Consider the following 56945-nt stretch of genomic DNA (forward strand, 5'->3'; position numbering starts at 1 on the left):
GGTGTTGATCACCATATTGCCGCGCCCGATGAGCGTGATGGAGCCGTCGTCTTCCACCCGGGCACGATCGTCGGTGATCACCATCCGGGCACCGTCGACGGTCTTGAACAGCTTCCGGGACTTCTCGTCGTCCTTGTAGTAGCCCAGCGGCACCGCGCCCGTCTTCGCCAGCCAGCCCTGTTCCCCCACGGCGACCGGGCGGCCGTCCTCGTCGACGACCACGGCACCGCGGCCGGTCTGCACCCGCGGACCTCGCCCCGGATCATCGTGCTTGGTCGCGAAGCCGATGCCACCGAATCCGGTCTCCGACGATCCGATGGAATCGGTGACCACGGCGCACGGGAACTGTTCGAGCAGTTCGTTCTTCACCGGCTGGGACAGCAAGGCCGCACCCGAGGCGACGGCCACGAGGGAGCTCGCGTCCGGCAGCGCGATCCGGTACGCATCCAGCAGCGGCCGGGCCATCGCGTCACCGGTGACGACCATGATCGCGGGCCGTTCCCGCTGCACAGTCCGCCAGATGGCGGCAGGCTCGAATCTCGATTCGTAGACGATGGTGTTGCCGCTCCACAGCGCGGCGAAGGTGGGCATCATCCCCGCCGCGTGAATCAGCGGCGGCAGGATCAGCCACCGGGTGGGATCGGCTTGCGCGCCGGCGCGCGACTGCGCGAACTCGTCCGCCACCGGTTCCCCGGTATAGAAGTCGATACCGCCGCCGAGCACCCGCCACATGTCCTCCTGGCGCCACATGACGCCTTTGGGCAGGCCGGTCGTGCCGCCGGTGTACATCACGAACAGGTCGTCGGCGTGACGGGCCACCTGCGGCCGCGCCGTCGACGCGGCGAGCACGGACTCGTAGGGCACCGCGCCGGTGTCGAGGTGATCGCTGCCCAGATCATCGTCGACGACTATCGCGTGGCGAACCCGCGGCGCCTGCCGCAGCGCCTGCTCGACCGCCTCGGCATAGCTGCGGTGGAAGACCAGGGTATGGATATCGGCGTTGTCGTAGAGGTAGCGCAATTCTTCGGCGCGGTAGCGATAGTTGATGTTGATCGGCACCGCCCGCACTTTGAAGCAGGCGATGATCGTTTCCATGGTCTCGATGCTGTTGTGCATCTGGAATCCGACATGGACTCCGGGGCCGACGCCGATCGAGATCAAATGGTGGGCCAGGCGATTGGCCCGGGCGTCGAGTTCATCGAAGGTGACGCGCCGATCACCGTGGATCAGCGCGGTGCGCCCGGGCATCGCGTCTACCGCGTGCTCGAACAGGTCAGCGAAGGTGCACGCCATAGGAATTCAATCTCTCGGTGGTGCTGTCAGATCACGGTCAGCGGAAGTGGAATGCCACGGTCGGCGAATTGGAAGTTCGCACCGGTGCTGAACCGGGTGATGGCGACATCGCCCGACTCGGCGAACGGCTTCTCCGCCAAGAGGAATCCGACCGCGAGTTCATCGTCGGTGTCGTCGATGACGTGGACCGTGAAACGCGGATTCACCCCGCGCGCCATCGCCTCCAAGGGCGCCAGATGCGTGGCGTCGATCAGCGCGGGCCAGACCTTGTCGGTCATGGCCCCGCTGCGCTTCGGGATGCGCACGCGCACCCCGATCTCGGCGTGATCGACACGGACGCCGGTGTAGCACAGCGGGTTCCAGGCCGGATGCCGCCGCAGCACCTGGGCCAATGCGGCATCGTCGTCACCGAGACCCAGTGCCAGGCGCAGCCGCTCGGCGGTCAAGCCCGCGATGCCGGCGAACTGCCTGCGCCCGATGTCGGCGGCCGCTGTGTCCTCGGCCCTGGCACCGACCGCGATGAGGAATCCGAGGGTCAGCAGGTGGTGCTGGAGGCACACCTCGTCAGCCATGCGGATCAGCGCCGAGCGCGAGAAGTCGCCGAACCGCAGATCGCTGAGCAGCGGGCCCGCGTAGTCACCGAGTCCGGGGTCGAGTGGATCGATCGGATCCAGCACCACCTGGGCGGCTTGCGATCGCGCGACGGTCTCGAAGTTGGCCGGAACCGGTGGCGGGACATGCGAGTCGTCGATGACAACCGTCCACGCGCAGACCGGATGACGGTCCGCGGGCACCCGTGGCGGCCGATGGATCGGCCGCACCTGGGCGTGCGGGTTGGTGGCCAGGGCGGTGGCGTCGAAGGTTGGGTCCTCGATGTCGTGGCACATCGACCGCACATAGGACTCACCCATGGGCTCCACGTCTGCGAGCGCGCCGCAGTGATCGAGCCAGAACTCGCCGTGCCGGTGGTCGTGCACGCGGTAGCGGAAGTCCATGAACTGCGGTGGCGCCCCGATATCGAGTTGCAGCCCTTTGAAGATCGTCTCCACTCCGTCGCCGGTGAAGCCGAGCGCGCGCTGCATCCGCCGGGTGTAGACGGGACTGGCCACCTGCCATTCTTCGATGGCCACCTCGGCCATGCCCTCGCGGCCGAAAGCCGCGATGCTGTGCGCCATCCCGGAGCGGTCGATCAGGTGCCCGCTCAGCAATAGTTCGGGCACCAGGATCGCCAGTTCGCTCCGGCTCAGGTCCGCGAAACCGCTGGGCGCGCGGTCCGGTTCGCTCACCACAGCGGCACCGGGGCTTCGCCGATCTTGTACCAGCCCGGCAGTGGGTCACCGGAGACGGCCCGGGTGATGCGCTTGTTCATGCCCGGCGACAGCGCGTCGGCCGACATCATCTCCAGGAACAGCGAGCTCACATTGCCGAAGTCGAAGAAGTCCCGCTGCCAGGACCACTGGAAATTGCCCCCGTAGCGGAACCAGCTGCCGCCGATACCCGCCGGGGAGTAGTGGCTACCGTCGGGACGCGTGGTGTCGGCGACCTGCTTCCAGAAGCCGATCACGGTGCCGCTGCGGTCGTCGACGACCATCTCCTGGTACGGGTAGGTCCAGCCCTCGAGGCCGTCCATTTCCACACCGATGGCGATGTCGCGGATCTCGTCACGGCCGACCGCCATGAATTCCTGTGTCGGACCGTAGTTCCAGCCGTAGGTGGCGTCCTCGGTGTAGTACTGCGCCAGCGGGCGCCAGTCGCCCTCGGCCTCGCAGTCCTTGTTGGCCTGCAGCCAGCGGGTCACCATCTCGTCGAGCTCGGCGCGATCGAAAGCAGCCATGTTCTCAGTCCTTTCGGGGTTATCGGGCAGGTCAGTTGTCGTCGCCGTCGATGATCGACAGCGCGCGAGTGGGGCAGTAGCGCGCGGCGTCCATGACCGCGGCACGGGCTTCCGGCGCGGGATCGGTGTCGAGGATCTCGACCTTGCCGCGACGGGGAACGGTGAAGACCTCAGGTGCCTCGGCCGCACAGACCGCGTGGCCCTGGCACAGATCCAGGTCGACGACGATCTTCATGCGAGGCTCCCGTCGGTCCTCGGCTGCACTCGCGCCTCGGGTTGCACCTCGGTCAGCCGGATATGCGCGCCGCGCGGCGCCGACACCACGGCCAGGACGGCCGCGGCCAGATTGGACGCGCGCAGCATCTCGGAATGCCGGGCGAATCCCCAGGTGGCCCAGTCCTGCAGGACCGGCCCGATGATCTCGGCGGTGGTGTCGGAACCCATCGAGGTCTTGGTCGGGCCGGGCCGCACCACCGAGGCGCGCACGCCGGTACCCTCCAGCTCCATCCACAACTGCTGGGCCATCGCTTCCAGGCCCGCCTTCGCGGCGGGGTAGGCGCCTGAACGCGGGCGCGGCGACGGCGCGGTGTCGGAGCTGATGATGACGAAGTCGCCGCGTTCGCGCTCGATCATGCCCGGGAGCACCCGGTGGGCCAGCCGCTGCGGGCCGACCAGGTGGACGTCGACCTGGCGAAGGAACTGCTCGGGGGTCAATTCGTGGACCTGACCGAAGACCAGGTTCCCGGCCCCGGACACCAGGATCTCGGTCGGCCCGAACTCGGCTTCCGCGGCGGCGACAAAGCTGTCGACGGACCCGGTGTCGGTGACATCGAGGCGACAGGCCAGCGCCTGGCCGCCGTCAGCGCGGATCTTGGCCGCCAACGTCTCGCACTCGTCGAGCCGACGTGCACCGAGCACGACGGGATGGCCGGCCTCGGCCAGCGCCTGGGCGGTGGCCGCGCCGATGCCCGACGATGCTCCCGCCACGAGCGCTGGGCGGGAGTCGGGTTGGGGTGCGAAGCGGGGCATCAGTGGACCTCCGTAGTGATGGGAAGCGTGGCGAAGCCACGCACGTTCGTCGAGTGCACCCGCACGATCCCGGCGTCGTCGAGCGCGTAGTCACCGACCCGGGACACGAACTCGCGCAGTGCGATGGTGGTCTCGAGCCGCGCCAGGTGGGCGCCGAGGCAGAAGTGCACGCCGGCGCCGAAACTGGCCAGCGCGCCCTTCTCCGGCCGGTCGATCCGGAAGACGTCGCCGTCGGGAAACACCGCGGAGTCCCGGTTGGCGGACCCCATCAGCAGCAGCACTTTCGCGCCCGCCGGGATCGTCCGGCCGTGCATCTGGATGTCGGTGGTGGCGCTGCGGGCGACGATTTGACTGGAGGTGTCGAACCGCAGCGTCTCCTCGACCCAGTCCGGCACCAGGTCCGGGGCGGCGACCACCTTGGCGTACTCGCCCGGGGTGCGCGCGGCCCAGTACAGCGCGTTGCCCAGCAGTTTCGTGGTGGTCTCGTTGCCCGCGACCACCATCAGGAACATGAACCCGATGATCTCCTCGTCGGTGAGCCGGTCACCGTCGATCTCGGCGTCGAGCAGGGCCGAGGTGAGATCGTCGGTCGGCAGCTGCCTGCGGCGGGCGACCATCTCGCTGTAGTACACGATGAGTTCGAGCGCGGACTCGATGGCCGCGGCGGGCATATCGAGCACCCCGTCGTCGCGGTGGACCACCAGATCGGCCAGCCGCCGCACCTCGGCACGGTCGGCGACCGGGACACCGAGGAGTTCGGAGATGACGTCCATGGGCAGTTTGCCCGCGAAGTCCTCGATCCAGTCGAAGGATCCCTTGGCCAGCGCCGGTTCGAGGTGCTCGAGGGTCAGCTCGTGGATTCGGCTGTCCATCTCGGCGACCCGGCGCGGCGTGAAGCCCTTGAACACCAGCTTGCGCATCCGCATGTGCCGCGGATCGTCCATCGCCAGAAACGACATCGTCTTGTGGGCGTGCGGTCCCCAGGCAGCCGGATCGAGGGAGACCCCGTTGGCGCTGGACAGGCGCACGTGGTCACGGAATCCGGCGATGACATCGGCGTGGCGCGACAGGGCCCAGAAGTCCAGATCCGCGTTGTGGTAGAGCGGGTTCTGCGTGCGCAGGCGCTCATAGGTCGGATACGGATCGTCGTGAAACGCGTAGTCGTACGGATCGAACGTGAACGGCTCCACTGCGGCCGACGGCATCACGTGTACCTCGAATTCAATAGCGGGCGTGCCGGTCCCCGGTCATCCGACCGGGCCGGAGGGACAATTGACTGGACATGTGTCTGGACGGTATCACCGACTCGAGCCCATAACAATGCTCATCGCGAAATTCGCCGCGACGAGCTCACATTCCGCGACGCGCGAGGTCAACGATCTCCCCGGCACACACGAACTTGACCCGGGGCCGCCCCGCCAGAGCGCCCTCGGCCCGCTCGGCGGCATCGACCGCCATCCAGCCACCACGGTCGATACGCTGCGGACAGCGCTGCGTGAGCAGTTCCTCGAACGCCGCACGGTCGCGATCCGGCTCCGCCAGACTGCCGGCGAGGAAGTCCTCGATCAGCCCGGTCACCGTCTCCTCGGCATCACCCCGGTTCGTGCCGATGACTCCGCGCGCACCCCGCTTGATCCAGCCGGCGGTATAGACGCCAGGTACGACCGAGTCCGCCGCATCGACCACCCGGCCACGCCGGTGCGGAATCACGCCGGCGGCGGAGTCGAACGGAACATCGGGGATCGGATTGCCGCGATAGCCGACCGCCCGCAGGATCAGCGAGGTGGGTACGACTTCCGTGCGGTCGGTGGCGACAGCTGTCGCGCCGTCGGCCGAGGCGCGCAACTCGTTGTGGACGATCCGCACCGCGTCCACCGAATCAGCGCCGCTCACCTCGGCAGGGGAGACGAGGAACCGGAAGACGATGCGCTTGCGATCGCCGGCTCCCGTCTGTCGCGCGTATTCCCCGGCCAAGGTCAGCTTGAGCCGCAGCGCAGGATCGGTCGAGGGATCCGCGAGCACCGCGGCCACGTCGTCATCGATGTCGGCGGGATCGATCACCACGTCGACATCGAGCTCACCCAGCGCAAGGAACTCGGGCCCGGTGAACGCGGCGTGCGGCAGACCCCGGCGGCCGAGCAGCACCACTTCACGAATATTGCTGTGCCGCAGCGCTTCCAGCGCATGGTCGGCGATGTCCGTCCGGCTCAGCGTCGCCGGATCGGCGGTGAGGACGCGGGCGATATCGAGCGCTACGTTGCCGTTGCCGACGATGACGGCGCGTTCGCCCGAAAGATCGAAGCGCCGGTCGGCGAAGTCGGGATGTCCGTTGTACCAGGCCACGAACTCGGTCGCCGAGTAGCTGCCCGCGAGATCCTCACCGGGGATGCCCAGCCGGCGATCACCGGAGGCCCCGACGGCGTAGATGACGGCGTGGAAGTGCGCGAGCAACTCGTCGTGGGTGACGTCTCGGCCGATATCGACGTTGAGGTGCATCCGCACCGCGTCCCGCTTGAAGGCGGCGTTGAACATGTCTGTCACACCGCGGGTTTCGGGGTGGTCGGGGGCTACGCCGTAGCGGGCAAGCCCCCATGGCGCGGGCAGCCGGTCGAACATGTCGATCTCGACCCGGCCACGTCCCAGCAGCTGCTCGGCCGCGTAGCAGGCCGCCGGGCCGGTGCCGACGACGGCCACGCGCAGCGTCGCCGACTCCCGTGGCACACGGATCGGGTTCGGCGCGGCCGCGATGGCGGTGTCGAGTGGATTGCGCTCGAAATAGGCGGCATTGATGTCGGCGTAGCGCGCCAGAGCGGGTGGCAGTTCGTCGGCACCGAAAATGGCGTCCACGGGGCACGCCTCCACGCACGCACCGCAGTCGATGCAGGTATCGGGGTCGATGTGCAGTATCTCGGCGGTGGCGAACGCCGGCTCGTCCGGCCGGGGCCGAATGCAGTCGACAGGGCACTCCACCACACAGCTGGCGTCGTTGCAGCAACGTTGGGTGATCACGAAGGCCATGGGTGTCCTCACGTCTGGGGAACCGAGGAGTCGATTCATATGGCGGTAATGCGGTCGAGGTCGTGTGCCGGTGGCAGACAACAGGCCGGGAGAGCCCTCGCCTGGTCGGCGGTAACTCCGTTCAGCCCATGGCCATGCCCGTGCGCACCGCGAAGTCCTGCGCCCACCGGTAATCCGCTTTCCCGGTCGGTGAACGCACGATTTCCGAACATCGGAGAATCGCCTTCGGAAGTTTGTAGCGGGCAATGTGTTTCGCGCCTTCGGCGAGCAATTCCGCGTCGGTGACGGTGTCATCCATCAGTTCCACGATCGCCACGACCTCGCTCCCCCACCGACTCGACGTCCGTCCGACGACCACCACGTCCGATACGCCGGGATGCGCCGCGATGGCCCGCTCGACTTCCTCGACGAAGATCTTCTCGCCGCCGGAATTGATGGTCAGGTTGTCGCGGCCGAGCAATTCGATCCGGCCGCCGTCGACCAGATTCGCGCGATCTCCGGCGATCGCCCAGCGCTGTCCGTCGATAGTGGGAAACGTCCGTGCCGTCTTCGCTTCGTCGTCGAGATATCCGAGCGGAATCCGGCCGCGCCGCGCCAGCCAGCCGTGCGCCCCAGGCTCGGTGAGCACCCGGCTCATCTCTTCGTCGACGACAGCGGTGTCCGAGCTCTGGGGCGCGAAATTTCCGCCTGCTTGCGGGTCGGCGGAACCGTAGACCTGTGTCATCTGGATCCCCGATTCCGAGGAACCCACGGAGTCGATCACCATCACCTCGCGACCCAGCGCGGTCATCAGCCGCTGACGAACCGTCGGGGTGAGTGGCGCGCCGGCGTTGTGCACCGCGGCGAGCGTGCCCAGGTCGTAGCGACCGGCTTCGAGTTCACCCGCGATCGGACGCGCCATCGCGTCACCGACGATCGGCAGCGCGATCACGCGCTCTCGCGACACCGCCCGGAGCACGGAGGCCGGGTCGAAACGGTCCGTCACCGAGGGCAATACCAGCGTGCCCCCGTGGGTCACCGTCTGGAACAGCAACCACCCGCCGGCGCCGTGCATGAACGGGGCGGCGACCACGAGCCGGTAGTACCCCTCGGTCGCACGTGCCGATTCGACGAGCTCCGCGTAGGAGCCGAGCTGCTCACCGGTGCCGAACCGGGTGCCACCCATGGCGGCCATGTAGATGTCGTCCTGCTGCCACAGCACCCCCTTCGGCATCCCCGTCGTGCCGCCGGTGTACAGCAGGTACAGGTCCTCGCCACGAGGTGCGGGGAGCCCGTCCGTCGGCGGCGGGGTCGACACCGCGTCTTCGTAGGCGACGGCACCCGGCAGTAGTTCATGGTCACTGCCGTCGGCGACTTGGACGAGCAACACCGATCCGGGCAATTCGTCGAGAATCGCCGCGACCCGGGGGGCGAATTCCGCTTGGTAGACAAGCACTTTGACCTGAGCGTCGCGCAACAGGTAGACGAGTTCTCTTTCGACGTAGCGGTAGTTGACGTTGAACGGCACAGTGCGCGACCGGTAAGCACCGACGAGAATCTCCGGATATTCGGTGCAGTTGCGCAGGTAGATGCCGACATGGTCCTGGCCCGAGGCATGACCGGCCAATGACGACCGCTCGATCCGGCAACCGAACCCCCGAGCTGCGAGAAAGCCGGCGAATCCACTGCTGCGCCGGTCGGCCGCGCCATAGCTGATCCGCCGGTCGCGCCAGACTATGAATTCCCGATCAGGCACCGCCGCGGCGACGGCGGCGAAGACTTCCGACAGATTGAATTTCACGATTGAAACCATCCCGATGATATGGAACTTGATTCATCAATTGCACTCGGAAACCGTGGCCGGACAGACCGGTTCGGGCGCGAACGACGGCGATCCGCCGGACTGCTACGTGGCATCCATATCGGTGGCGATCATTCGATGCAGGTCCCCGATCGGCCACACCGGCGATGTACGGTGATCGCGGTAGCCCAGGACCTGCGGAGTCTGCCGTCGATACCTTCCCACGAATCCTCCTGCGGCAACGAAGATCTCGCCCGTGACGGACACCGCCGACGCACTGCTCAGATACAGATACACCGCGGCGGCGTAGTCAGCGGGTGGCGGATCCAGCGACGCGTCCATCGTCACCTGGTCGATCATCCCGCGGCGGTACAACTCCGTCAGATGGTCCTCGTAGGCCGACCCCGTGGAAAGCCGGGTCCGAGCGCCCGGGCAGACCACATTCGCGCGGACCGCCTTATCTTTCAACTCAGCCGCGATCGCCAAGGTGAGGCTGTTGACCGCGCCTTTCGCAGCGGCATAGCCGGTACCACCGAAGTCACCGAGGAACGCGAAGGACGAGGTGTTGATGATCGAGCCACGCTGCTGAGCCACCATGCGCGGGGCGGCGATTCGGCAGGTCGTGAATGTCGTCGCCAGATGGGAATCCAACTGCGCCTGCCAGTCCCGCGGATCGACCGAAAGAATCGAGGAACCGGACGGTTCCGCGATCCCGGCGCAATTGACCAGCACATCCACCGCGTCGCATTCGGCAACACACGTTCCGACCAGCTTGTCCGCGACCAGCGAATCGGCCGCCGACCCTTCGACACCCCACGCCGCGCCGCCCGCAGCACGGATCTCGGCGACGGCCCGGTCCACAGCCGCCCCGTCCCGTCCGTTGATCACCACTCCCGCACCGTTCATCGCCAGCAGGCTCGCCACAGCAAATCCCACACCGCTACTGCCGCCGACAACCACCGCCCCCCGGCCGAACATGATCTGCGGTCGGCTCACTCGACACCACCCGTGATGCCCGGTCCGCACACCGTCGGGACATCCGGACAACACTCGACGTCACATCGAGCACTCGGTTTCCGCCGCATCAGGCTCTCCTCACCTTGCACGTTCTCCGGAGGGAGTGCATGACCGTCAACCTCCGCTACGACCGGAACCGGCCTTCCAACGGAGGCCGTTCAGTGTCTGGACAGATGTCTATCACACATTCTGACACTTGTATACACACCTCTCGCACTCGGCGACAGCCACCGCCACGCATTCGAGTTCGGCGAAGGTGAGTGATCAGCGCCGCGCAGGCCCCATTGCGTCATCCCGAGGCGCGGCCGCCTATCCGGGGCGAGCCCGTCGACCTCACCGCCGGCGACTACCGGCCACGGCGCCGCGTGCGCTCACTCCCCGAGCAACGGCAGTAGCTGGTCGCCCTGGCGTTCGATCTCGCGCAGGTACGGCGTATCCGACAGCACGAAGTGGGTGATCCCCAGATCCCGATACTTGCGCAGCGACTCGGCGACGTCCTCGGCGGAACCGACCAGCCAGGTGGTACCCGCGCCGCCACCACCGTACTTGCCCGGCGCGGTGTAGAGATTGTCGTCGAGCACCTCGCCCCGCGCCGCCAGCTCCAGCAGCCGCTGCTGCCCGACGGCGGTCGGGCGCCGCGGATCCTGCGGTGCGCCACCACTGTTCGCCGCCATCTCGGCGACCCTGGCCTCGGCATCGGCCCAGGCCTGCTCGGTGGTGTCACGGACGAAGGTGGTGATCCGCAGCCCGAATTCCAGCGGGGCGTGCTCGCGACCCAGTTCGGCACTGAGCGCGCGCAGCCGTTCGATCCGTTCCCGGACGCCGTCGAGCGGTTCGCCCCAGAACAGTTGCACGTCGGCCTCGGTGGCGGCGACGCGTTCGGCGGCCGCGGAGGCGCCACCGAAGTACAGCGTGGGGTGGCGTCGCTGCCCGCGCGGCTCGATGCGTGGAGTCACCGTGGAATCGGTGACCCGAAAGTGCTCGCCCCGATAGGTGACGTTCTCCTCGGTCCAGAGCTTGCGGACCACTTGCAGGAACTCCTTGGTACGGGCGTAGCGGTGCGCCTGATCGCCCTCGCTGTCGCCGTAGGCGGCCAGGTCGTCCTGCCCGGAGACTATGTTGACCCGCACCCGGCCACCGGTGAGATGGTCGAGAGTGGCTGCGGCGGAAGCGAAGTTCGCGGGCCGCCAGTACCCGGGACGGATCGCGATCAGCGGTTCGAACGTGCGGGTCCGCGCCGCGAGCGCCGCGGCCACAGTGAGGGTGTCGGGGCGGCCCCAGCCGGTGCCGAGCAGGGCGCCTTTCCAGCCGTTGGCTTCCAGTGCCTCGGCATGAGCGGTCAGCGTGTCCAGGCTGTTGTGGTCGGCGGTGACCGGCTCACCCCGGTGGCCGGGGACGACCTGATTCGGGATGTACCAGAGGAATTCGAGACTCATGCGGGCCGTTCCGTTCGTGATCAGCGGGCGAGGTGTCGCGCGGTGCTGTCACGTTCCTTCCGACCGTCGTCCGCGAACTACCCGACGAAGGTCGGCCCGGTTCCTTGTCCGGAATTGTCGGCCCGGGTCACGCGGACACGCCGGTTTCCGACCACGCTCGCGACCCGGAACGGCGGCGGTGACCAGCGATGATGGGAAATAGAATCCCGCCGAAGGGAATTCCGGCGCGGAACCTCAGCGGCCGGTGCTGCCGTCGATCAGTTCGCGCAGGATATCGGCATGGCCCGCGTGCCTGCCGGTCTCCTCGATCATGTGCGTGAGCGCCCAGCGGACACTGGGTGCGGGGCGCCCGGGCCGCGGAATCGGTGCTCCGAGATCGGTACAGCCGTCGAGGATTTCGTTCGCGCGCTCGACCGCGGACCGGTAACGGGCGACGACGTCACCCACACCGTCCTCGGGCGCGACCCGGAAGGTGGCCTGCCAGTCGGTCACGGTGTCCCCGAGGAACATCGCGCGTTCGACGAAGGTCAGATGCGCGAGCACGCCGAGCAGCGTCGTGCCCGACGGCACGGCGGCGGTGCGCGCCTGCGGCTCCGGCGCGCCCTCGACCTTCGCGGCGATCGAGGTCCGCAGATAGTCGAGGAAGCCGCGCAGCACCTCGGCCTCGCCGCTGCCGGTCCGGGGCGGTGGGGTATCCCTGCGGCGGGTGCGTCGCGGTGTCGGCACGAGAGTCTCCTTCCGTCGCGAGCGTCGGCCCGCGTCGCCCTCGAGTCTCGCCATGCCCGCCGGGATCTGGCACGTGAAATTGCGGTTTCGGCAAAACGGCGAGCGCCCGCGGGGCACCGGCGATCGTGCTCGGTGCCCCGCGGGCGGGTGTCAGTTCCGGAAGGCGTCCTTGACCTTCTCGCCGGCGTTCTTCAGGTCGGACTTGGTCTGATCCGCGCGACCCTCGTTCTCCAGGTCCCGGTCGTCGGTGGCCTTGCCGGCGGCCTCCTTGGCCTTACCCGCCAATTCCTCGGCCTTGTTCTTCGCCTTGTCCGCAAAGCTCATCGCGGCATTCCTTTCGACGTTCGCTCGGCCACCACGGTGGCCGTGGGCCGTCTTGGGGACCCACCGCGGCGGTACCCGGGTCGCGCCGGGACAAACAACGGCGCCGGGTCCGCCTCAGCACCCGTCCAGCGTCGCCCGCGCGGATTCGGCCACCACGTCGGCGATGTCGCGTCGGGCGCGGAAGGCCTCGAGCTGGCGGCGCGCACCGTTGCCCCGGCCGATCAACGCGTCGATCGCCGCGACGACGAAATCGTGATCACCGCTGTCGACGAGCGCCGGCTCGATGTGCTCGACGAGGCGTCGCAGCAGGTCCCGATGCGGGACCACCCGGCTGTCGGCCATGTCGAGGCCGTTGCCGTCCAGGCCGGAATGCGCGGCGTTCCAGTAGGCGGCCCGCAGCACCTCGCCCGACACCGCGAGTGCCGCTTCCCGCCGGGCGATCGACCGCAGCCCGGAGCTCACGATCCCCCGGATCAACGCCGCCAGCAGCGCGGATTCGGCCGCGGTGGCCGGGATATCGCTGACCCGGATCTCCACGGTCGGGAACGACTCCGAGGGCCGGATGTCCCAATAGACCATCTTGTTGTCCAGGATGCTGCCGCTGGCCCGCATCATCGCCACGATCGCCTCGTAGTCGTCGAGCGAGGTGAAATACGGCGGCGGACCGGCGCTCGGCCAGCGCCGCCACAGAATGCTGCGCCAGCTCGCGTAGCCGGTCTCGCTGCCGCGGTAGATCGCCGAGTTGGCCGTCGTGGCGAGCAGGACCGGCAGCCAGGGCCGCACGTAGTTGCCGACGAGCACCGCGGTCTCCCGGTCCGGCACGCCGACGTGGACGTGGCAACCACACAGTCCCTGTTCGCGGGCGAGCATCCCGAACGTGCGCGCGATCCGCTCGTAGCGCGGGGTGTCGGTCACCGGAAATCGCTCGGGAACGGTCGGCGGGATCGCGACCGCGAGCAACCGGGCGTCGTGCTCGGCCGCGCACTCGGCGACCCGGCGCCGGGAGGCGCGCAACTCCCCCAGCAGTTCGCCGATATCGGAGTGCACTCGGCTGCTGGTTTCCACCTGGCACCGCGTCAACTCGAGCTGCAGGTCGATGCCGGCCTGCTGCGCGGTGGCGGCGACCTGGCGGTTCTTCGGGGCCGGCGCCCCGGTGCCGGGGTCGGTCAACAGGAATTCCTCTTCGACACCGACCGTGAGTACGTCCGCGTGCCTGCCCACCGCCCGCCTCCTTCGCAGGGATTCGACGAGGTACTTCCCGCCGCGACCACGACACAGCGGCGACATCTTCACGGTAGTCCAGGCCGTGGCCGAGGTGAACCCTGTCGGCGTCGTGTCGGGCCGCGGTCCGACGAGTTCGGGTCAGACAGCGGCGTCGGGCACCACCGACTCCTCGCTGTCCGATTCGTCCGCCTCCGCGGGTGGTGCTCCGGTGGCGGCGTCGATCTGCTCGCCGATGTACCGGATGACCACCGCGACCATCGCCACCACCGGCACCGCGAGGAAAGCGCCGGTGATGCCGTAGAGCGAGCCGCCCGCGGTCACCGCGAGCAGCACGATCACGGCGTGCAGCTCCATGCTGCGGCTCTGCAGCACCGGTTGCAGCACATTGCCTTCCAGCTGCTGGACCGCGATGACGATGCCGAGCACGATCACCGCGGTGGTGAACCCGTTGCCGACCAGCGCGACGAGGACCGCGAGCGCACCGGCGACGAACGCGCCGACCATGGGCACGAATCCGCCGATGAAGGTGATCACCGACAGCACCAGTGCCAAGGGGACGTCGAGGATGAACAGCGCGGTACCGATGCAGAGGGCGTCGACCATGCTGACGACGGCCTGGGTCCGGATGAATCCGCCCAGGGTCGCCCACACCCGTTCCAGGACGGCTTCGACGTGGCGGCCGCTGCGGCTGCCGAACACCCCGTGCATCCACGGCAGCAGCCGGGGCCCGTCCTTCAGGAAGAAGAACACCAGTACGAGCACCAGGAACACGGTGATCAGGAACGAGGTCGCGGTGGAGACGCCGGTGAACACCCCGTTGGCGATCTGCGCGCCGCTGGACTGCAGCCGCGCCACGATGGCCTCGACCGCGGAATCGAGTTGCTCGTCGCGGATCCGCAACGGCGGGCCCTGGATCCAGTCGCGGACCTGATTGACGCCCTCGGTGGACTTGTCGACGAGTTCGGGGGCCTGATCGGCCACCGACGGCACGATCAGCGCGACGACGCCGGCGACCAGCGCGAGGAATCCCAGCAGGGTCGTCGACGCGGCCAGTGCGGGCGGCCACCGGTGCCGGGTCAGCCACCGGGTGAGCGGCCACAGGATCGTGGCCACCACGATCGCCAGCGCGACGGGCAGAATCACCACCCACAGCCGAGCGGCGACCGAACCGAGCACCCACGCCCCCGCCGCGATCGCCACGATGCACAGCGACCACTTCGCCAGCCACAGCAGCCCGCCGCCGATCACCTCCCCTCGGTCGCGCAACGACTTTCCGTTCGACGCCGTCACTTGCACCGAAGGTTCTTTCACCGGCCCGCTCACGCCGCCAGTCTTCCACGCCGGGCCGGATCGCGACGCCGAGATCGGACGCAATTCCATCAAACTCATTTGATGTATTCGGTGCTAGCCTGGAGTGGTGACCTCGCCCCGCCGAACGGTTCCCCCATTCGTTCAGCTGGCCGCTCATCCCCTGCGATGGCAGTTGCTCACCGAGCTGGCCTGCGGCGACCTGCGCGTGCGGGAACTGGTGACGCGGCTCGGCGAACCGCAGAACCTGGTGTCCTACCACCTGCGATTGCTCCGCGACGGCGGGCTGGTCACGACGACGCGCAGCAGCCACGACGGCCGCGATACCTACAACCACCTGGATCTGGACCGTTGCGCCGACCTGATCGCCGGCGCGGGCCCCGCGCTGCATCCGGCGCTCCGGATGCACCCTGGCGCACCGTCCATCGAACCGCGGGCGGCGGCGACGGTGCTGTTCGTCTGCACCGGCAACAGCGCCCGCTCGGTGATCGCCGAAGCCCTGCTCCGGCACCGCGGTGAGCACCGCGTGACGGCGCTCAGCGCCGGAACCCGGCCGAAACCGGCGCTGCATCCCGACACCGTGCGCGTGCTGCGCGACGAGTTCGGCATCGATGTCGGCGCCCGGGTACCCCGGCCGCTCGAAGAACTGCGTGATCAGCGCTTCGATGTCGTGATCACCCTGTGCGACAAGGCCCGCGAGAACTGTCCCGATTTCCCGGACCACCCGCGACACATCCACTGGAGCATTCCGGACCCGGCCGCGCGGCACCGCGCCGACGAGGACCCCTATCCCCTGTTCCGGGCCACCGCGACCGAGATCGACACCCGGGTCCGCCACCTCCTGCCCACCCTCACCGCCCACCCGAAAGGCAGTGCGCCATGACCACATCCACCGACCTGGCCGCCGTCCGCTACCTCGTCGACGACGTCGCGGCCGCGATCGACTTCTACACCGGGCACTTCGGCTTCACTCTGCACACCGATGCCGCGCCCGCCTTCGCCGATGTCGTGCGAGGTCCCCTGCGGCTCCTGCTGTCCGGTCCGGCGAGTTCCGGTGCCCGCGCCACCCCGGCCGACCTGGCCGGGCCGGGCGGAAACCGGATCCACCTCCTCGTCGCCGACCTCGATGCCGAGATCGCCCGGCTCCGTAGCGCGGGCGTCGACTTCCGCAGCGACCCGGTGTCCGGCCCGGGCGGACGGCAGGTCCTCATCGCCGACCCCGCGGGCAATCTCATCGAGCTGTTCCAGCCCGCCGCACAGCGCCCGCGTTCGTAGCCGAACGCGGGCGCGCTCGTCCGGTGTCAGTGCTTGTTGCCGTACAGGGTGCGCACCGCGCGCCGGACGATGGCCATGGTCGCGGCCGTCCGCTCGAAGGTCAGCAACGCCATGCCCGGGATCGCGAACCGTTGCCGGGCCAGCGCATGCGGGCGGGCGAACTCACGCAGCCCCTCCTGACCGTGGATGCGCCCGATGCCGGACTCGCCCACCCCGCCGAACGGCAGGGACGAGATGGCGCCGAAGGCGAGGACCGCGTTGATCGAGGTGGCACCCGCGCGCAGCCGACGGGCGATCTCGAGCCCGTGCCGCTTCGAGTAGACCGTGGAGGCCAGCCCGAAGCGGGTGCCGTTGGCCAGCGCCACCGCCTCGTCCACATCGGCGACCGACCGCACGGTCAGGGTGGGCCCGAAGGTCTCCTCCTGCACCGCGGGTGACTGTTCGTCGACATCGAGCAGCACGACCGGGTCGATAAAGGGCGCCCGCACCGAATCGGGCCCGCCGACCACGGCGGTGCCGCCGTCGCGCAGCGCCTCCTCGATATGGCGACGGACCACCTCGATCTGGCCCGGCATGGTCATCGGGCCGTAGTCGGCCCCGGGATCGCTGCCGGCGCGCACGCCGTCGAGGTTCTTGCGCAGCTCCGAAACGAACTGGTCGCGTACGGATTTCACGACATAGACCCGTTCTACGCCGACACAGGTCTGGCCGCTGTTGGCGAAGGCGCCCCAGGCGATATCGCGGGCGGCGGCCGCGACATCGGCGTCGCCGGCGACGATCGCGGCGTCCTTGCCACCGCATTCGAGCAGCACGGGTGTCAGGGAATCGGCGGCCGCGGCCATGATCTTCTTCCCGGTCGCGGTCGACCCGGTGAAGGCGACCTTGTCCACCCCGGCGGTCACCAGCGCGGCACCGGTGGCGCCGTATCCGTTGACGGTCTCCAGAATGCCCTGCGGCAGCTCGGGATTCGCCAGCGCGAACGCCGCCGCGAAGTAGTTGCCGACGCCGGTGGTGTACTCACTCGGCTTGAACACCACGGTGTTGCCTGCGATGAGGGCGTAGGCGATCGAGCCGGTCGGGGTGTACACCGGGTAGTTCCACGGCCCGATCACCCCGATCACACCCAGTGGCCGCCATTCGACCGTGGCGGCGAAGTTCGCCATCAGCAGGCCGGGCCGCTCCTGCCGCGAGGCCAGCGCCCGCTCACCGTGGCGGGCGGCCCAGTCGATGTGGCCCAGCGCCAGGGTGAGTTCGAGGAAGGCGTCGTCGACCGGTTTGCCGTTCTCCCGCTGGATCAGCGCGGTGAACTCCTCGGCGTGCCCGGTCAGGTACGACGCCCAGCGCAGCAGTGCCTTGCGCCGCACCGAGAACGACTGCCCTGCCCAGAATTCCGCGGCGACCCGCGCCGTGCCGACCACCCGCTGGACCTGCTCCGGCGTGTCGATCGGGTACTCGCCGATCGGCTGTCCGGTCGCGGGATCGAACGACACCAGTACTTCCGCCGTGACCGGCGCCTGCTCGGTGGTACTCATCTCTGATTCCTCGTCTTCGATTCGGGTGGGTCAGCGCGTGGCGCTGTACATCGTATCGATCTCGGTGGCGTACTTGGCCGTGATCGGCTTGCGCTTCAGCTTTCCCGTCGGCGTCAGCTCATCACCGCCGGGCTGCCAGAACACCGGTGCGACAACGAACTTCTTGATCTGCTCCACCCGGGCCAGCTTCATGTTGGCGTCGCGGATTCCGGCGTCGATGATCTCGCGGATACCCGGATCGGTGGCCAGCTCGGCGGGGTTCGGGGTCAGGCCGTGCGCGAGCGCGTACGCGGCGGCGGCATCGGGGTCGAGGGCGATCAGCGCGGTGATGTAGGGCCGCGCGTCGCCGATGGCCACCACCGACCCGGCGAGCGGGCAGGCGACCTTCACGTAGCCCTCGATCTTGCTGGGCGACATGTTCTTTCCGCCGGAGTTGACGATCAACTCCTTCTTGCGGTCGACGATCGAGACGAAGCCGTCGGCGTCGACGGTGCCGATATCGCCGGTGTGCACCCAGCCGTCCGCGTCGATCGCCTCGGCGGTCTGCTCGGGGTCGCCCAGGTATCCCTTCATCACGATCGGGCCGCGGACCAGGATCTCGCCGTCCTCGGCGAGCGACACCTCGACCCCGCGCGCGGCGACACCGACCGTGCCGAGCCGCATCCGGCCCGGCCGGTTCAGGGTGGCGATGGCCGACAGTTCCGACATGCCGTACACCTCACCGACCGGCAGACCGAGTCCGAGGACGAACTCGAGCGCTTCCGGTGCGATCGGCGCCGCGCCGGTCGCACCGACGAGCAACTCGTCGAGCCCGAGCCGGTGCCGGATCTTGTGCAGGACCAGCCGATCCGCCACCCGATGCCGCGCGGCCAGCCACGGCGAGACGCCTCCGCCCGACCCGCCGAGCTCGGCACGCACCTGCTGCCGCCCGATGTCGATGGCCCAGGTCGCGAGAGTCCGCTTGACCGGACTGGTCTCGGCGGCGAGCTGTGCCTCCAGCGCGCCCTTGATCTTGTACCAGACCTGAGGCACGCCGACGAACGCCGTCGGCCGGGTATCCGACAGCGCGGTCACGATCTGCTTCGGGTCGGCCAGGTCGGTGACCGGTCCCCCGCCGATCATCGGGAAATAGTGGCACGTCCAGCGATTCACGATGTGCGCGTCCGGCAGGTAGGACACCGTCCGATGTTCGAACCAGGGATCGAGCATGTCGCGGACGCCGTCGATATTGCTCAGGATGTTGGCGTGGGTGAGCTCGACACCCTTGGGCGTTCCGGTGGTGCCGGAGGTGAAGATGATCGTCAGGACGTCCTCGGCGCCGACCCGCTCCCAGGCGGCGCGGAAGTCGAAGCCGGGCAGCGGGTTCGACTCGAGCTCGGCCAGCGACACCGTGTCGGCCCCGCCCTCGTCGACGACCACGACCGTGTCGACGGTGCGGTCGACGGCGCGGGCCGCGGCGATCTGGGGCAGGAACTGCTTCTCGCACACGATCACCCGGCTCCCGGTCTTCGCCAGCTGATAGGCGATCGTCTCGACCGGGTTGGTGTTGTAGATCGAGAAGGGCACCGCGCCCAGGTGCATCGCGGCGGTGTCGACGAGATGGAATTCGGGCCGGTTGGTCAGCATCAGCGCCACGGCGTCACCGGGGGCGACACCCAGATTCGCCAAGCCCGCGGCGATCTGCTCCACCCGGCGCGCGTATTCGCCCCAGGTGATGCGGGTGGTGTCGCCGGGTGTGCGCAGGGCGACGGCGTCGGGCATGCGGGCGGCGGTGCGCTGGAACGCTTCGCACAGGGTGGTCGGCAGGGCAACGGTCATCGGTCGGCTCCGGCAGGTCTCGTCGGGAAGGGGGTCGATCGGTTGCTGTTCACAACCCGGGGCGGTCGGCCGTGGCGGGGACCACCTGGTAGTCCGACAGCGCGAAGGTCCGCGTGCCGCGGCGATAGCTGGACACGGTCCCCGGCCAGTTGTTGGTGATGCGCCCGGCCGCGGTGCGGTACCAGCTCGTGCACCGGGTCCACGGGGTCCGTTCCAGCCGCCGCTGCACCCGGGTGTCGTACGCCTCGGCCACCTCGGCCCGCACATCGAGCACCCGTCCCGGGCGCCGGGCGATCTGCTGGACGGCCTGGCGGATGTAGCGGGCCTGGGACTCGATCATGTAGACGATCGACCCCACGCCGAGATTGGTGTTCGGGCCGTAGATCAGGAACATGTTCGGGAACCCGGGCACAGCCATGCCCTGATAGGCGCGGGCGCCGCCGTCCCACGCGTCGGTCAGCTCGCGTCCGGACCGCCCGGTGATCCGCATGGGCCACAGGAATTCGGTGCCCTTGAATCCCGTGCCGTAGATGATCACGTCCGCGCCGTGGACGGCACCGTCGGCGGTGCGCAGACCGTCGGGCAGGATCTCGCTGATCGCGCTGGTCTCGACGTGTGCGTTCGGCTGGGTGAGGGCCGGAAAGTAGTTGTTGGAGAACAGGCCTCGCTTGCAGCCTGCCGGATAGTCCGGCAACAGCGCGGCTCGCAGCCGCGGGTCCCGCACCTGGTTCTCGAGGTGCCGGGTGGCGATGCCGGTCACCAGCGGCCGGATCGCGGGGACATCGACGATGCCCAGCGACAGGAATTCGCACAGCGCCCAGACCGCGAACCGTTCCGCCAGCCGGATCGGTGGCACGGCGGCGAACACGGTGTGGTGCCAGGGCCGGTACTCGATGTCCGGCTTGGGCAGCACCCAGGCGGCCGACCGCTGGAACAGCGTCAGCCGCTCCACCTTCGGCTGGATGGCGGGCACGAACTGGATCGCGCTGGCGCCGGTCCCGATCACCGCGACCCGCTTGCCGGTGAGATCCACCTCGTGGTTCCACTCGGCCGAGTGGAACGACTCCCCCTGGAAATCGTCGATACCCGGGATATTCGGCAGCGCCGGCCGCGACAGCTGTCCCACGGCCGGGATGAGGATGTCGGCGGTGATCGTCGCGCCGTCCGCCGTGTGCACCGACCACGTGCCGGTCGTGTCGTCGAACGCGGCCGCCGTGACCTCGGCCCCGAACCGGATCTTCGGGATCAGACCGCGTTTCTCGGCGACCCCGCGCAGGTAGGCGTGGATGTCGGGCTGCTCGGAGAACCGTTTGGGCCAGTCGGTCCGGGGTTCGTAGGAGTACGAGTACAGCGGCGAGGGGATGTCGCAGCCCGCCCCGGGGTAGGTGTTCTCGCGCCACACACCGCCGACGTCGGCGGCCCGTTCCAGCAGCGTCACCCGGTCGAATCCGGCCTTCTGCAGTTCCATCGCCATGCCGAGGCCGCCGAAACCGGTGCCGATGATGACGATCGACGGGGTGGTGCGCGCGCTCATCCCAGGACTCCTCTGTCGCTGCTGTCGCTGTCAACGCTACGACCTGCGCGAACACCGGGGGCAAACAACGACGGCCAGCAAATCAATATTTTCGGCCATACTGAACGGATGCGTACCGTCGAAGAGCCGGAAGTCCGGACCTGGGACTTTCCGCGCGGCATCGCCAGCATCGCGGTGATGGCGGCTTTCGCGGCCGATCACGGCGTCACCGCCGATCGCGTGCTGGCCGGCACCGGCCTCGCCGGGACGGCCCTGACAGCGTCCGATCTGCAGGTACCCGCCGCGACCGAACTCGTCGTCGTGCGCAATCTCGTGCGCGAGCTCGCCCACGTTCCCGCGCTCGGCGTCGAGGTGGGGCGCCGCTACCGGCTCTCCACCTTCGGCATCTTCGGCTTCGCCTGCGTCACCAGTCCCACACTGCGCGAGGCGATTTCGCTGGCGCTGCGTTACTACCACCTGGGCTACGGATTCTGCACGCCGGTCGTCGAATCCAGCGACGGCGGGGTGCTGGCCCGGATCCACCACGAGCTCGTTCCCCCCGACGTGGTGCGCTTCCTCGTCGAACGCGACATCGTCGCCATGCATCGGGTGATGGGCGACCTGCTCGGCCACGAACTCGCCGTCTCGCGGATCGAGTTCGACTTCGACGCGGGCGACAGCGCCGCGCGCCTGGCCGAGGTGCTCGGCGCTCCGCCGGAATTCGGCCGCGCGCAGACGGTGTTCACCCTCGACCCGGCGGTGCTGGCCCAGACGCTGCCCCAGGCGAACGCCCAGACCTGGAGCCTGTGTGTCGCGCAGTGCGCCGATCTCCTCCAACGGCGCAGCGCCCGCACAGGCATCACGGCGGAGGTCCGCGAGCTGATCCTGCCCGGCGGCGAGTCTGCGGGCATCGCGTCCCCGCCGACCATCGAGGTGGTCGCGCGCGAACTGGGCACGAGCCCGCGCACGCTCCGACGGCGTCTCACCGAGGCGGGCACCGGCTATCGCGCGCTCGTCGACGAGGTCCGCTGCACGCTGGCCGAGGAGATGCTCATCGGCACTCCGCTCTCGATCGACGACATCGCGATCCGGCTGGGCTACGCCGAGGCGACGCCGTTCATCCACGCCTTCAAGCGCTGGACCGGGACCACTCCGTCGGCCTACCGGCGCTCCCGCGTCCGCTGAGGGGCAGCGAACGCCGACCCGGCTACCGCGGCGACCGGCCGCACCGGGCTACCGCCACAACCGATTCCGACACTGTTCCCGCAGTGTGACGACAGTGGTGTTGGTGAGCGTGCGCGCGGCGCGCGAGCCGAGCAACCGGTGCAGTCGGCGGTGGAATTCGTCGGCGCCGAGCCCGAATCGGACGAAGGCCTCGGCATCGTTGCCGCCGTAGGGCGCCCACGCGGTGGCGAATTCGAGCAGCTCGATGTCGGCGGCGCTCAGCACCGTCGGCCGGTCACCCATCAGGCAACATCCGTGCCGGTCGGCGCGTCCGGCGTCGACGCACGCCACGCCCGGTGCGGAATCGCTTCACACATGGCTGCACTCGCCGCCGCGGAACGAGGTCGCGTCACCCAGCCGCTGTCCGCCGTCGATCACGAAGGTCTCGCCGGTGATCCGGCCCGCCGCGTCGGAGGCGAGGAAAGCGATGGCGGCACCGATGTCCTCGGGCACAGCGTGGTCCGCCGCCGCGACGGCCGACTGCGGCTGGTCCGGCGGCGTGCGGACGGCACCCGGCGCGACAGCGTTGACCCGCACGCCGGGCGAGAGTTCCAGCGCCAGTTGCTCGGTGACGTGTTTCAGCGCGGCCTTCGCGGCGTGGAAGAGCCCGTGAGCGGGCTCGCCCGCCGCGCCGCCGACCGACACGGTATTGATCACGACCCCGCCGTGCTCACCCATCCACACCCGCGTCACCAGCGAGGTCCACAGGATCGGCCCCCACACGTTCACCCCGAAGGTCTTGGTGAAGCGCAGGTAGTCCTGGTCGAGGACCGGCCCGGCCGACGGGTTGCGGTCCGCGGCGTTGACCAGGATGTCGATGCCGCCGAAGCGGCTCATCGTGGCCTCGACACACCGCAGGGCCGCCGACTCGTCGATGCCACCGGCGGCGAAACCGACCGCTGCGCCCCGCAATTCGGCCGCGGCGGCATCGGCGGCCTCCTGTCGGCGTGCGGTGAGGACGACATTGCCGCCCGCCGCCACGATGGCCCGCGCGGCGGCCGAACCGATCCCCTCCGAGCCCCCGGTGACGATCGCGGTGCGTCCGGTCAGATCGAGTCCGGTCATGTCGGTCCACCGTCAGCGTCGGGTGTCCGGCGCCCGGTTCCGGCGGTGTCAGCGAGGCGGTCGATGAGGTAGACCCGCCCCGCGTCGTCGACACGCACCACGTCACCGGTGCGGAGCCAGCCGCCGACGATCGTCTCGGCGGTCGCCGCCGGGCGGTACCAGTATCCGGCGGTGACATTGGCGCCACGGACGACCAGCTCACCGATGTGCGGGACATCGCCGATCGGGACGATCCCGATGTCCACCGACGGCACCGCGTAGCCGACGGAGTCCGCGTGCGTGACCGCGTCCCGATCGGGCAGCACGGTGATCAGCGACGCCGTCTCGGTCGTGCCGTACCCGTTGGTCACCGTCGCGCGCGGAAAGGCCACGAGCAACTCGCGCACCAGCGACGGCGCGATCGGGGCACCGCCGTAGCCGACCATGCGAACTCCGGACACGTCCGCGGTGGCGAAGTCCGGGTGCCGCAGCAGCGCCGAGTAGACCGACGGCACCGTCACAACGAAGGAGATCCGTTCCACCGCCAGCGTTTCGATCAGCAGCGCGAGATCGGGCGTGGACTGGATCACCGCGGTTCCACCGACGTAGGCGGCGACCACCAGTTGCGAATGGCAGGCCGTCACCTGGAACAGCGGCATCGAGATCAGGGTCCGCAGATCCGAGCCCACCTCGCGGGGCAGCGTGCAGCTGCGGATCATGTTCTCGGCATTGGTGACGAAGGCCCCGTGGGTGGTGGGCACGCCCTTCGGGCGCCCGGTGCCGCCCGAGGTGTAGAACAGCGCGGCCAGGTCGTCGGCGCAGAGCCCCTCCGCCACATAGGGGTCACTGTCCGGCAGCGGGGTGTCCGCGGTGAGATCGACCGCGATGTCGGCGTCGGTGAGGACGAATTCCACCTCCGGGCCCGCCGACCGGGTATTCACCGCCACGGCGATGCCACCGGCCATGATCGTGCCCCAGAAAGCGAGCACCCACGTCGTCCCCGACGGGTAACGCACCGCCACCCGATCCCCGCGCCGCACCCCGACGGCACGCAGCCCACCGGCCGTCCGCGCGGCGCGCTCCCAGAGCTGCCGGTAGGTCAGCCGGTCGCCACCCACTTCCGCGACGGCTTCGGCGTCCGGACGCCGCTCGACGTGGGCGCGCAGGACATCGATCAGCGTCTCCGGGACCGAGGCGTAGCGCGGGGTTCCCGTACTGTCGCGCGTCACCTCCGACTGCGGAAAGGGATTGCGCGCACGCGTGACTTCGATGACGGCGATGGTCACGCGGCAACTCCGAACGCTCGATGGAATGGACATGGCGGTCGTGCATTGAATCGATCTCGAATTCAATTCGAGTTTAGGATCCGCGCGGAGCGCTGTCAAAAATCGGCAGATGACCCGGCGACTCCCCCGGACCCGACCAGCCGACGGGCGGGGTCAGGCCCTCGGCGCGTAAGTCTCGAGGTAGGCGGCGACGAGCCGCCGCGCTTCGGCGATCGTGGCCTCGTCACCGGAAGGCGACCGCCGGAAGGCGACGTCGAACAGCCGGTTACCCGCCTCGAACGCGAGCTCGACGGGGAGCAGCGGCGTCTCGGCGTCGACGAACTCCCGGTCGATGAGGTACCGCCAGAAGCGTTCGGACTGCGCTTCGTCGAACACCCGCGCCACCTCGGCGATCGCCGGGGGGCGCCCCACGAACCAGAGTTCGATGAAGCCGGGAAACTCCCGGTAGTAGTCGACGAGCAGGTCGATGATCACATCGGTGGCCTGGCGCAGATTTCGCGCCACCGGGCGCTCCAGCACCGCGACGATGCGGGCGTCCAGTTCGCGGACATGACGGTGCGCCAGTTCGACATCGACCTGGTGGCGATCGGCGAAGTAGTGATAGATCGACGCCAGCGGAATACCGGTCCGGTCCCCGATCGCTTTCAACGTCGCCGCGTCGTAGCCCTGCTCGCGCAGCAAGGAATCGGCGGCCTCGAGAATCGCCTGCACGCGCTCGATCCCGCGACGCTGCACGGGAGCGGGCCGGGCCGAGGTCTGCGGGGCCGCCTTGTTCTCGAACACGACTTGACATCGTAACAGCCGATGACCTTGATGCACCGCCCGTCTACGCGGACTCCCCTCCCCCTTCATCGCCCACGAGTGCGCCTTGACAGGGTCGGGACCCGCCCCTACCGTCAATCTCGATTCGACTTCGAATTCACTCGGCCTCCCTCATTCGCGCAAGGATGTACCCCGTGCTGAACCTGTCGGTCCTCCTCGAGGACTCCGCCCGTCGCCATCCACACCGCGATGCCCTCGTCCTGGGTGGGACCCGGCTGACCTATGCCCAGGTGGACGCCGCAGCCAACCAGGTGGCCGATCTCCTGGTCGCGCGCGGGATCCGGCCCGGCGACAAGGTCGCGCTCAGCTGCCCGAATCTGCCGTACTTCCCGATCGTCTACTACGGCATTCTCAAGGCGGGCGCGGTGGTCGTGCCCCTCAATGTGCTGCTCAAGAGCCGCGAGATCGCCTATCACCTGCGCGATTCCGGCGCGGTGGCGTACTTCTGCTTCGAGGGCAGCGCCGAACTTCCGATGGGCAGCGAGGGTTTCGCCGCCGCCGGGGTCGCCGAGATCGAGCACTTCTTCCTCATCACCGCCGACCCCGCGGCGCCCAGCCCCCTCACGGGGGCCGAGACGCTGGGTGCGGCGGTGGCCGGCGCCAGCCCGGTCTTCCAGGCGGTCGGCACCGAGGCCACCGACACCGCGATCGTGCTCTACACCTCCGGCACGACCGGGCAGCCCAAGGGCGCGGAGCTCTCGCATTCCAACACCCTCGTCAACGCACTGACCCTGAACCAGCTGCTGCGCAACCGTCCCGCGGCCGACAGTCACATCGTGTGCCTGCCGCTGTTCCACACCTTCGGCGCCACCGTGCAGATGCACGCGGGGTTCGCCACCGCGGCCACCCTGCATCTGGTGCCACGCTTCGACGCCGCGCAGGTCGTCGAGCTGATGAACACCGAGGACATCACCTTCTTCGCCGGTGTGCCGACGATGTGGTGGGGCCTGCTCAACGCTCTGACCGCCGAGATCGACGTCGAGCGAATCGCCCGCAACCTGCGCATCGGCATCTCCGGCGGCGCCGCCCTGCCCTTGGAGATCCTGCATCAGGTGAAAGATCGCCTCGGTATCACCGTGCTCGAGGGGTACGGCCTGTCCGAGACATCACCGGTGGTGTCGTTCAGCGACCCCGATCGCGGTCTCCGTCCCGGCTCGATCGGGGTGCCGATCTGGGGTGTCGAGATCAAGCTCATCGACGACGACGGGTCGGAGATCACCGAAGTGGGGGCTGTGGGCGAGATGGCGGTCCGCGGTCCCAACGTGATGAAGGGCTATCACGGCCGGCCGGAAGCCACGGCCGAGGTCATCCGCGACGGCTGGTTCCGCACCGGCGATCTGGCCCGCAGGGACCAGGACGGCTTCTACTACATCGTCGACCGCACCAAGGACCTCATCATCCGCGGTGGATTCAACGTCTATCCGCGCGAGATCGAGGAAGTGCTGCTGACCCACCCGGCGGTCAGCCTGACCGCGGTGATCGGGGTGCCACACGACAGTCACGGCGAAGAGGTCAAGGCCTTCGTGATCCTCGAACCCGGGACCACCGCCACCCCGGAGGAGCTCGTGTCCTGGAGCCGGGAACAGATGGCCGCCTACAAGTACCCGCGCATCGTGGAACTCGTCGACACGCTCCCCATGACGGCGACCGGCAAGATCCTCAAGCGCGAGCTCCGCTGACGGACGAACCGCACCTGCGCCGAGGCGGTGCCGCCGACACGCCAGCGGTACCGCCGGGGCGAGGGAACGTCTCCTACCATGGGATTTCCGATAGCAATCGTCTCGACCCACCGGCGGGAGAAGCATGTTCGTCGCGATAGCGGTGACGATGGCCATTATCCTGGTGTGGGCCTGCTACTCCCGCGCCTTCGCGCGCTGGAGCGTGACCGAGCCGGTGGCGATGATCGTGGCGGGCGCCGCCGTCGGGCTGACCGACGACGAGTGGTTGCTGCCCTCGATCGATACCACCGCCGCGCTGCGGATCGTCGAATTCCTGCTCGCGCTGTTCCTGTTCACCGATGCCACCGAGATCCGGGACCGGATCGCCAAGAACACCGGGGTGACCCGCATGCTGGTGGCGTTCGCGGTCAGTCTCGTGATCGCCACGGTCGCCGGGAAATACGTGCTGTCCGTGGATTCGTGGCCGCTGTTGCTGATACTCGCCTGCATCGTGATGCCGACCGATCTGGTGCCCGCCCAGTCCATCCTGCGGGACAACCGGATCACCAAGCGGGTACGCGACACCCTCAATGTCGAGAGCGGACTCAATGACGGACTCGTCGCCCCGGTCATGCTCTTCGCCCTCGAGGCGTATCGGCGCAGTACCGACTCCGACGAGGTGCTGGGAGCCTTCGGCCACGCGCTGCAGGCCGTGGTGAAGTCCGTACTGGTCGGCCTTCCCATCGGCGCGGCCGCCGGCCTCGCGCTGTCGGCGGCCGCGGCCCGCGGCTGGACCGACCCCAGGACCGTGCGCTGCGGCATTCTGGCCATCCCCGTGCTCACCTTCGCGCTGGCCATCCAGATCGACGGCAACGGGTTCGTGGCGGCCTTCCTGGCCGGGCTCGCCTACCGGGCCACCCACCGAGACATCCCCGGCGAACCCCTGGAACTGACCGAGGGCCTGGCCCAATTCCTCGGCCTGGGCCTGTGGTTCGTGGTCGGCGCGATCGCGGTCGCCATTCCCGGGCTGGACTGGCAGGTCGTCGTCTACGGACTGCTCGCGCTGACGGTCTTCCGGATCGTGCCTGCGGCGCTCGCCCTGATCGGTTCCCGCTTCACCGTGCCCGAGCGAATCCTGCTGTGCTGTCTGGGCCCGCGCGGCGTCGCCTCCATCGTCTTCGGTCTGCTCGCCGTGAACAGCCTGGCGGGCACGTCGGACGCGAATCTCGTCGTCGGAGCCACGCTGGTCGTCGTGTGCGGCAGCATCGTGCTGCACGGCATCGGCGCACCCCTCGTCGCCGCGCAGTTCGGTCGGCGCGCGCGGAACTCGCGCACTCGCTGAGAACCCACTGGCAGCTGTCAGCTATTCCTCAGTTTCGCGTGCCACCATCGGCGACACCGTCGACACCTCGACCTCTGCCACAGCGGTGTGGGGCAGTCGCCGATGCCCGTTGCCCCTGCTGTCGAGGAGTCGCTTGTGTTCACCCGTTGGGGCGACCTGGTCTATCGGTTCCGTTTCGCGGTGCTCGCCGTCGTCGGCGCCGCACTGCTGGCCCTGGGCGGCTTCGGACTGGGCCTGGAGAACCAACTCACCTCCGGCGGGTGGGACGACCCTGGTTCGGAGTCGTCGCAGGGCGCGAAGATCGCCGACCGCGCGTTCGGACGCGACCACACCGCGGACGTCATCGTGCTGTACACCGCCCCCGCGGGGACGACCATCGACGATCCGGAGTTCAGCGCCGAGGTCGTCGACAGCCTCTCCCGGGTGGTCGCCGAGCACCCGACCGCGGTCGACAAGATCAACGGCACCTATTGGACAGTGGGCACCACCCCCGGCGTGCCGTCCGTGTTCGGCTCCAAGGACAAGCAGCACGCCTTCGCGTCGATCGCGATCGTGGGCGACAACGACACCGAGGTGCTGCGCAACTACCGGGAAGTGAGCGACGCGTTCGCCATCGACGGCGTCCAGGTGGAAGTGTCCGGATTGCAGGCCGTCGGCGGCACCCTCAACGACACCATCGCCCACGACGTGCAGCGGATGGAGATGCTGGCCATCCCCGCGGTCGCGGTGCTGCTGTTCTTCATCTTCGGTGGCGTGGTCGCCGCCGCGCTGCCGCTGATCATCGGCGGGCTCACCATTCTCGGCGCCAACGGGATCGTCATGGGCATCACCCACGTCACCGACGTCAACTCGTTCGTGTCCGCGGTGGTGTCGATGATCGGACTCGGCCTGGCCATCGATTTCGGGTTGTTCATCGTCAGCAGGTTCCGCGAGGAACTGGCCGACGGCTACGACACGCGGGCCGCGGTGCGGCGGACGGTGATGACGGCGGGACGCACGGTCGTGTTCTCCGCGACGATGATCATCGCCAGCCTCGGTGGCATCCTGCTGTTCCCGCAGGGCTTCCTGCGCTCGGTCGCCTACGGCACCATCGCCACGGTCTCGCTCGCCGCGCTGACCGCGGTCACGCTGTTGCCCGCGATGCTGGCGGTGCTCGGCCCGCGCGTCGACATGCTCGGACTGAAGCGGTTCCGCAAGACCAGGACGTCGGAGGAGATCGAGAACGGCTTCTGGGGCAGACTCACCCGCTGGGTGATGAAGCGTCCGCTCCAGGTGGCCATCCCGATCGTCATCGGCTTGCTGCTGCTGATCATCCCGGTCGGGAACCTGGCGTTCGGTGGCATCAACGAGAAGTACCTGCCGCCGGACAACAGCACCCGGCTCGCGCTCGAGCACTTCTACGAGATCTTCCCGCTGAAGAAAACCGACCCGATCCAGCTCGTCTTCGTCTCCGACAACACCCCGGCGATCGGCCAGATCATGCGCGAGGCCAACCAGGCACCGGGGCTGGTCAGCTCGTTCGGTGTCCCGAGCAATACCGGGTCCACCGACCCGACGGTGTATCGGACCTCCGCCACCCTGGTCGACCCGACCGGCGATGCCGAGCCGACGATCGACTACCTGCGCTCGATCGAGGTGCCCGACGGCGTGACGATGTACGTCACCGGCCAGCCCGCGATCATGGCCGACAGCATCGACACGCTGCTCGACCTGATGCCGTTCATGATCATCCTGGTGCTGGCGATCACCATGGTGCTGATGTTCCTGGCCTTCGGCTCGCTGGTGCTCCCCCTCAAGGCCGTGTTGATGAACGTGCTCGGGCTCGGCGCGACCCTGGGCATCCTCACCTGGATCTTCATCGACGGACATGGTTCCGGCATCCTCAATTTCACGCCACAGCCGATCAGCGCTCCGGTGCTGATGCTGATCATCGCGGTGATCTACGGCTTGTCGACCGACTACGAGGTCTTCCTGCTCTCCCGGATGGTGGAAGCGCGCGCCCAGGGCGCGTCCACCACCGACGCGATCCGCATCGGCACCGCCCAGACCGGGCGCATCATCACCGCGGCCGCGCTGATCCTGATCGTCGTCACCGGCGCGTTCGCGTTCTCCGATCTGGTGATGATGCAGTACATCGCCTACGGCATGATCGCCGCCCTGATCATCGACGCGACCGTGCTGCGCATGCTGCTGGTCCCCGCGATCATGAAACTGCTCGGCGACGACTGCTGGTGGGCGCCGCAGTGGATGAAGCGGATCCAGCAGCGGATCGGGCTCGGCGAGACCACCCTCGACGACGAGCGGCCACCGCAGCACGCGGTGACCGTCGGCTCAGCCTCCGGTGGACACGGCTGACGGCCGCAGGAACGCCGCGACGCGGGGCGCGAGATCGTCGGCACGGGTGATCAGGCCGAGGTGGCCGTCGGGATAGACGTGCAGGGTCGAGTGCGGCAGGAGCCGGTGCATGATCCGCGCGTTGACGAGGGGAATGATCGGGTCGTCCGCGCCGGCCAGGATCAGCGTGGGCTGCCGGATCAACGGCAGGAACGGCAGACTGGTCCAGCCCGCCCCACCGATCAGCTGGAGGGCGTAGCCGCGACCGGGCGCCACCCGGGCGTGGCGGATCAGCAGCTCCGTCGCCAGCTCCGGTTCGTCGCGCAGGCGCCCGCCGTACAGCTGCGCGGCGATGGCCGCGGCGTAGGCGGGGTCGCGATACCGGCGGGGGGTGATCATCTTGCTCAGGACCCGCGGCCGAGCCGGGACCATCACCATGCCGGTCGCCGTGGCGACGAGCACCAGGCGACGGCAACGCCGGGGATTCTGGACAGCGAACTGCTGGGCCAGGCCCCCGCCCCAGGAGATGCCGAGCACGTCCACCTCGCGACAGCCGATGTCGTCGAGTACCGTGCCGAGCAGGCAGGCCATTGTCGCGAAAGTGTAAGGCAGCCTGGGCAGTTCGGATCCGCCGATCCCGGGAACATCGAACCGGATGACGGGGATCGCCGGGTCGAGCTCGTCGACGAACGGCTGGAGCAGATCCAGGTTCGCGCCGATGCCGTTGCACAGCACCAGCGGCCGCCCCTCCCCCGCCCGCACCGAGACCCGGACGCGCCGGCCGTTGATCCGCAGTTCGCGAACGGTGTCGACAGGGGTCACGCGCACTCCTTCAGGCAGTGGCCGGGATGGGCTGGCCGAACTCGGGAAACATCCGGATCGCTTGCAGCGCGGTGGTGAGGTCACCCAGATTCCGCGGGTCGTCGAGCGTGCCGCCCAGGTGCTGTTCCAGTCGATGGATGCGGCCGCGCACGGTGTTCTCGTGGCAGTACAGCAGACGTCCCGCCTCGGCGGCCGAGCCTCGCGCCTGGATCCACGCGGTCGCCGTCGCCAGCAGCGTGGTCCGTTCGTAGTCGGGCAAGGCGAGGACACCGCCCAGCACGCGCAGGACGAATCGCCGGGTGGTGTCCCGGTCGCGGACGAGCAGGTCGATATTCGGCTCGTCGGCCAGCTGACAGATGGATGCGGTACCGGGAGAGAGGGTTTCGAGAGCCACGTGTGCGAGCCTCAGGGCCCGGGGCGCTCCGTCGAGCCGGGCGAACACCGGACTCACCCCGATCCGGCCGATGGCCACCTTCCGCACCGCGGCGAGTACCTCCGCCGGATCGCGGCGACGCCCCAAGGAGAGGACGCCGATCTCGTGATCCGGTTGTGAACGCCACGCCGAACCGACATCGAGCTGCCGCAGGCGGTCCTCGAGATGCGGCAGCGGTGCCGAGTTGCCGTCCACCGCCTCCGCGACGAGCACGAGGAACGTCCCGTCGTAGGGCAGGTCGAGCAGCCGCGCGACCTCCCAGGCGCTGTGTGAACCCGAGCCGGGACCGTCGAGGATGGCCGAGAGGAGACCGGACCGCCGCCGGTCGGCGGCGATCATCCGTTCGCTCATCGCTTCCCGGTACGCCTCGGTCACCGCCAGCGAGACGTCGTCGGCGATCTCCCAGATCGTCGTGGCTGTGTCGAGGAGCGCGTCGACCGTCCGCTGCCCCGAGCTCCGTGCCGCGCCGAGCAGCCGCCGCCACAGGAACGCGAAGCCGAGACGGTAGGCCCGCAGGACTTCCGGCAGTGGCATGTCCTGCTCCGCGCGGGCGCGACCGGTCTCCCGGGGCGCCGACAGCTCGATCTCCCGATCACCGCTCAGCCGACCGAGGATCTGATTCATATTGGCTATCAGCGAGCTCTTCAGCTCACGCCGATCGACGATGTACTCCAGGCGATAGACCTCGATCCGATCGACGATCCGGACGGCGAGCTGGTCGGCCAGCACATCGATCCGTTCCAGCAGGCCGACGGCGAGTGTCGCCACCGAGGGAGCGGGACTGAGGGTGGACACCACGACAGGCTATCGACGACTTCCCCCGAACGCCGCAGCGAGAAGGCGGACTGTGGGCGCCGACACGTCCCCCGCCGATTTCCTGTCGGCGCCGACATTGGCGGCCGTGGCGCAGTGCGCCACTGTGGGATCACGCGTTCGGCACGGTGGCCGCCCCGGGATGTGGAACATCATGCGTTCGCCGCCGAAGCCGACTGCCACACCACTCCTCGATCGATTACCGCCGCGCCCTCGGATCACTGCGGGAGATCCACGCGGACCCATCGACAACCCGCTGCGCGAACCGACTCGCGCGGCCGTCCAGGAGTGGAGACGACATCATCACCATCGGCAGGAATCCACAGGATGCCGTTCATCGGGTCGTCGGCGGCGACCACGCCGGATCGGAGGGACTCAGATGACGAGCGCTCCGGAGGACACCGCGGTTCCGCTCGACCAGATCCTGACGAGGGCCGCGTTCGGGTCGGCCGGTCGCTGGCTGCCCGGCAGCTCGGGCGCACGCTTTCTCGACGCGCTGGCCCAGCACCCGGATCGGGTCAAGGCCCGGATCGGCGGGTTCGTCGACGAACTCGGCCGAATCGCGAAGGGCACCTCGGAGATCGCGCCGCGGCGCGGTGACCGCCGCTTCACCGACCCGGCATGGTCGGAGAATCCGCTGTTGAAACGCGTGGTGCAGGCGTATCTGGCCGCGAACGACACCGCCGAGGGCCTGCTGCGGGACGCGCCGCTGGAGTGGCAGGACGCCGAACGGATGAAGTTCGTGATGTCGAACATCGCCGAAGCCCTGTCACCCAGCAACAATCCGCTGATCAGCCCGGTCGCGTGGAAGGCACTGTTCGAGTCCGGAGGCGCCAATACGATCGCGGGCCCGCTCAACCTCGTGCGTGACATCGCGAGTTCCCCGCGGATCCCGTCGATGGTCGAGCCGGATGCCTTCCGGGTGGGTGCCGACCTCGCGGTCACACCGGGCGCCGTCGTGTACCGCGCGCCGATGTTCGAGCTGATCCAGTACCTGCCCCAGACCGAGACCGTGCACGCGGTGCCGCTGCTGATCGTCCCGCCGACCATCAACAAGTACTACGTGCTCGATCTCGCGCCCGGCCGCAGCCTGATCGAGTACCTGGTCAAGCAAGGGCACCAGGTGTTCGTGGTGTCCTGGCTCAATCCCGACGAACGGCACAGTGAGTGGGGCATCGATGCCTACGCCGCCGCGGCGATCGACGCGTTCTCGGTGGTCGACCGGATCATCGGGGCCGGCTCAGTGCACGTCCTGGCCGCGTGCTCGGGTGGCCTGATCACCAGCCTCGCCGCGGCCCACCGCGCGGCGAAGGGGTCCATCGGCGAACTCGCCGGCCTCACCTTGCTGGTCACGATGATCGATCAGCGCCGGGCCGGCGTCGCCGGATCACTCGTCGACGAAGGCGTCGCGCGAGCGGCGATCGCGCGCTCGGCGAGCAAGGGCTACCTCGACGGCCGCCACCTCGCGGAGGTCTTCGCCTGGCTGCGCCCGTCGGATCTGGTCTGGAACTACTGGGTCAACAACTACCTGCAGGGCAAGACCCCGCCGAAGTTCGACATCCTGTTCTGGAATGCCGACACCACGCGCATGCCTGCCGCCCTGCATCGTGACTTCATCGAGGCCGCGGTGCACAACAAGCTCGCCACCCCCGGGGCGGTCACCGTGCTCGGCACACCCGTCGACCTCGGCGACGTCACCGTCGACTCCTATGTCGTGGCGGGCTCGGCGGATCACATCTGCCCCTGGACCAATTGCTACCGCAGCTCCCAATTGCTCGGGGGGAAGGTGCGTTTCGTCCTGTCGACCAACGGCCACATCGCCGCGCTGGTCAATCCCCCGGGCAACCGCAAGTCGAGCTACCAGGTGTCGGACGACAATTCGCTCGATGCCGCCGAATGGCGCGGTGCCGCGACCACGGCGCAGGGGTCGTGGTGGCCGGACTACGCCACCTGGCTCGCCGACCGTTCCGGCCCGCGGATCTCCCCGTCACCGCTGCTCGGCAACACCGAGTTCGCGCCGCTCGGTGTCGCCCCCGGCACCTACGTGATGGCCCGGTAGCACCCCGGCCCGAGCGCGAGTTCGTCCGCGCTCGGGCCGACCGGCGCCGGTCAGCGAGCACCCTGATAAACTCGATATCGAGTCGAGTTCGTAAACTAGCGAACACCTGAAGGAGTGAGGGATATGGTTGTCGCGATCGAGATCCTCGTCATCGCCTGCGCCGTCATGATCACGTGGTTCGCGGGCTACGTGATCTATCGCCTCGTCACCGAGGAACCCAACCGCCGCTGACCGCGGGCCGTCAGATCGCCGGACGTTCGGCGGCCGGACGCGAGCGCACCGCCACCACCCCGATCAGGATCAGCACGGCGAGCGTGTCGAAGACCGTGCTGAACAGCGGCGCGTCCGGCCGGGTCGCCGGATCCGACAGTGTCAGCACGAGATTCGTCGCCTTGGTAGCGATGGCGGCCAGGGCGACGGGCACCCGCACCGCCGGGACGAACGCCGCCCAGACCAGCGCGGCACCCAGCACCAGCTGCATCATGCCGCGGTGCCGGAGCAGAGCTTCCTCCATCGGGGCCAGCTGGGTGAGCCCGTAGTACTCCAGGGCCGCCGGTGTCACCAGGGCGAGCACCGGCGTCATCGTGATCAGGCCGAGGACTACGAGGACGATCTTGACAGCACGGGAATCGGACATTCGACACGCTCCAATCATCAGCGATACTGATGATCAGCGTACGTGACTATAGTGGGGTGATGCGAGAGACGAATCCGGTGGCACGGATCACCCAGGCGCCGCTGTTCCTGTTGTTCCGGGTCGGCGACGCGGCGCGCGAGGCCGTCGAGCAGGCGCTGGAGCGTTACGACCTGCGCGGCAAGGACTTCCGCGTGCTCGCCTACGCCGCGACGGGCACGCACTCGCAGCAGGATCTGGCCCGATCGACGGGCCTGGACCGGACGACCATGGTCGCCGTCGTCGACCGCCTCGAGCGCACCGGCATGGCCACCCGCGAACGCGGCGCCGACCGGCGCAGGCACGTGGTCGTCCCGACCGCGCAGGGCCTACGCACCCTCACCGACGCCTTCGCCGACCTGGAGCGCACGCAGTCCGACTTCCTGGCTGCCCTCAGCCCGGCGACACAGCAGGCCATGGACACCGCGCTCACCCAGCTGTTCACCGCGCACGATCCGTCCTGCCGCCCACGGCCCGACGCCTGACAGGCTGCGGTCAACGCCCCCTGCGCGCCACCGCGAGGGCGAGTTCGGTACAGAGCGTGGCCAATTCGACACTCGACTGACGGGGGTCGCGCAGCCAGGCGTCGATGAGCTGATTGATCCCACCGACGACGAAGAGCGCTTCCTGGCGCCGGCTCTCCGGACTCGCGGGCGCGTCGAGGAACTCCGCGCTGTACTGCACGACGAGATCGGTGATGATGCCGACGGAGCGGGCCCGAAGCTCTTCGAGGCCCGCGGTGCCGTGGGTGTCGCTGGTGAGGATGCGGTGGATCCGCGGGTCGTCGGCGATGGCGTCGAGGAACGCCGTCAACGCCCGCAGCAGTTTGTCCCGCAGGCCGTCGGCCTGGGCCTGACTGGCCTCGACCAGGGTGGCGGCCAGCTCTTCGTGCACCTGCTCGGCGACGGCGAGCACCAGCGCGTCCCTGGTGGCGAACTGCTCATAGAAGTAGCGCGGCGTCAATCCGGACGCGGCACAGACGCGGCGCACCGTGACCTCGGTCAGCCCGGCCTCGCCCCAGACCTGCCGACCCGCGGCGAGGAGCTTGTCGCGGCGTTCGTCCCGGCGATTCGCCGCGCTCATGCCCCGATAGGGCCGGACCACCTCCGCACGCGCCATTGACAGCACTTTAGCAGGCGGCCTACTTTGGATATCAGTCGTTATCCAGTTTACGTCGCTCAACGAGGAGTGCCGATGCCTACCGTTCCCACCCGACACCCCGACCGGCCCCACCGCACCCCCGTGATCGTCGGCGGGTTCGCGGCCACCCTGGGTGTCCACGGCCCCGACGCGGATCAGTGGCGCCGCCTCGGCGAGGGACTGCTCGTCGGTGACGAGCCGATGGATCAGCTGGTGGAGTGGATGGTCACCGCGGGCAGCAAGCAGATGCGCCCGCTGTTCGACCGGGCACTCACCCACGGCATCGCCGCCGTGCCGGACGCGCCGGAACCGCTGCGCGCGTTCTTCGCCGAGGTCGAGGCGGTGCCGGCGTGGGTCGATCACGACAAGCTCGTGCGCGGGGCCAAGGTGCTGCTGAGCAGCGGGGCCGACGGTATGTACATCGCGCGCGACGTCGCCATGCTCGGCGGCTACCAGTTCTCCGGCTTCAACAAGACGCTGCTGCGCACGGGCGCCCTGGAGAAGGGCTCCAATCAGCGCTGGGCCGAGACGATGCAGTGGGCGATGGACGTCCTGTCCGAGGACGGGCTCGCTCCGCTGGGCCTCGGCTATCGCTCCACCATCCGGGTACGGCTCATCCACGCCTTCGTGCGACGCCATGTGGCCGCCATGCCGGATTGGCAGACCGGGGACTGGGGGCTGCCGATCAATCAGACCGATATGGCGGCCACGCTGGTCGGCGCCTTCATCGCACCGGCGATCGGCGCGCTGGGGATGGGCGTGCTGCTCACACCGTCCGAAGCCGACGACCTCGCGCACCTGGTCCGCTATGTCGGCAGCCTGCTCGGCGTCGAGGAGCAGTGGCTGCCGCAGTCGTTCCGCGACGGCGTGCGCGTCCTGGTGCACACGCTCTCGGCCCTGGCCGACCCGGACGAGTCGACCCGCCAGCTGGCGGTGCCGATGTCGCGAGATCCGCTGTCGTGGAACTACGACCGGCTGCCCGCCGTGCGCCGCCGCCTCGCCTACGCCCAGCATCTGTCGGTGACGGGGACCTTCCTCGGCCGCCGCACGATGCGCGCGCTGGGCCTGCCAACGGTGGTGATTCCCTGGTATCCGGCGCTCCGGATCCCTACCAATCTCGTCCGCTCGGCCACCCGGGTACTGCCCGGCGGACTGGACCGGGCCGCGACGCGCGGTGCGCGGGAACAGGATCGATTCATGCGCACGCTGGTCGGCGCCCGCCCGGCGATCGGCGCCTCCGCCGCCCGACTCACCCACGCCGCCTGACCGGACCGAGCCGCCGACCCGACGACGTGACCGCGTGACTCACCCCGCGCGCGAGCGGGTTTCGTCGTCGGGATGGCCGTCCTCCGGCTTGCCGAGGCCACGGTGCGCGCGGATCAGCAGGGCCGCGCGCAGGTAGCACAGTCCGGTGACATCGTTCAGGTCGAAGCCGGTCAGCTGCCCGATGCGCTTCAATCGGTAGTCGACGGTATTCGTGTGGACGAACAACTCGCGCGCGGTATTCGTCCGGCGCAGATTCGACGCGATGTACACCTCGAGCGTGCGGAGCAATTCCGGATGGGCCTCGAGGGAATCGACGACCGAACTCAGATAATCACGCGCCGCGCCCTCGCGCGTCAGCTGATATTCGAAAGCCAATTCGTGCGGGCGGTACACCTTGCTCGGACCACCGAGCCGGTGCACTATTTCGACCAGTTCGTGGACCTGCTCGGCGGCGCGCGGAATGTCAGCCGGTGCCGCGGGCGTCGTCACCGCGCGCACCGGCACCTGCGCCGCCGCGGACAATCCGATGACCAGCTCGTCGAGCTCGTGCTCGGAGAACTCCGCCGCGGGCAGCAGCAGCGTGCCGCCGTCGACGCTGAGCAGCGACAGCACCTTGCCGACACAGCGATTGGCCAGCTCGGCCTGCACGCGCCGCAACTTGCGCCGGGCGACCACGTTGGCGTCGAGCGCCGGGTCGAATTCCTCGGCGTGCGGCGGCAGCGCCAGGGCGATCACGTGGTATCGATCGGCGATCTCGATCCCGCATTCCCTGGCCATCGTCGAGGTGCTCTGCCCACCGAGCAGGGCCGAGGTCAGGGTGTGCACGGCGGTGTGGTGCTCGCTGACGACCGACCGCAGTTCCCGCACATAGGCCGCCGAGACGGCGGCGGTGATCGTGCTCTGGACATCGGTCAGCCGCCGGGCCACGCCGACGACGGTCGCGTGGTCGTGGTTGTTCACATTGGCGGTCACCAGGTCGAAACCGAGTTTGAAGCCCTCGTGCACCGCGTTGTGGATGGTGTCGATCGGAATGCCCTCGCGCGCCCAGCCCGCGGCCGCCGCCTGGATCCGTTCCAGACGCCCGGGGAGGTCGCGGCCGTCGAGCACACCGCCGGTCAGTTCCAGGCACACCCGTGTCACCGTGGTGACGTCACCGTCGAGGACTTCGGTGGGCAACGTCGCGCAGGGCGCCACATTCTCGATGAAATGGCCCACCATCTGGCGGGATATCGCCCGCACATCCTTCAGCGGGGTCGATACCGGACGGCCCGCTGCGGTCAAGAACGGTGTGAGGGATGCTGAGCCAGCCATGATGAATCCTTCCCACCCAGACAACTGGGCAAGCTCCCAACTTACCGCGTAGAACAAACCGCCACGTCGGGTTCGCTTGTGACAGGCGGTAAGGGAATACCGGAATGTTTAGGGATTCCCCCAACGGCACCGGCGCGCGAACCCGCCGTCCGGCGGTGATGAAACCTGACGGGACCGCGCAATCCCGCTCCCTACGGACGGTTCCACCACCACCGGAGGCATTCCGGCTAGCGGATCACAGGCACAAGCTCACCTCGAGCGGACCGACCGGCAGGGGCAGGCACACCTCGACCGACCCGGCCACCGGGGCCGGGGCCGCCGCGGTGGCGGTTCCCGCACCCAGGGCGCAGGCGGACAACGCCAGCACGGCGACGGCGAGCGGACGGGCAGTTCTGGAATTCATACAGTCAACCTCGATTGCATTCTTTCTGATCGCCCCCATCTCGGGGACATCTCGATCAGATCACAGAAAGATCGCGGCGGGTTCACTTCGCGGGAGTTCTTGATTTTCTCCGTAGAACTCGGGAAATCGTCATGGATACCTACAAGTCGACCAAACCCACCAGCAGCAGCCGATTCGGGTGCGGCAGTGGGGTACTGAACTGCTGGACCCGGATTCCGAAGGGCTGACCGGTCTTTCGGTTCCGCAGCCGGACGGTGGGGTCGCGCCGGTCCAGGTACACCCGGCCCGCGCGCCAGAGTCGCTGGAAGTCGGGCTGGGCACCCAGCTCGCTCAACAGGTTCCGCAGGTCGTCGCGGTCGCCGACGCGCCCGGCGTAGCCACGGAAGCAGCCGGTGATCACGGTGGCCTCGCGTTCCCACTCCTCGATCACCAGGCGGGCCCGCGGATCGGTGAACAGCCAGCGCAACAGGTTGCCCTTGGCCAGCAACCCCGGCAGGGCCGCGTCGAAGGCGGCATTGGCGCCGATCACGTCCCAGCCGCCGTTCAGCACGGCCGCCAGATGCGGGCTCATGGCGTCCACGGTGGTGCGCAGTTCCGGCTCGAGCTGCCGGGGACGCGCGGCGGCGGGACGCCGGAACCGTTGCTGCGCCAGGTGATACAGGTGCGCGCGCTCGTCGCCGTCGAGGGCGAAGACCTCGGCGAGCGCGTCGAGCACCGACGGGCTGGGATTGCTCGCGCCGCCCTGTTCGATCTTGGCGATGTAGCCGACGCTGGAGTGGATGGCCGTGGCCAGCTGCTGGCGACTCATGCCGCGCGGATGGTCCGGTCGGGTCGCGCGCCGATGGGCGCGGACGAAGTCGGCGAGTGTCGGCACCCCTGGCCCGTGCATGATCCTCCTCGATGGTCCGGCTCACTCTTGCGCGGCCGCACCGTCTTTCGCAATCTCGATCAGTGCCAGTGCGGCCCGCCCGATGCGCGCGGCGGCGCCCTCGGGATCGGGGCGGCCCACGTCGAGCCAGGCGATGACGGCGTCCAGGATGAAGCCGGGAATCACCTGGGTCGCCCAGTCCTGCCAGGGCCCGTCCGGGATCGCCTGGGTGAGATACCGCTGCGCGACCACGGTCGAATAGCCGCGCACCAGATCGGTGATGTCGCGAAAGTCCGGCTCCTGCACCGCATGCCGGAACAGCAGCCGGAAGGCGTCGGGATCGGCGGTCGCGGCGGCGAGCAGCGCGGGCAGGCTGGAGCCGCCGGGGTGCTCGGTCCCCATGGTGTCGCCGAGCCGGGTGTAGGCCCGCTCGAGCACCGCCCGGAACAGGTCGGCCTTGGACGCGAAGTGCCGGTACAGGATGACGTGGGTGATGCCCGCCTCGGCCGCGATCTGCTCGAGGCCGGTCGCGCCGAATCCGTTGCGCGCCAATACCCGCGTGGCCGCTTCGAGGATCTGCTCACGCCGTTCGGCGCGCGGCATGCGACGGCTCGGCGCGGGTGTGCTGCTGGCGGCCACGGACCTACCTCCTTGTTCAAGTCGAATGGTACAACTTCCTATGTTTAACTTCGCTTGTACAAGCGAACATATAGGAGTGAGTGATGACCACCGACGCACCCCAGCTCGCCTGCCCGATCCAGCGGGTCCAGACCCTCACCGGTGATCCGGCCTGGCAGGTCTGCGGCTACGACCGGGTCAAGAAGCTGTTCACCGACCCCCGGCTCGGTCGTTCGCATCCGACGCCGGAGACCGCCGCACGCACCACCGCCTCACCGTTCTTCGGCGCTCCCCTGGGCAATTTCGAGACCGAACCCGCCGACAACGCCCGGATGCGGGAGTTGCTCAACCCGTTCTTCGCCCCGCGCGCGATGCGAGCCCTGCAACCCCAGGTGGAGGCCTACACCGCCGAGCTGCTGGACGAGATGGCGGCCAACGGCTCGCCCGCCGATCTGCACGAGGCGCTGGCGGTACCGCTGCCGCTGCTGGTGATCAGCGAACTGCTCGGGGTGCCCTACGACGACCGCGGCATGATCCGGGAGTGGACCGCCGGACTGTTCGACAAGTACGACGCCGCGAAGGCGTCGCGGGCCGGCGCGGAATGGTTCCTGTACTGCAAGGAACTCGTCGAGCGCAAGCGTAAGGAGCCCGGTCCGGGCGTGCTGTCGAAGCTGTGCGAGGTCGAGGACATCAGCGACGACGTGATCGCCACCCTCGCGCTGGGCCTGCTGCTGGCCGGGCACGAGACCTCGGTGGTCGAGATCGGTTTGGGCACACTGGCACTGCTGCGCCAGCCGGATCAGTGGCAGCTGCTGGTGCGGCGACCGGAGCTGGTGCCCCAGGCGGTCGAGGAACTGCTCCGGGTGCACAAGTCGACCGGATTCGCCCGCTACGCGCGCACCGATCTGGTGATCGAGGGCGTCGAGGTGAAGACCGGGGAACTCCTGCTGCTCGACGTGGATTCGGCCAACCACGATCCGACCGTCTACACCGATTCGCGCAAGGTCGACATCCTGCGCCAGCAGGGCGCGCACCTCGGTTTCGGCTACGGCCCGCGCTACTGCCTGGGCGCGCCGCTGGCCCGGGTCGAGCTGCAAGCGGTGTTCGGGCAACTGACGCAGCGCTTCCCGACGCTCCGCTTGGACGCGGACCCGGAGACCCTGCCGCGGCGCGACGACGTCGCGACCAGCGGCCTGCTCTCCCTGCCGGTGGCCTGGTGAGAAAGGAGTCCGCGATGACCACGGAGTCGACCTCCGCCCGGTGCCCCGTCACCACGACCCTGCACCGGACCACCACCGCGCTCGGCCATGAAGGCTGGGTCGCCACCGGTCACGCCCAGGTTCGCAGGCTCTACGCCGATCCCCGGCTGGGCCGCGCCCATCCCACTCCCGAGACCGCCGCGCGCGCCTCGGACTCGATGTTCTTCGGCGGACCGATGGGCAACTTCGACACCGAGCCGGCCGATCAAGCGCGCCTGCGGGAGCTGGTGGTGCCGTACTTCTCCCCGCGGCGCATGCGCGATCTCACACCCCGGATCGAGGAGCTCACCACCGCGCTGCTCGACGAGATGGCCGCCACCGGCTCACCCGCCGACCTGCACACCGCCGTGGCGGTTCCGCTGCCCCTGCTGGTCATCTGCGAGCTGCTCGGCGTGCCCTACGAGGATCGCGACCAGTTCCGCGCCTGGACCGAGGGCCTGTCCGAGCAGGTCGAGACCGCGAAGGTGCAGGAGGGCGTGGCCGGGCTGTTCGCCTACTTCCTGACCTTGATCGAACGGAAGAAGGCCACCGGCGGCGACGACGTCCTCGCCCGGCTGTGCGCCCGGGGCGACCTGGGCGATCACGGCATCGCGATGCTGGGTCTGGGGCTGCTGTTCGGCGGGCACGAGACGACGGTCGTGGAGATCGGTCTCGGCGTGAAGCGCCTGCTGGAGAACCCGGAGCAATGGCAGGCGCTGGTGCGCGATCCGGACCTGGTGCCGACCGCGATCGAGGAACTGCTGCGCGTCGCGCCGATGCCCCGGATTCCCCGGTACGCCCGCGACGATGCCGAACTCGACGGGTGCCCGGTCCGCAAGGGGGACCTGGTGCTGCTGGACCTGGACTCCGCCAATCACGATCCGGCGGTCTTCCCCGATCCGGACCGGTTCGACGTGACCCGCACCGGCGCGGCGCACGTCACCTTCGGCCACGGGCTGCGGCACTGCGTCGGCGCACCGCTGGCACGCATCGAACTGCAGACCGTCTTCCGGCAGCTCGTGACCCGGTTCCCGACTCTGGAACTGGCGGTGGATCCGTCCGAAATAGCATTGCGCACAACCACTTTCACCGGCGGCGTGCGGGAGTTGCCCGTGCGGTGGTGACCGGCGGCCGGCCGGGCTCTTGTTAGGCTGCGACCCCCAGGGGGTCGCACGACTGACAGGAGCCACGGTTGTGCCGTACGCGATCTCCGCGGGCGCGAAAGTCCACTTCGTCGACAGCGGCGGCGACGGTCCCGCGCTGATCCTCGGCCATTCCTTCCTGATGGACCACGAGATGTTCGACGACCAACTGGCCGCGCTCGCGCCGCAGTACCGGGTCGTGGCGGTGGACGCGCGCTGCCACGGGCTGACCGAGAGTCCCGACACCGTCTTCAGTTTCTGGGATCTGGCCCGCGACGCCTGGGCCGTCGCCGACCATCTCGGGCTGGACCGGGTGGTGGCGGGCGGCGTGGGGCAGGGCGGTTTCATCGCGCTGCGCATGGCGTTGCTCAGTCCGCCGCGGGTGGCGGGGCTCGCCCTCGTCGGCACCTCGGCGCGGGAGTTCTCCGAGCCGCAGCGGGTCGGGTTCCGGCAGGTCACCGACGCCTGGGTGGGATCGAGCCCGCTCGCGGCGATCGCGAAGATGATCGCGGGGCTGGTGATCGGCAACGATCGCGCCGATCACCAACGGTGGCTGGACAAATGGCTCAGCGGTGACCGCCGCCGGGTCGCGCCCGCCGCCGACGCCCTGGTCAATGTCGACTCGATCGCGGACCTGCTCGGCGACATCGACTGCCCCGCGCTGCTCGTGCGCGGCGCCTCCGACCCGGCGTTCGCCGCGGAGGCGATGACCGCCCTGGCCGAGGGCCTGGGCGGGCCGGTGCGATTCCACACCGTGGCGGGCGCGGAGCACACCGTCAACCTCACCCACGCGGACGAATTCCACGAACTGCTCCGCGATTTCCTCGCCGAGCTGCGCCCCTGAACCCGCGCGGTAGTACTACTCGCCAGGGGTACCACCGGCCGGGAGGCGGCTGAGAGGTGGTCCAGCGGTGCTCTTGCCGGTACCCCGGCCCGCTTGCTGTATTCGATGGGTGATGAGGTTTGCTTACTTGTTCGGCGGTCAGGTCAGTATGACGCCGGAGACGATCGACGAATTCTGCCGGACCTGCCCGGCGGTGGAGAACGCCTACGACGAGGCGGCCGAGTGCACCGGATTGTCCGTGGACATCCTGCGCGGCCGGCATCCGGACGCGGAACTGCTCGGTACACCCGAGGATCGGCACAGTATCGGCGCCCTGCGGCAGGCCGCGCTGAATCTCGGTCTGGCCGAAGATCTCTCCGCCCGGGGCGTGGAGGTGGTGGCGACGGGCGGGCTGAGCCTGGGAGCGTTGATCAGCACCTGCGTGGCCGGGGCGGTGCAGCGGCACGAACTGTTCGGGATGCTGCGCCATCGACGACTGGTGCCGAGACCGGACGATATCGCGGGCCAGGGCATGGCGCTGCTGTCGGTGCCGATCGAGGACGTGCCCGAGCGCTACTACGGGCAGGCACGACCCGGGCTGTACCTGGCCGTCGACACCGGGCCCATCGACGGCGTGAACCGCTCCTTCGTGCTGTCGGGGTACACCGCGGCACTGCGCGAGCTCCACGCGGAGATCGAGGCCGCGGCCGACGCCCGGCACATGTTCGTGCTGGACGCCTACCAGGGCGCGTTCCACTCCCCCTTGCAGCAATACGCCGCCGAGTTCATGCGGGAGTTCGTGAGCGGCATGACTTTTCGGGATCCGCGCGTCCCGGTGTGCTCCCCGGTGTCGCAACGCAGTCTCACCACGGCGGCCGAGGTGCGGGATTTCGTGTGGCACAACAATCTGCTGCCCGCCCGCTACGAGCCGATCATCCAGGAAATGGACCGGCTCGACGTGCGGGGCGGGCTGGTGGTCGGCCCGGGGCTGCCGCCGCCCGCCGTCCAGCCGTTCCCGGTGGACGTGGTCGCCGAACCGGGCGATCTCGACCGGCTGCCCGCGTCCGGACCGGTCGCGATCGTGGAGGCCCGGTGAATCGCCTCGCCGGGCGCCGGGCGCTCGTCACCGGCGCCGGCTCGGGTATCGGCCAGGCCATCGTCGCGCGCCTGCTCGCCGAGGGCGCGGTGGTGACCGGGGTGGGGCGCACCGCCGCGGCACTGGCGAAGACCCGGCAGCTGGCGGCCGATCACGGTGCGGCCGAACGGTTCAGCTACGAGATCCTCGACGTCACCGACGACGTCGCGGTCGCGGAGGTGGTGCCGAGACTGTCCGCCGACGGGCTCGACGTCCTCGTCAACGCCGCCGGGATCATCCGCCTGTCGCATCTGCACGAGACCGGCATCGAGCTGTGGAACACCGTGCTCGGCACCAACCTCACCGGTCCCTTCCTGGTCACCCGTGCCGCGCTCCCCGCGCTGCTGGAGAGCGAGCACGCGGTGGTGGTCAACATCAGTTCCAGCGCGGCCACCTATGCCGCGCCCTACCGCGCCGCGTACGCCGCCAGCAAGGGTGGGCTGGAATCGTTCACCCGCACACTGGCTTTGGAGTACAGCAAGCACGGCCTGCGCGCGGTGTGCGTCTCGCCGGGCGGCATCGAGACACCGATGACCTACAGCCTCACCGATGTCCCGGCCGATATCGACGCCGGGCTGCTGAGCAAGATGGCCCCGGCCATCGGACCGCTGCTCGGCTCGCCCGAGATGGTGGCGGGTGTGGTGGCGATGGCGGCCTCCGACGACGCGGCGTTCATCACCGGCACCACCATCCAGGTGGACGGGGGCGCGCACATCTGAGGCTGTCGCCTACGGGACCCGCAGGATGCGCAGGGCAGCGCGTTCGATGCGGTCGGCGATCTTCTCGTAGGACTCGTAGCCCATGCCTGGACACCGCCGACGGCATATTCCGCGACGTCGTCGACCGCTAACCGCAAGCGGCGACGCGCTGCAGGATGCGCAGCGACCCGGTCACCGAGAGCTCGCGGAACTTGCCGCTGTCGAGCGCACGGCGGTAGATGCCGAACGGGGCCTGCCCGCCGTCGGCGGGGTCGGGGAAGACGTCGTGGATCGCCAGGAGCCCACCGCCCGCGATCCAGTGCACCCAGTTGTCGTAGTCGCGCCGGGCGGCCTCCTCGGTGTGGCCGCCGTCGATGAAGAGCATGGTCAGCGGCGTGCGCCAGAGGCGCGCGGCGGCGGTGGAGGACCCGATGATCGCGGTGACGGTGTCGGTCAGGCCGGCCCGCACCATGGTGCGCCGGAACGCCGTCACGGTATCGAAGACACCGGTCTCGGGGTCGACCAGACTCGTGTCGTGGTACTCCCAGCCCGGTTGGTGCTCTTCCGAGCCACGGTGATGATCGACGGTGACGACGGTCGCGCCGGTCGCCCGGGCCGCGGCGCCCAGATAGATCGCCGACTTGCCACAGTAGGTGCCGATTTCCAGAATGGTTCCCGTCCCCGCGTAGTCGCGGGCGGCGGCGTAGAGCGCGCGCCCCTCGTCTGCCGGCATGAATCCGGTGACCTGCTCGGCGAGCGCGAACAGCGCACCGGCCTCGGCGGAGATCTCGTCTACGGGTCCCATGACTCACGCTAACACAGCAATTGGAATACACTCCGGACTACCGTCCAGCAGATCGCCGGACAGTGATCGGCACAGGAGACACGTGATGAAGACTCGCCTCAACTGCCCCTGCGGTACCCAGATCAACGCCGACAACGAGGACGACCTGGTCACCCAGACCCAGGCGCACCTGGCCGCGAACCACCCCGATCACGACTACACGCGCGACGAGATCCTCTTCATCGCCTACTGACCACGCTACTTCGCGGTCGGCAGGGAGTTCTGCAGTCTGCCCACCTCGGTGATCGTCCAGCCCGCGTTCCGCTCGATGGTCAGCGAATAGGTGACTGTGGTCGGATCTGGGTCGCCGAGACCATCTCCCGCTCCCCCAGCGGCAAACCCGACTACCGCTGGGCGACCGACTACGTGGCGGGGCGCGCCGCCGACCACGCGGCGGACTGAGCTAGTTGGGCGTGTCGGCGACCTCGATGTCGAACTTCGTGTTGTCGCCCTCGACCGAGGTGACCGTCACCTTCACGTCGTAGGTGGCGCCTTGCTCGGTGAGCGTGCAGGTCATCGTCGCGCCCTTCTCGGCCTTCAGGTCCTCGGGGCAGGTGACCCGGTCCGGGGTCTCGCCCACCTGGTTCGCGAGCTGGGTGCTGATCTGCTCGGCCACCGCCTCCTTGTCGACGGTGGCGGTGCCGACCGACACCGAACATCCGGCGGATACCGCTGCCGCCGACAGCAGTGCCACGAGGACGGCGGGAACAGTGCGCAGTGCCCTCATGATCGAACCTCACTCATGCCGAGGGAAAAGCAGGTTAGCTGTAAAGTTACTCTCAGATCCCCCGTCCGGGAGGGAATTCGGGGCGACGTTGTCGAACTGTGCAATGTCGCGGCACGGGCCGGAAAATCACTCCGCAGTCCTATTCGATGTCATACCGCGGGATTACGAGAGGTGAGAATTCCGCCGATAACTTCGGGATCATGACGACGTCCTCCCTGGTTCCCGCATCATCTCCCTCGTCACCGCGGCGCGGCGCCGACGGTGACTACGCCCGGCTGCTGCGCCGCATTTCCGAGGCCGGGCTGATGCGCCGTCGGCCCGGCTACTACGCCGTCCGGCTCGGCCTCGTGGGGACCGCGTTCGTCGGCGGGTGGGCGGCGTTCTTTCTTGTCGGTGATTCCTGGTGGACCCTGCTGGTCGCCGCCTTCCTGGCCGTGACCTTCGCACAGATCGCCTTGGTCATGCACGATGTCGCCCATCGCCAGGTCTTCCGGCTGCGGCAGCCGACGGAAGTGATGGGCCGCATCGTCGGCAATGCCGGCATCGGCCTCGGCTACGGCTGGTGGCAGGACAAGCACACCCGTCATCACGCCAATCCCAACCACGAGGAACTCGACCCCGATGTCGCGCCCGACATTCTGGTCTGGTCACAACAGCAGGCGCGGTCCAGCCGTGGTCTGCCCCGCCTCATCGGCCGGGCGCAGGCATTCCTGTTCTTCCCGCTGCTCGTGCTGGAGGGCTTGAATCTTCATGTGGCAGGTGTCCGCGCGCTCAGTAATCGATCGATGAAACACCGCGCGGTCGAGGGCGCGCTGCTGTTCGGCCATTTCGCCGCGTACGCGACCGCGGTCTTCGCGGTGCTGCCCGCCGATAAGGCCATCGCCTTCATCGCCGTGCACCAGGGGCTGTTCGGTCTGTACATGGGCAGCATTTTCGCCCCGAACCACAAGGGCATGCCGACCCTGACCGGCGACGATCGTCCGGACTTTCTCCGTCGTCAGGTCCTGACCTCCCGCAACGTGCGTGGTGGCCTCGTGACCGACCTCGCGCTCGGCGGGCTCAACTATCAGATCGAGCATCACCTGTTCCCGAGCATGCCGACCCCGAATCTGGGTCGCGCCCAGGTGATCGTCCGGGACTACTGCGCGGAGATCGGCGTCCCGTACCACGAGACCGGGCTGGTCGCGTCCTACCGGGAGGCGCTCGTCCACCTGCATCGCGTCGGTGCGCCCCTGCGCGACCCCGACCGTCAGCCGAAGTAGCCCGCGTAGTCGCGGTACGGCACCTGGCCGGTGGGGCTCGCCTTGATCGCCGCGGCCATCTGCGGCGGGATCGGGGCCCAGTAGGCGGGCATCCCGGCCGCCAGCGTGGGGTTCAGGATGTAGATCAGGGCGAAGTTCACGATCCACAGCGGCGGCGCCATGGACATGCCGACCTCGGCGCTGACACCGCCCTTCGTGTTGGTCACCAGCTGCGCGGCACCCGACATCTGCTGTGCCGCAAAGCCATACGCGGCCTGGACCGTGTAGGCCGAGCGGTAGAGCGCGGTCAGGCTGTGGAGCGCGCCGTTGTCCCGCAACCAGTTGCCGACGAAACCGCCGGGCGCGATGAGGGTGTTCACCTGTCGGGTCGGTGCGTCGGCGTTGGCCGGGCTCTCCAGCAGTCCGCTGGGGTTCACGTACAGTCCGTAGCTGCCCAGCACCGAGGTCACGCTCTGCCCGTCGACCTCGGAGTAGACGGGGCGGCCCACCGTATTGGTGAGGATCTCGACACAGGCGACGATCACCGCGGCCGCGTCGAGGTTCCCGCCGACGCCGCCCCCGGACGTGAGGTCGAGATACTGCTGCTCGCTCAGCGCGTCGGCCCGGTTGAGACCGATCTGGCCCGCGATCGTGTCGGCCCACTCCTGACCGAGTGGCTGATTGAGCTGGTCCGGACTCGTCAGCTGCGTCGGCGCGACGTACTCGTAGGCGGGCGCGCCGGAGAAGGGAAGCGAGAACCCGGTACCGTCGCCGTTTGCCACCGGTTGGCCGGAGACCGTCTGCGTCCCCGCGACCGCGAGGAGGCACGCACCGATCATTGCCACGATCAGGTGGAACCCGTGTCCGACAGCGGACCGCCGCGCCGGGCCCGCCCACGATGTGCTGCGCATTTCTACCCCTCAGACAGTGTCGAACGAGGTGAAACCAGCTTCCTGGTCAGTCAAAGCCGTGGTCGCCACCGTGTCAACCCCGAGGCAGCCGCTCCCGGCTCGATGGTGCCGAGAAGTTGCCATCACCCGGGTTCTGCCGTGACCGGGGCGCCGTCGATATTCCGTTGCCGACGTCGCACCGCCGCCGCTAGGGTCGATCCCATGTGTGGCACCGCGATGATGAAGCCCTGGTCGTTCCGCTGACGGCGGCGACCGGACCTCTCTGACCCCCTATTCTTCCGCCGCCGTCCGAGCAGTCCTGCCGGGCGGTGTTTCCTGTGCCGTGCCCGGCTCCTTCCTCGAACGACGGAGCCCTCCATGTCGAATTCCCCCGCGCCACGACGCGTATCCACTCATGACCTGCCCGCGGGCGCGAGCGCGCACCTCAGGGCGATCGGTGTCCATCACACCCTCGGTGATCGTGCGGTCCTCACCAATACCTCGATCACCGTGGCCGCCCGGTCGCGGCTGGCGATCGTCGGCGAGAACGGCCGCGGCAAATCCACCCTCCTGCACATTCTGGCCGGGCTGATCCGGCCCGACACCGGATCCGTCACCCGGGTGGGCACCCTCGGAATCGCCCGCCAGTCCATTCCCTGCCGAGCCGGAGAGACCGTCGGCACGCTGGTCGCGGAGACGATCGGCCCCGCGTTGCGGGCGCTGCGTGCCCTCGACACGGCCACTCTCGCCCTCACCGAGGGTGTGCCGGGCGCCGATGACGCCTACGCCGACGCGCTCGACGCCGCCACCCGGCTCGACGCCTGGGACGCCGAACGCCGCGTCGATATCGCCCTGGCCGCCCTCGGCGCGTGCACCGACCGGGACCGCGCGCTCGCGACGCTGTCGGTGGGCCAACGCGCGCGCGTCCGATTGGCCTGTCTGCTCGGCGCGGCGCCGGACATCATGCTGCTCGACGAGCCGACGAACCACCTCGACCGCGCCGGTCTCGAGTTCCTCACCGAACGGCTGCGCACCCATCCCGGTGGGGTGGCCGTGGTGAGCCACGACCGGGCGCTGCTGCGCGACGTCGGCACCGAGTTCCTCGACCTCGACCCCAGCCTCGACGGCCGACCGCGGCTGTTCAGCGGAGGCTACGCGGGCTGGCAGGACGGCAGGAATCGGGCACGGGCGCACTGGGAGCAGGAGTACGCCGACCAGACGTCCGAGCACGCACGCCTGCGCGAGGCGGTCGCCGAGGCCCGTGATCGGCTCAGCACCGGGTGGCGCCCGGAGAAGGGACACGGCAGGCACGAGCGACAGTCCCGAGCGCCCGGCCTGGTCCAGGCGCTGAACCGGCGCAGGGACGCGCTGGCGGCACACGCGGTCACGGTGCCGGAACCTCCACTGCGCCTGCGCTTTCCAGAAGCGGAGGTGCGGCCGGGAGCCGCGCTGGTGCACGCGCGGGGTGTCACGGTGGCGGGCCGCCTCGACGTGCCCGCGACGGTGTCGGTGGTGACCGGCGAGCGGCTGCTGGTGACCGGGGCCAACGGGGCAGGCAAATCGACGCTGCTGGCCGTCCTCGCCGGTCGGCTCGACCCGACCGGTGGTGCCGTCGACCGGCGGCCGACGGCACGGATCGCGCTGATCGGCCAGGAGGTTCCCGCATGGGACCCCGCGCTGACGGCCCAGCAGCTCTACGACCGCCACCTCGGCGCGCTCGACGACGCCGAGCCGGTACCCCTCGCCGCCACCGGGCTGCTCGAGCGGCGAGCACGGCACACTCCGGTGGGCAGACTCTCGCAGGGGCAGCAGCGCCGGCTCCAGCTCGCCGTGCACCTCTCCGCCCGCCCGGAACTACTGCTGTGCGACGAGCCCACCAATCACCTGTCGGCCACCCTCGTCGACGACCTCACCGCCGCCCTCACCGGCACGGGCGCGGCGGTGGTGATCGCGACCCACGACCGGCAGCTCCGCGCCGACCTGGCCGACTGGCCACGCCTGGAGCTCGCCCCGGCGCTGATCGCCGGCTAGCGCGGGCCGTCAGCGGCGAGTGGTCAGGTGTGGGCGGCGCCGTCGATGCGGATTTCGGTGCCACTGATGAAGCGGCCGTCGTCGGAAACGAGCATGGCGATCACGCCGGCGACATTCTCCGGACCGGCCAGTTCCTCTGGGTTGTCCTGCGGGACAACGGCGATCAGGCGGCTGAACAGCGACCAGTCGGAGTCCTGCGGGAGGTAGCCGGGCGTGGCGTCGGTGATGCCCGACTTGATGCCGCCGGGGGCCACGCTGACCGCCCGCAGGCCCTGCTTGCCGTACTCGAGGGCCAGCACGTGGGTGAGGGATTGGACGCCGCCCTTGCTCGCGGAGTACGCGGCCATGTACGGATGCGCGAAGGTCGCCGAGGTGGAGCTGAAGTTGACGATGGTGCTGCTGGGGTTGGCGAGCAGGGCGGGCAGGGCCTCGCGGGTCACCAGGAACGTGCCGGTGAGGTTGATGTTGATGATCTGATTCCACAGATCCAGGGACGTCTCGTGGGTATGCGCGGCGCGGAGCACGCCCGCGGCGTTGACGAGAGCGTCGAGCCCACCGAGGGTCTCGACGGCGCTCGCGACACCGGCGACGACGTCGGACTCGTCGCCGATGTTCATCTCGAGGGCGGTGAATCGGATGTCGGTGCCCGCTTCGGCGGCGCGCTTACCGGTCATCTGCAGGCCCTCGGCATTGACATCGGCACCGACGACGATCGCACCCTCGGACAACAGGCGGAGCACGGTGGCCTGGCCGATGCCGGATCCCGCTCCGGTAACCAGGATGCGGCGCTGTTCGAGACGGTTCATGAGATCTCTTCCTCGTCGTTCAGGGTGTTTCTGGCACAATATGCCACAAATGACACGACGTGCAAGGAAGTCATCGATGCTGGGTATAGTGCGCCGGTGACCAGGCAACGGAACCAGGCAGCGACCGCACCGGGGCGGCCTGCGCTCAACGAGATCCGCCGTGCGGCCACCCGGCGCGAGGTGGCCATGGTCGCGGCCCATCTCTTCGCCGAGAACGGCTACGCCGCGACGACCGTCGAGGACATCGCCGCGTCGGCGGAGATGGGGTTGCGGACCTTCTACCGGTACTTCTCCGGCAAGGAGGACGTCGTCGCCCCGCTGCTGGCCATCGGCACCCAGGCCTGGGCCGACGAACTGGCCGCCTGCCCGCCCGAATTGTCGCTGCGTGAGGCACTGAGCCGCTCCTACCGTGCCGCTACCACCGCGGCCCTGGTCGACGCCGACGTCGCCGACAAGCTCCTGCACCCGCTGCTGCGTGCCGCCACCGAACTCCCCGCCCTGCGGGCGACCTGGCTGCGCGTCCAGCAGGACTGCGAAGCCAGCCTGATCCCCATCATCGCGGCCCGCACCGGCCGCTCCTCCGACGATTTGGACGTCGCGCTCGCCGCCGCCATGGCCAATACGGCGGTGCGCCTCGGCACCGAACGGTGGGCCGCCGAGGCGGAGCCCGGCTCGGCCGCCGACGTCGTCGACACCTGCCTGGCCCGCCTCGCCGCCCACGCACTCCTGTAGCGGCGAGGTCGCTCAGGTGAGCGCTTCGTCGGCGAGGACCCGCACCGCCTCGTCGGGCGCGTAGCTCGCCAGTGCGACGACGAGGCTTCTGATCCCCGTCTGTGTGGATCGCGGCAACTGCGCGTGACGGGCCACATCGAGCTCGTTGGCCATCGTCAGCACGGCGAAGTCATGCAGCTCAGCGCCTTGGACCAGCCGGGAACCTCCGGTGAATCGATCGGCTACCAGCAGCGGTTGTCGCCCGAGATCACGGTAGGTCCGGTCGCGGTCGCACCCACCGTAGAGATACACCAGGGCCTCCGCGTCGTGCCCGATCACGTCCGCGAGGCGCCCTCGATCGATGGTCGGCAGGAGGGCGGTCGCGAATCCGTCCGTACCGTAGGACGCGTGGCAGATCGCGGCCAATCGGGTTCGCGGCGCGGCTTTCCACTCGACCACGAGGTCGTGCACTCGATGCAAGTGTGCGTACAGTGCACCACCGGGGTGGTCGATCTTCTCGGCGCCGAGGGCGCGCTACAGGTCGAACGCGTCCCGCACCACGCCGACGGCAGCGACCCAGCGGGCGGCGTGCCGTGCGACGATGCGCGCGAGCTCGGTGGGGGCGTCCCGAGCGACGAGATGACCGGCATCCGGCACCCAGGAGACCGGGACATCGCGATCGGCGAGAAAACGGTCCACTTCCGCGTCGGTCAGCGGCGACCGGCCGCCGCGCACGAGCAGAAGGGGCACGTCCGATCCGACGGCTGTCGCGTGCAGCGCGGACCCCGCCGCGAGGCTGTCGTCCGCGAGCTCGGCGTGCCGATCGCGAAGCCCGATCTCGCCGAGCCAGGCACGCACCCGATCCGGATCGGATCTCGGAACCACGTCCACCAGCACCAGCCCGGCCACCCGACGCGCGATATCCGGTTCGCCGAGAGCGGCGATGGCCGCGAGCCCGCCGACCGAGGCACCCACCACGACGACCGGCTGCGGCTCGCGCCGCACCATCTCGGCCACATCCTCAGCGAGCACGCGAAGATCTACCGCCTCCCCCGTGCTCTCACCATGACCACGCAGATCGAAGGCCACCGCCCGGAAACCGGCCGCGGCGACCCGCGACGCGACCGGACCCCACACGCCGCGGTGCTCACCCCCGGCATGGAGAAGCAGCACCGTCGGGCCCGCGCCGGTCACGGTTCCTCGCAGGAGGGCCCCATCCCGGGTGAAGTTCACGTCGGTCATGGGCGATCCGATCGCTCGATGTCACCGCTGACACCGGACAGCTTCGGATCGCCCTTGCGCACAGCAGAATCAGCCGCATTCATCGATGCTCCTCGCCGACCTCGGGAATGACGGGGTTCCGTCACGGACGTCGGGTCGACACCCACTCGCATACTCCGTCCCGAACGGTTCGGAGCAGGGGACGAGTTGCCGCCCTGTGCCCACGACAATCATCAGCGACACACCACCAACGGGTCAATCCTGTTGTCCAGGTATCGCCTTCGCCGATAGCGCGCCACACCCCGCGCCGTTCATACCCGGCGCATGGTGGCGTCGTAGGCCGCCTCGGCCATGTCCGGACGGTCCGGGTCGGGCAACCACGAACCGGTGATCGTGGCACCGTCGGTGCTGATGGTTCCGGTGTAGGTCATGCCGAGACCGGCATGCACGAGAGTGTCACCCTCACGGCGCCACCGGTAGTTCAGCGGTGCGCCGGAACCCGAATACACGTGCGCGGCGAAGCCGGAGGCGGCCTCGTCCGGCCAGATCAATTCCAGGCTGTGGATCTCCGTGTCCCCGATCCGCATCCTGCCGTCGAGCTGTAGGAGCCCGCCGTCCAGGATGCGTGTCGCGGTGAGCTCCCCGATGATGTCGTCGTGGTCGGACTTGTGGGTGCGCCCGGTGAGTTCCCAGGAGCCGAGCAGTACATCGAGATCGTTGGCGGTCATGTGCTTCCTCCCTCGGGTGGGTCCTCCAGCCTTTGCCGGCCTTCTCATTCGTAGGTCGAACGGGAGCCGCGGAGATCGACATGCCTGCCGGCCGAGATGGGGGCCTCCTCACCAGGGCACTGGTCCCGCGTCGTCGAAGAATCCGCCGGTCGGTCCGTCGTCGGGCAGGGTCGCGAGGTGAATCGCGATCGCCGCGCCCTGCCGGGGTGTGCGGGCGCCACGGAAATCGGTGAGGTCGGTGGCGGTGAAACCGGGGCAGGCGGAGTTGATCAGGATCTTGGTGTCGCTCAGCTCCTTCCCGTATTGGATCGTGACGGCGTTCAGAAAGGTCTTCGACGCCAGGTACGCCACGGGAATCGGGCCCATGTCGATGCCGGGCGTGGTGTGCAGGGCGAGTGAACCCACGCTGCTGGACATGTTGACGATGCGCGGTGACGCCGAGCCGCGCAGCAGGGGCAGCATCGCGTTGGTGACCCGGACGACGCCGATCACGTTGGTCTCCACCACAGCTCGCACCGTCGCGGGATCGACCGTGGTGGGAGTCTGCGGCAGAGCACCGCCGATCGCGGCATTGTTGACCAGCACGTCGAGCCCGCCGACCTGATCGGCGATCAAATCGGCCGCGGCCGCGACACTCGCGTCGTCGGCCACGTCGAGCGGGACGGCGAACGCGTCGGTCCCCGCCGCACGCAGCTTCTCCACCGCGGCCTCGCGGCGTTGCCGATCCCTCGCGCCCACCCCGACTCGCCAGCCGAGGGCGCCCAGGCCTGCCGCGATCTCGTATCCGATTCCTTTGTTCGCGCCGGTCACCAGCGCGATCGTGGGTTCACTCATGTCGTTGATCATGTTGCGGGCCCAGGTGTCGCGTCCAAGACCGACTAGGTGGCCGCCGATACCGCACGGGTATCGGTCGTGGTGAACGCCCGGATACGATCACCCGGTGGAGACGCGGGAGTTGCGATACTTCGTCGCGGTGGCCGAGGAGTTGCACTTCGGGCGGGCGGCGCAACGGCTCGCGATGGCGCAACCGCCGCTGTCGCGGGCGATCCAGCAGCTCGAACGACGGCTCGGAGTCGTGCTGCTGCACCGCAGTTCGCGCGCGATCACCCTGACCGAGGCCGGGGCGGTGCTGCTGCGGGAGGCTCGGCTCGCTCTCGACGCGGTCGACGCCGCCGAGCGCCGCACCCGCCGCGCCGCCGCCGACCTGCCCGGTGTCGTGCTCGCCACCAAGGCGGGAGCCGCCAGCGAACTGTTGTCGAAGCTGCTGGACGCCTACGCCGCCGAGCCCGGCGCTGTCGCCGTCGAGGTGATGCTGTGTGGCCCCGGCGAACCGGAACGACTGCTACGCAACGGAAGTGCCGACGTCGCGCTGCTGCACCGCCCCTACGACACGACGACCGGATTCGACACCGAGGACCTGCACACCGAACCGCAGATCGTGGTCCTGCCCGCCGGACATCCCCTCGC

At 69.0% G+C, this 56945-nt stretch carries 54 protein-coding genes and 2 pseudogenes (2 of these 56 cut by a window edge); 19 read left to right on the forward strand and 37 right to left on the reverse strand.

What is annotated here, in order from left to right:
- The 14 genes from AB0L91_RS20640 to AB0L91_RS20705 all read right to left on the reverse strand — a co-directional run.
- On the reverse strand, positions 1-1293 hold the 5' portion of the coding sequence (locus tag AB0L91_RS20640; RefSeq protein ID WP_365012109.1) for an acyl-CoA synthetase. Its footprint begins 330 nt before the window's first position; only the first 1293 of its 1623 coding nucleotides appear in the window; the start codon lies at positions 1291-1293; the stop codon falls past the left edge of the window.
- A 26-nt stretch (positions 1294-1319) separates the two neighbouring features.
- Entirely contained in the window at positions 1320-2579 is a 1260-nt protein-coding gene (locus AB0L91_RS20645; protein WP_365012112.1) for a hypothetical protein, read from the reverse strand.
- Positions 2576-3127, reverse strand: a complete 552-nt coding sequence (locus AB0L91_RS20650) for a nuclear transport factor 2 family protein (RefSeq protein WP_357346787.1) — start codon at positions 3125-3127, stop codon at positions 2576-2578. The genes AB0L91_RS20645 and AB0L91_RS20650 overlap by 4 nt, the downstream gene beginning before the upstream one ends.
- Before the next feature lie 31 nt (positions 3128-3158).
- Positions 3159-3362, reverse strand: a complete 204-nt coding sequence (locus AB0L91_RS20655; protein ID WP_355280367.1) for a ferredoxin — start codon at positions 3360-3362, stop codon at positions 3159-3161.
- Positions 3359-4156, reverse strand: coding sequence for an SDR family oxidoreductase (locus tag AB0L91_RS20660; RefSeq protein ID WP_365012114.1), 798 nt, complete (start codon positions 4154-4156; stop codon positions 3359-3361). Before AB0L91_RS20660 ends, AB0L91_RS20655 begins: the two co-directional genes overlap by 4 nt.
- On the reverse strand, positions 4156-5361 hold the full coding sequence (locus tag AB0L91_RS20665; protein WP_365012117.1) for a cytochrome P450: 1206 nt from the start codon (positions 5359-5361) through the stop codon (positions 4156-4158). The genes AB0L91_RS20660 and AB0L91_RS20665 overlap by 1 nt, the downstream gene beginning before the upstream one ends.
- Before the next feature lie 145 nt (positions 5362-5506).
- Positions 5507-7174: an FAD-dependent oxidoreductase gene (locus AB0L91_RS20670; protein WP_365013658.1), complete on the reverse strand. Its 1668-nt coding sequence runs from the start codon at positions 7172-7174 to the stop codon at positions 5507-5509.
- A 121-nt stretch (positions 7175-7295) separates the two neighbouring features.
- Positions 7296-8966: an acyl-CoA synthetase gene (locus tag AB0L91_RS20675; RefSeq protein ID WP_365012119.1), complete on the reverse strand. Its 1671-nt coding sequence runs from the start codon at positions 8964-8966 to the stop codon at positions 7296-7298.
- 93 nt (positions 8967-9059) lie between these two features.
- Positions 9060-9950, reverse strand: coding sequence for an SDR family NAD(P)-dependent oxidoreductase (locus AB0L91_RS20680; protein WP_365012121.1), 891 nt, complete (start codon positions 9948-9950; stop codon positions 9060-9062).
- Between the two features lie 392 nt (positions 9951-10342).
- Positions 10343-11407: an LLM class flavin-dependent oxidoreductase gene (locus tag AB0L91_RS20685; RefSeq protein ID WP_365012123.1), complete on the reverse strand. Its 1065-nt coding sequence runs from the start codon at positions 11405-11407 to the stop codon at positions 10343-10345.
- A gap of 234 nt (positions 11408-11641) precedes the next feature.
- A complete protein-coding gene (locus AB0L91_RS20690; RefSeq protein ID WP_365012126.1) occupies positions 11642-12133 on the reverse strand; it encodes a DinB family protein in 492 nt (163 codons plus the stop codon).
- 150 nt (positions 12134-12283) lie between these two features.
- Positions 12284-12457, reverse strand: coding sequence for a CsbD family protein (locus AB0L91_RS20695; protein WP_355272486.1), 174 nt, complete (start codon positions 12455-12457; stop codon positions 12284-12286).
- A gap of 114 nt (positions 12458-12571) precedes the next feature.
- Entirely contained in the window at positions 12572-13678 is a 1107-nt protein-coding gene (locus AB0L91_RS20700; RefSeq protein ID WP_365012129.1) for a glutamate--cysteine ligase, read from the reverse strand.
- 141 nt (positions 13679-13819) lie between these two features.
- Positions 13820-14947 carry an AI-2E family transporter gene (locus AB0L91_RS20705; protein WP_365012131.1) on the reverse strand — a complete coding sequence of 376 codons (1128 nt, stop codon included), beginning with the start codon at positions 14945-14947 and terminating at the stop codon, positions 13820-13822.
- Positions 14948-15098: 151 nt separating this feature from the next.
- Here AB0L91_RS20705 and AB0L91_RS20710 point away from each other — a divergent pair, with 151 nt between their 5' ends.
- Both AB0L91_RS20710 and AB0L91_RS20715 read left to right on the forward strand, forming a co-directional pair.
- Positions 15099-15872 carry an ArsR family transcriptional regulator gene (locus tag AB0L91_RS20710; RefSeq protein ID WP_365012133.1) on the forward strand — a complete coding sequence of 258 codons (774 nt, stop codon included), beginning with the start codon at positions 15099-15101 and terminating at the stop codon, positions 15870-15872.
- Positions 15869-16264 carry a VOC family protein gene (locus AB0L91_RS20715; protein ID WP_365012134.1) on the forward strand — a complete coding sequence of 132 codons (396 nt, stop codon included), beginning with the start codon at positions 15869-15871 and terminating at the stop codon, positions 16262-16264. The genes AB0L91_RS20710 and AB0L91_RS20715 overlap by 4 nt, the downstream gene beginning before the upstream one ends.
- A 26-nt stretch (positions 16265-16290) precedes the next feature.
- On the opposite strand, the gene AB0L91_RS20720 is transcribed toward AB0L91_RS20715, so the two are convergent.
- From AB0L91_RS20720 to AB0L91_RS20730, 3 genes are read right to left on the reverse strand one after another with little or no spacing between them, the layout of a single operon-like run.
- Entirely contained in the window at positions 16291-17796 is a 1506-nt protein-coding gene (locus AB0L91_RS20720; RefSeq protein WP_365012135.1) for an aldehyde dehydrogenase family protein, read from the reverse strand.
- Between the two features lie 30 nt (positions 17797-17826).
- Complete coding sequence (locus tag AB0L91_RS20725; protein ID WP_365012137.1) at positions 17827-19614, reverse strand: long-chain fatty acid--CoA ligase; 1788 nt, start codon at positions 19612-19614, stop codon at positions 17827-17829.
- A 49-nt stretch (positions 19615-19663) separates the two neighbouring features.
- A complete protein-coding gene (locus AB0L91_RS20730; protein WP_365012139.1) occupies positions 19664-21148 on the reverse strand; it encodes an NAD(P)/FAD-dependent oxidoreductase in 1485 nt (494 codons plus the stop codon).
- 108 nt (positions 21149-21256) lie between these two features.
- Here AB0L91_RS20730 and AB0L91_RS20735 point away from each other — a divergent pair, with 108 nt between their 5' ends.
- On the forward strand, positions 21257-22312 hold the full coding sequence (locus AB0L91_RS20735) for an AraC family transcriptional regulator (RefSeq protein ID WP_365012140.1): 1056 nt from the start codon (positions 21257-21259) through the stop codon (positions 22310-22312).
- A gap of 48 nt (positions 22313-22360) precedes the next feature.
- On the opposite strand, the gene AB0L91_RS20740 is transcribed toward AB0L91_RS20735, so the two are convergent.
- From AB0L91_RS20740 to AB0L91_RS20755, 4 genes and pseudogenes are all read right to left on the reverse strand, one after another.
- Entirely contained in the window at positions 22361-22594 is a 234-nt protein-coding gene (locus AB0L91_RS20740) for a hypothetical protein (RefSeq protein WP_365012143.1), read from the reverse strand.
- A 66-nt stretch (positions 22595-22660) separates the two neighbouring features.
- The gene (locus AB0L91_RS20745) at positions 22661-23416 is read right to left on the reverse strand and encodes an SDR family oxidoreductase (protein WP_365012146.1); all 756 of its coding nucleotides are present in this window, start codon (positions 23414-23416) and stop codon (positions 22661-22663) included.
- Between the two features lie 47 nt (positions 23417-23463).
- Positions 23464-24714: pseudogene (locus tag AB0L91_RS20750) on the reverse strand (AMP-binding protein); the annotation flags it as partial.
- Between the two features lie 120 nt (positions 24715-24834).
- A complete protein-coding gene (locus AB0L91_RS20755; RefSeq protein WP_365012148.1) occupies positions 24835-25464 on the reverse strand; it encodes a TetR/AcrR family transcriptional regulator in 630 nt (209 codons plus the stop codon).
- A 173-nt stretch (positions 25465-25637) separates the two neighbouring features.
- On the opposite strand from AB0L91_RS20755, the gene AB0L91_RS20760 reads away from it, so the two are divergent.
- From AB0L91_RS20760 to AB0L91_RS20770, 3 genes are all read left to right on the forward strand, one after another.
- A complete protein-coding gene (locus tag AB0L91_RS20760; RefSeq protein ID WP_365012150.1) occupies positions 25638-27182 on the forward strand; it encodes a long-chain fatty acid--CoA ligase in 1545 nt (514 codons plus the stop codon).
- Between the two features lie 148 nt (positions 27183-27330).
- Entirely contained in the window at positions 27331-28503 is a 1173-nt protein-coding gene (locus AB0L91_RS20765) for a cation:proton antiporter (protein WP_365012153.1), read from the forward strand.
- Between the two features lie 135 nt (positions 28504-28638).
- Positions 28639-30858 carry an MMPL family transporter gene (locus AB0L91_RS20770; RefSeq protein ID WP_365012155.1) on the forward strand — a complete coding sequence of 740 codons (2220 nt, stop codon included), beginning with the start codon at positions 28639-28641 and terminating at the stop codon, positions 30856-30858.
- Here AB0L91_RS20770 and phaZ read toward each other — a convergent pair.
- Entirely contained in the window at positions 30835-31659 is an 825-nt protein-coding gene (gene phaZ / locus AB0L91_RS20775) for a poly(3-hydroxyalkanoate) depolymerase (protein ID WP_365012157.1), read from the reverse strand. The genes AB0L91_RS20770 and phaZ overlap by 24 nt on opposite strands.
- A 10-nt stretch (positions 31660-31669) precedes the next feature.
- Positions 31670-32887 carry a helix-turn-helix domain-containing protein gene (locus AB0L91_RS20780; RefSeq protein ID WP_365012159.1) on the reverse strand — a complete coding sequence of 406 codons (1218 nt, stop codon included), beginning with the start codon at positions 32885-32887 and terminating at the stop codon, positions 31670-31672.
- Positions 32888-33284: 397 nt separating this feature from the next.
- Between AB0L91_RS20780 and AB0L91_RS20785 the strand changes: the two genes are divergently transcribed.
- On the forward strand, positions 33285-34964 hold the full coding sequence (locus AB0L91_RS20785; protein ID WP_365012162.1) for an alpha/beta fold hydrolase: 1680 nt from the start codon (positions 33285-33287) through the stop codon (positions 34962-34964).
- A 241-nt stretch (positions 34965-35205) separates the two neighbouring features.
- Here the strand turns inward: AB0L91_RS20785 and AB0L91_RS20790 are convergent, their stop codons facing one another.
- Positions 35206-35601, reverse strand: coding sequence for a hypothetical protein (locus tag AB0L91_RS20790; protein ID WP_365012164.1), 396 nt, complete (start codon positions 35599-35601; stop codon positions 35206-35208).
- Positions 35602-35660: 59 nt separating this feature from the next.
- Between AB0L91_RS20790 and AB0L91_RS20795 the strand changes: the two genes are divergently transcribed.
- Positions 35661-36122, forward strand: coding sequence for a MarR family winged helix-turn-helix transcriptional regulator (locus tag AB0L91_RS20795; RefSeq protein WP_365012165.1), 462 nt, complete (start codon positions 35661-35663; stop codon positions 36120-36122).
- A gap of 10 nt (positions 36123-36132) precedes the next feature.
- Here AB0L91_RS20795 and AB0L91_RS20800 read toward each other — a convergent pair whose 3' ends face one another.
- The gene (locus tag AB0L91_RS20800; RefSeq protein WP_357346761.1) at positions 36133-36756 is read right to left on the reverse strand and encodes a TetR family transcriptional regulator; all 624 of its coding nucleotides are present in this window, start codon (positions 36754-36756) and stop codon (positions 36133-36135) included.
- A 75-nt stretch (positions 36757-36831) separates the two neighbouring features.
- On the opposite strand from AB0L91_RS20800, the gene AB0L91_RS20805 reads away from it, so the two are divergent.
- On the forward strand, positions 36832-38043 hold the full coding sequence (locus tag AB0L91_RS20805) for an oxygenase MpaB family protein (protein WP_365012169.1): 1212 nt from the start codon (positions 36832-36834) through the stop codon (positions 38041-38043).
- A 39-nt stretch (positions 38044-38082) separates the two neighbouring features.
- Here AB0L91_RS20805 and AB0L91_RS20810 read toward each other — a convergent pair whose 3' ends face one another.
- The 4 genes from AB0L91_RS20810 to AB0L91_RS20825 form a co-directional block, all read right to left on the reverse strand.
- The gene (locus tag AB0L91_RS20810; RefSeq protein WP_357346759.1) at positions 38083-39354 is read right to left on the reverse strand and encodes a helix-turn-helix domain-containing protein; all 1272 of its coding nucleotides are present in this window, start codon (positions 39352-39354) and stop codon (positions 38083-38085) included.
- A gap of 235 nt (positions 39355-39589) precedes the next feature.
- Complete coding sequence (locus AB0L91_RS20815; protein ID WP_355272523.1) at positions 39590-39757, reverse strand: hypothetical protein; 168 nt, start codon at positions 39755-39757, stop codon at positions 39590-39592.
- A gap of 139 nt (positions 39758-39896) precedes the next feature.
- A complete protein-coding gene (locus AB0L91_RS20820) occupies positions 39897-40646 on the reverse strand; it encodes a helix-turn-helix transcriptional regulator (protein ID WP_365012172.1) in 750 nt (249 codons plus the stop codon).
- A gap of 21 nt (positions 40647-40667) precedes the next feature.
- Positions 40668-41264, reverse strand: coding sequence for a TetR/AcrR family transcriptional regulator (locus AB0L91_RS20825; protein WP_357346757.1), 597 nt, complete (start codon positions 41262-41264; stop codon positions 40668-40670).
- Between the two features lie 83 nt (positions 41265-41347).
- Here AB0L91_RS20825 and AB0L91_RS20830 point away from each other — a divergent pair, with 83 nt between their 5' ends.
- The 5 genes from AB0L91_RS20830 to AB0L91_RS20850 all read left to right on the forward strand — a co-directional run bounded on the left by AB0L91_RS20830 (position 41348) and on the right by AB0L91_RS20850 (position 46300).
- The gene (locus tag AB0L91_RS20830; protein WP_365012176.1) at positions 41348-42463 is read left to right on the forward strand and encodes a cytochrome P450; all 1116 of its coding nucleotides are present in this window, start codon (positions 41348-41350) and stop codon (positions 42461-42463) included.
- A 14-nt stretch (positions 42464-42477) separates the two neighbouring features.
- Entirely contained in the window at positions 42478-43605 is a 1128-nt protein-coding gene (locus tag AB0L91_RS20835; protein ID WP_365012179.1) for a cytochrome P450, read from the forward strand.
- A 70-nt stretch (positions 43606-43675) separates the two neighbouring features.
- Positions 43676-44467, forward strand: a complete 792-nt coding sequence (locus AB0L91_RS20840) for an alpha/beta fold hydrolase (RefSeq protein WP_357346754.1) — start codon at positions 43676-43678, stop codon at positions 44465-44467.
- 112 nt (positions 44468-44579) lie between these two features.
- Entirely contained in the window at positions 44580-45542 is a 963-nt protein-coding gene (locus tag AB0L91_RS20845; RefSeq protein WP_365012183.1) for a hypothetical protein, read from the forward strand.
- Positions 45539-46300, forward strand: a complete 762-nt coding sequence (locus AB0L91_RS20850) for an SDR family oxidoreductase (protein ID WP_355272536.1) — start codon at positions 45539-45541, stop codon at positions 46298-46300. Before AB0L91_RS20845 ends, AB0L91_RS20850 begins: the two co-directional genes overlap by 4 nt.
- 127 nt (positions 46301-46427) lie before the next feature.
- On the opposite strand, the gene AB0L91_RS20855 is transcribed toward AB0L91_RS20850, so the two are convergent.
- Entirely contained in the window at positions 46428-47084 is a 657-nt protein-coding gene (locus AB0L91_RS20855; RefSeq protein WP_365012186.1) for a class I SAM-dependent methyltransferase, read from the reverse strand.
- Between the two features lie 85 nt (positions 47085-47169).
- On the opposite strand from AB0L91_RS20855, the gene AB0L91_RS20860 reads away from it, so the two are divergent.
- Positions 47170-47316, forward strand: coding sequence for a DUF1059 domain-containing protein (locus AB0L91_RS20860; RefSeq protein WP_357346751.1), 147 nt, complete (start codon positions 47170-47172; stop codon positions 47314-47316).
- 210 nt (positions 47317-47526) lie between these two features.
- Here the strand turns inward: AB0L91_RS20860 and AB0L91_RS20865 are convergent, their stop codons facing one another.
- Positions 47527-47850, reverse strand: a complete 324-nt coding sequence (locus AB0L91_RS20865) for a DUF4333 domain-containing protein (RefSeq protein ID WP_365012190.1) — start codon at positions 47848-47850, stop codon at positions 47527-47529.
- Between the two features lie 200 nt (positions 47851-48050).
- On the opposite strand from AB0L91_RS20865, the gene AB0L91_RS20870 reads away from it, so the two are divergent.
- Positions 48051-49112, forward strand: coding sequence for an acyl-CoA desaturase (locus tag AB0L91_RS20870; protein WP_365012193.1), 1062 nt, complete (start codon positions 48051-48053; stop codon positions 49110-49112).
- Here AB0L91_RS20870 and AB0L91_RS20875 read toward each other — a convergent pair.
- A complete protein-coding gene (locus AB0L91_RS20875) occupies positions 49100-50002 on the reverse strand; it encodes a hypothetical protein (protein WP_365012196.1) in 903 nt (300 codons plus the stop codon). The genes AB0L91_RS20870 and AB0L91_RS20875 overlap by 13 nt on opposite strands.
- Before the next feature lie 357 nt (positions 50003-50359).
- Between AB0L91_RS20875 and AB0L91_RS20880 the strand changes: the two genes are divergently transcribed.
- Positions 50360-52012 (forward strand): ATP-binding cassette domain-containing protein, encoded by a 1653-nt coding sequence (locus AB0L91_RS20880; RefSeq protein WP_365012199.1) that lies wholly within the window; start codon positions 50360-50362, stop codon positions 52010-52012.
- A 23-nt stretch (positions 52013-52035) separates the two neighbouring features.
- Here AB0L91_RS20880 and AB0L91_RS20885 read toward each other — a convergent pair whose 3' ends face one another.
- Entirely contained in the window at positions 52036-52818 is a 783-nt protein-coding gene (locus tag AB0L91_RS20885; RefSeq protein ID WP_365012202.1) for an SDR family oxidoreductase, read from the reverse strand.
- 96 nt (positions 52819-52914) lie between these two features.
- Between AB0L91_RS20885 and AB0L91_RS20890 the strand changes: the two genes are divergently transcribed.
- Positions 52915-53550, forward strand: coding sequence for a TetR family transcriptional regulator (locus tag AB0L91_RS20890; protein ID WP_365012205.1), 636 nt, complete (start codon positions 52915-52917; stop codon positions 53548-53550).
- A 12-nt stretch (positions 53551-53562) separates the two neighbouring features.
- On the opposite strand, the pseudogene AB0L91_RS20895 reads toward AB0L91_RS20890, so the two are convergent.
- From AB0L91_RS20895 to AB0L91_RS20910, 4 genes and pseudogenes are all read right to left on the reverse strand, one after another.
- A pseudogene (locus AB0L91_RS20895) lies at positions 53563-54051 on the reverse strand (DUF6817 domain-containing protein); the annotation flags it as partial.
- 12 nt (positions 54052-54063) lie between these two features.
- Complete coding sequence (locus tag AB0L91_RS20900) at positions 54064-54771, reverse strand: alpha/beta fold hydrolase (RefSeq protein ID WP_365012208.1); 708 nt, start codon at positions 54769-54771, stop codon at positions 54064-54066.
- A 290-nt stretch (positions 54772-55061) separates the two neighbouring features.
- The gene (locus tag AB0L91_RS20905) at positions 55062-55478 is read right to left on the reverse strand and encodes a hypothetical protein (RefSeq protein WP_365012210.1); all 417 of its coding nucleotides are present in this window, start codon (positions 55476-55478) and stop codon (positions 55062-55064) included.
- Positions 55479-55586: 108 nt separating this feature from the next.
- Positions 55587-56312 carry an SDR family NAD(P)-dependent oxidoreductase gene (locus AB0L91_RS20910; RefSeq protein ID WP_365012213.1) on the reverse strand — a complete coding sequence of 242 codons (726 nt, stop codon included), beginning with the start codon at positions 56310-56312 and terminating at the stop codon, positions 55587-55589.
- A 106-nt stretch (positions 56313-56418) separates the two neighbouring features.
- Between AB0L91_RS20910 and AB0L91_RS20915 the strand changes: the two genes are divergently transcribed.
- Positions 56419-56945 carry the 5' portion of a LysR family transcriptional regulator gene (locus AB0L91_RS20915; RefSeq protein ID WP_365012216.1) on the forward strand. 313 nt of this gene lie beyond the right edge of the window, so 527 of the gene's 840 nt are visible here — the first part of the coding sequence; the start codon lies at positions 56419-56421; its stop codon lies off the right edge, out of view.

It is taken from the genome of Nocardia sp. NPDC051833 (assembly GCF_040681225.1).
Lineage (GTDB): Bacteria > Actinomycetota > Actinomycetes > Mycobacteriales > Mycobacteriaceae > Nocardia.

Coding starts and splice junctions, on each gene's coding strand:
- AB0L91_RS20665 (WP_365012117.1), bottom strand. CDS start 5,361: ATGCCGTCGGCCGCAGTGGAGCCGTTCACGTTCGATCCGTACGACTAC.
- AB0L91_RS20875 (WP_365012196.1), bottom strand. CDS start 50,002: ATGCGCAGCACATCGTGGGCGGGCCCGGCGCGGCGGTCCGCTGTCGGA.
- AB0L91_RS20670 (WP_365013658.1), bottom strand. CDS start 7,174: ATGGCCTTCGTGATCACCCAACGTTGCTGCAACGACGCCAGCTGTGTG.
- AB0L91_RS20865 (WP_365012190.1), bottom strand. CDS start 47,850: ATGAGGGCACTGCGCACTGTTCCCGCCGTCCTCGTGGCACTGCTGTCG.
- AB0L91_RS20715 (WP_365012134.1), top strand. CDS start 15,869: ATGACCACATCCACCGACCTGGCCGCCGTCCGCTACCTCGTCGACGAC.
- AB0L91_RS20905 (WP_365012210.1), bottom strand. CDS start 55,478: ATGACCGCCAACGATCTCGATGTACTGCTCGGCTCCTGGGAACTCACC.
- AB0L91_RS20870 (WP_365012193.1), top strand. CDS start 48,051: ATGACGACGTCCTCCCTGGTTCCCGCATCATCTCCCTCGTCACCGCGG.
- AB0L91_RS20835 (WP_365012179.1), top strand. CDS start 42,478: ATGACCACGGAGTCGACCTCCGCCCGGTGCCCCGTCACCACGACCCTG.
- AB0L91_RS20880 (WP_365012199.1), top strand. CDS start 50,360: ATGTCGAATTCCCCCGCGCCACGACGCGTATCCACTCATGACCTGCCC.
- AB0L91_RS20805 (WP_365012169.1), top strand. CDS start 36,832: ATGCCTACCGTTCCCACCCGACACCCCGACCGGCCCCACCGCACCCCC.
- AB0L91_RS20695 (WP_355272486.1), bottom strand. CDS start 12,457: ATGAGCTTTGCGGACAAGGCGAAGAACAAGGCCGAGGAATTGGCGGGT.
- AB0L91_RS20830 (WP_365012176.1), top strand. CDS start 41,348: ATGACCACCGACGCACCCCAGCTCGCCTGCCCGATCCAGCGGGTCCAG.
- AB0L91_RS20685 (WP_365012123.1), bottom strand. CDS start 11,407: ATGAGTCTCGAATTCCTCTGGTACATCCCGAATCAGGTCGTCCCCGGC.
- AB0L91_RS20800 (WP_357346761.1), bottom strand. CDS start 36,756: ATGGCGCGTGCGGAGGTGGTCCGGCCCTATCGGGGCATGAGCGCGGCG.
- AB0L91_RS20855 (WP_365012186.1), bottom strand. CDS start 47,084: ATGGGACCCGTAGACGAGATCTCCGCCGAGGCCGGTGCGCTGTTCGCG.
- AB0L91_RS20860 (WP_357346751.1), top strand. CDS start 47,170: ATGAAGACTCGCCTCAACTGCCCCTGCGGTACCCAGATCAACGCCGAC.
- AB0L91_RS20675 (WP_365012119.1), bottom strand. CDS start 8,966: ATGGTTTCAATCGTGAAATTCAATCTGTCGGAAGTCTTCGCCGCCGTC.
- AB0L91_RS20765 (WP_365012153.1), top strand. CDS start 27,331: ATGGCCATTATCCTGGTGTGGGCCTGCTACTCCCGCGCCTTCGCGCGC.
- AB0L91_RS20810 (WP_357346759.1), bottom strand. CDS start 39,354: ATGGCTGGCTCAGCATCCCTCACACCGTTCTTGACCGCAGCGGGCCGT.
- AB0L91_RS20845 (WP_365012183.1), top strand. CDS start 44,580: ATGAGGTTTGCTTACTTGTTCGGCGGTCAGGTCAGTATGACGCCGGAG.
- AB0L91_RS20650 (WP_357346787.1), bottom strand. CDS start 3,127: ATGGCTGCTTTCGATCGCGCCGAGCTCGACGAGATGGTGACCCGCTGG.
- AB0L91_RS20910 (WP_365012213.1), bottom strand. CDS start 56,312: ATGAGTGAACCCACGATCGCGCTGGTGACCGGCGCGAACAAAGGAATC.
- AB0L91_RS20795 (WP_365012165.1), top strand. CDS start 35,661: ATGCGAGAGACGAATCCGGTGGCACGGATCACCCAGGCGCCGCTGTTC.
- AB0L91_RS20660 (WP_365012114.1), bottom strand. CDS start 4,156: ATGCCCCGCTTCGCACCCCAACCCGACTCCCGCCCAGCGCTCGTGGCG.
- AB0L91_RS20655 (WP_355280367.1), bottom strand. CDS start 3,362: ATGAAGATCGTCGTCGACCTGGATCTGTGCCAGGGCCACGCGGTCTGT.
- AB0L91_RS20725 (WP_365012137.1), bottom strand. CDS start 19,614: ATGACCGTTGCCCTGCCGACCACCCTGTGCGAAGCGTTCCAGCGCACC.
- AB0L91_RS20735 (WP_365012140.1), top strand. CDS start 21,257: ATGCGTACCGTCGAAGAGCCGGAAGTCCGGACCTGGGACTTTCCGCGC.
- AB0L91_RS20790 (WP_365012164.1), bottom strand. CDS start 35,601: ATGTCCGATTCCCGTGCTGTCAAGATCGTCCTCGTAGTCCTCGGCCTG.
- AB0L91_RS20740 (WP_365012143.1), bottom strand. CDS start 22,594: ATGGGTGACCGGCCGACGGTGCTGAGCGCCGCCGACATCGAGCTGCTC.
- AB0L91_RS20820 (WP_365012172.1), bottom strand. CDS start 40,646: ATGCACGGGCCAGGGGTGCCGACACTCGCCGACTTCGTCCGCGCCCAT.
- AB0L91_RS20885 (WP_365012202.1), bottom strand. CDS start 52,818: ATGAACCGTCTCGAACAGCGCCGCATCCTGGTTACCGGAGCGGGATCC.
- AB0L91_RS20815 (WP_355272523.1), bottom strand. CDS start 39,757: ATGAATTCCAGAACTGCCCGTCCGCTCGCCGTCGCCGTGCTGGCGTTG.
- AB0L91_RS20730 (WP_365012139.1), bottom strand. CDS start 21,148: ATGAGCGCGCGCACCACCCCGTCGATCGTCATCATCGGCACCGGTTTC.
- AB0L91_RS20745 (WP_365012146.1), bottom strand. CDS start 23,416: ATGACCGGACTCGATCTGACCGGACGCACCGCGATCGTCACCGGGGGC.
- AB0L91_RS20720 (WP_365012135.1), bottom strand. CDS start 17,796: ATGAGTACCACCGAGCAGGCGCCGGTCACGGCGGAAGTACTGGTGTCG.
- AB0L91_RS20900 (WP_365012208.1), bottom strand. CDS start 54,771: ATGACCGACGTGAACTTCACCCGGGATGGGGCCCTCCTGCGAGGAACC.
- AB0L91_RS20785 (WP_365012162.1), top strand. CDS start 33,285: ATGACGAGCGCTCCGGAGGACACCGCGGTTCCGCTCGACCAGATCCTG.